Source organism: Rhodobacter capsulatus SB 1003 (genome assembly GCF_000021865.1).
In the GTDB taxonomy this organism is placed as follows: domain Bacteria; phylum Pseudomonadota; class Alphaproteobacteria; order Rhodobacterales; family Rhodobacteraceae; genus Rhodobacter; species Rhodobacter capsulatus_B.
The window spans coordinates 948,903-1,002,500 of sequence record NC_014034.1; the positions used below are offsets into that span (position 1 = coordinate 948,903).

At 66.6% G+C, this 53,598-nt stretch carries 59 protein-coding genes (2 of these 59 running past the window's edge); 37 read left to right on the forward strand and 22 right to left on the reverse strand.

Annotation, left to right across the window (positions count from 1 at the left end; all coding sequences use genetic code 11):
* The 4 genes in view from RCAP_RS04285 to RCAP_RS04300 are tightly spaced (at most 1 nt apart) and all read left to right on the forward strand, a layout consistent with a single transcriptional unit that may run on beyond the window.
* Positions 1-813: the 3' portion of a glycoside hydrolase family 3 N-terminal domain-containing protein gene (locus RCAP_RS04285; protein ID WP_013066600.1), read on the forward strand. It extends 210 nt beyond the left edge of the window; only the last 813 of its 1,023 coding nucleotides appear in the window; the start codon falls outside the window, past its left edge; its stop codon occupies positions 811-813.
* Positions 806-1,609: a segregation and condensation protein A gene (locus tag RCAP_RS04290; protein ID WP_013066601.1), complete on the forward strand. Its 804-nt coding sequence runs from the start codon at positions 806-808 to the stop codon at positions 1,607-1,609. Before RCAP_RS04285 ends, RCAP_RS04290 begins: the two co-directional genes overlap by 8 nt.
* Positions 1,606-2,247 carry an SMC-Scp complex subunit ScpB gene (scpB, locus tag RCAP_RS04295; RefSeq protein WP_013066602.1) on the forward strand — a complete coding sequence of 214 codons (642 nt, stop codon included), beginning with the start codon at positions 1,606-1,608 and terminating at the stop codon, positions 2,245-2,247. Before RCAP_RS04290 ends, scpB begins: the two co-directional genes overlap by 4 nt.
* Position 2,248: 1 nt before the next feature.
* Positions 2,249-2,458 carry a hypothetical protein gene (locus tag RCAP_RS04300; RefSeq protein WP_013066603.1) on the forward strand — a complete coding sequence of 70 codons (210 nt, stop codon included), beginning with the start codon at positions 2,249-2,251 and terminating at the stop codon, positions 2,456-2,458.
* A 4-nt stretch (positions 2,459-2,462) separates the two neighbouring features.
* Here RCAP_RS04300 and RCAP_RS04305 read toward each other — a convergent pair whose 3' ends face one another.
* Positions 2,463-3,248 (reverse strand): enoyl-CoA hydratase, encoded by a 786-nt coding sequence (locus RCAP_RS04305; RefSeq protein WP_013066604.1) that lies wholly within the window; start codon positions 3,246-3,248, stop codon positions 2,463-2,465.
* 54 nt (positions 3,249-3,302) lie between these two features.
* Between RCAP_RS04305 and RCAP_RS04310 the strand changes: the two genes are divergently transcribed.
* Complete coding sequence (locus RCAP_RS04310) at positions 3,303-3,719, forward strand: PaaI family thioesterase (RefSeq protein ID WP_013066605.1); 417 nt, start codon at positions 3,303-3,305, stop codon at positions 3,717-3,719.
* Here RCAP_RS04310 and RCAP_RS04315 read toward each other — a convergent pair.
* On the reverse strand, positions 3,698-5,185 hold the full coding sequence (locus RCAP_RS04315) for an SLC13 family permease (RefSeq protein WP_013066606.1): 1,488 nt from the start codon (positions 5,183-5,185) through the stop codon (positions 3,698-3,700). The genes RCAP_RS04310 and RCAP_RS04315 overlap by 22 nt on opposite strands.
* A gap of 240 nt (positions 5,186-5,425) precedes the next feature.
* On the opposite strand from RCAP_RS04315, the gene rplM reads away from it, so the two are divergent.
* The 3 genes from rplM (at position 5,426) to RCAP_RS18285 (ending at position 7,585) form a co-directional block, all read left to right on the forward strand.
* On the forward strand, positions 5,426-5,890 hold the full coding sequence (gene rplM, locus RCAP_RS04320) for a 50S ribosomal protein L13 (RefSeq protein ID WP_013066607.1): 465 nt from the start codon (positions 5,426-5,428) through the stop codon (positions 5,888-5,890).
* Between the two features lie 2 nt (positions 5,891-5,892).
* A complete protein-coding gene (gene rpsI / locus RCAP_RS04325; RefSeq protein WP_013066608.1) occupies positions 5,893-6,381 on the forward strand; it encodes a 30S ribosomal protein S9 in 489 nt (162 codons plus the stop codon).
* Positions 6,382-6,508: 127 nt separating this feature from the next.
* Positions 6,509-7,585, forward strand: a complete 1,077-nt coding sequence (locus RCAP_RS18285) for a calcium-binding protein (protein WP_013066609.1) — start codon at positions 6,509-6,511, stop codon at positions 7,583-7,585.
* A gap of 62 nt (positions 7,586-7,647) precedes the next feature.
* Here the strand turns inward: RCAP_RS18285 and RCAP_RS04335 are convergent, their stop codons facing one another.
* Positions 7,648-8,277: a LysE/ArgO family amino acid transporter gene (locus RCAP_RS04335; RefSeq protein WP_013066610.1), complete on the reverse strand. Its 630-nt coding sequence runs from the start codon at positions 8,275-8,277 to the stop codon at positions 7,648-7,650.
* A 71-nt stretch (positions 8,278-8,348) separates the two neighbouring features.
* Between RCAP_RS04335 and RCAP_RS04340 the strand changes: the two genes are divergently transcribed.
* From RCAP_RS04340 to fghA, 4 genes are read left to right on the forward strand one after another with little or no spacing between them, the layout of a single operon-like run.
* Positions 8,349-9,278, forward strand: coding sequence for a LysR family transcriptional regulator ArgP (locus RCAP_RS04340; protein WP_013066611.1), 930 nt, complete (start codon positions 8,349-8,351; stop codon positions 9,276-9,278).
* Between the two features lie 36 nt (positions 9,279-9,314).
* The gene (locus tag RCAP_RS04345) at positions 9,315-9,581 is read left to right on the forward strand and encodes a metal/formaldehyde-sensitive transcriptional repressor (RefSeq protein ID WP_013066612.1); all 267 of its coding nucleotides are present in this window, start codon (positions 9,315-9,317) and stop codon (positions 9,579-9,581) included.
* Positions 9,582-9,599: 18 nt separating this feature from the next.
* Complete coding sequence (locus RCAP_RS04350; protein WP_013066613.1) at positions 9,600-10,709, forward strand: S-(hydroxymethyl)glutathione dehydrogenase/class III alcohol dehydrogenase; 1,110 nt, start codon at positions 9,600-9,602, stop codon at positions 10,707-10,709.
* Positions 10,710-10,716: 7 nt separating this feature from the next.
* Positions 10,717-11,547, forward strand: a complete 831-nt coding sequence (gene fghA, locus RCAP_RS04355; RefSeq protein ID WP_013066614.1) for an S-formylglutathione hydrolase — start codon at positions 10,717-10,719, stop codon at positions 11,545-11,547.
* 69 nt (positions 11,548-11,616) lie between these two features.
* On the opposite strand, the gene RCAP_RS04360 is transcribed toward fghA, so the two are convergent.
* Together RCAP_RS04360 and RCAP_RS04365 are read right to left on the reverse strand one after the other, a co-directional pair.
* A complete protein-coding gene (locus RCAP_RS04360) occupies positions 11,617-12,333 on the reverse strand; it encodes a Bax inhibitor-1/YccA family protein (protein ID WP_013066615.1) in 717 nt (238 codons plus the stop codon).
* Between the two features lie 121 nt (positions 12,334-12,454).
* Positions 12,455-13,414 (reverse strand): NADPH:quinone oxidoreductase family protein, encoded by a 960-nt coding sequence (locus RCAP_RS04365; protein ID WP_013066616.1) that lies wholly within the window; start codon positions 13,412-13,414, stop codon positions 12,455-12,457.
* 343 nt (positions 13,415-13,757) lie between these two features.
* Here RCAP_RS04365 and RCAP_RS04370 point away from each other — a divergent pair, with 343 nt between their 5' ends.
* The 3 genes from RCAP_RS04370 (at position 13,758) to RCAP_RS04380 (ending at position 16,449) form a co-directional block, all read left to right on the forward strand.
* Entirely contained in the window at positions 13,758-14,120 is a 363-nt protein-coding gene (locus RCAP_RS04370; RefSeq protein ID WP_013066617.1) for a helix-turn-helix domain-containing protein, read from the forward strand.
* Between the two features lie 69 nt (positions 14,121-14,189).
* A complete protein-coding gene (locus tag RCAP_RS04375; protein ID WP_013066618.1) occupies positions 14,190-15,011 on the forward strand; it encodes an inositol monophosphatase family protein in 822 nt (273 codons plus the stop codon).
* A gap of 100 nt (positions 15,012-15,111) precedes the next feature.
* Positions 15,112-16,449, forward strand: a complete 1,338-nt coding sequence (locus RCAP_RS04380) for an 8-oxoguanine deaminase (protein WP_013066619.1) — start codon at positions 15,112-15,114, stop codon at positions 16,447-16,449.
* 111 nt (positions 16,450-16,560) lie between these two features.
* Here RCAP_RS04380 and guaD read toward each other — a convergent pair whose 3' ends face one another.
* A complete protein-coding gene (gene guaD, locus RCAP_RS04385; protein WP_013066620.1) occupies positions 16,561-17,844 on the reverse strand; it encodes a guanine deaminase in 1,284 nt (427 codons plus the stop codon).
* 129 nt (positions 17,845-17,973) lie between these two features.
* Here guaD and mgtE point away from each other — a divergent pair, with 129 nt between their 5' ends.
* From mgtE to RCAP_RS04400, 3 genes are read left to right on the forward strand one after another with little or no spacing between them, the layout of a single operon-like run.
* Entirely contained in the window at positions 17,974-19,356 is a 1,383-nt protein-coding gene (mgtE, locus tag RCAP_RS04390) for a magnesium transporter (RefSeq protein ID WP_013066621.1), read from the forward strand.
* Complete coding sequence (locus RCAP_RS04395; RefSeq protein WP_013066622.1) at positions 19,353-19,928, forward strand: 5-formyltetrahydrofolate cyclo-ligase; 576 nt, start codon at positions 19,353-19,355, stop codon at positions 19,926-19,928. The genes mgtE and RCAP_RS04395 overlap by 4 nt, the downstream gene beginning before the upstream one ends.
* A gap of 46 nt (positions 19,929-19,974) precedes the next feature.
* A complete protein-coding gene (locus RCAP_RS04400; protein WP_013066623.1) occupies positions 19,975-20,319 on the forward strand; it encodes a zinc ribbon domain-containing protein YjdM in 345 nt (114 codons plus the stop codon).
* A gap of 49 nt (positions 20,320-20,368) precedes the next feature.
* Here the strand turns inward: RCAP_RS04400 and RCAP_RS04405 are convergent, their stop codons facing one another.
* A complete protein-coding gene (locus tag RCAP_RS04405; protein WP_013066624.1) occupies positions 20,369-20,953 on the reverse strand; it encodes a CHAP domain-containing protein in 585 nt (194 codons plus the stop codon).
* Between the two features lie 313 nt (positions 20,954-21,266).
* Here RCAP_RS04405 and RCAP_RS04410 point away from each other — a divergent pair, with 313 nt between their 5' ends.
* From RCAP_RS04410 to RCAP_RS04425, 4 genes are all read left to right on the forward strand, one after another.
* Positions 21,267-22,082: a TIGR00282 family metallophosphoesterase gene (locus tag RCAP_RS04410; RefSeq protein ID WP_013066625.1), complete on the forward strand. Its 816-nt coding sequence runs from the start codon at positions 21,267-21,269 to the stop codon at positions 22,080-22,082.
* Positions 22,083-22,213: 131 nt separating this feature from the next.
* Positions 22,214-24,001: an SLC13 family permease gene (locus RCAP_RS04415; RefSeq protein ID WP_013066626.1), complete on the forward strand. Its 1,788-nt coding sequence runs from the start codon at positions 22,214-22,216 to the stop codon at positions 23,999-24,001.
* A gap of 7 nt (positions 24,002-24,008) precedes the next feature.
* Entirely contained in the window at positions 24,009-24,392 is a 384-nt protein-coding gene (locus RCAP_RS04420) for a hypothetical protein (protein ID WP_013066627.1), read from the forward strand.
* A gap of 85 nt (positions 24,393-24,477) precedes the next feature.
* Entirely contained in the window at positions 24,478-25,218 is a 741-nt protein-coding gene (locus RCAP_RS04425) for a YebC/PmpR family DNA-binding transcriptional regulator (protein WP_013066628.1), read from the forward strand.
* 258 nt (positions 25,219-25,476) lie between these two features.
* On the opposite strand, the gene RCAP_RS04435 is transcribed toward RCAP_RS04425, so the two are convergent.
* From RCAP_RS04435 to RCAP_RS04465, 7 genes are all read right to left on the reverse strand, one after another.
* On the reverse strand, positions 25,477-26,475 hold the full coding sequence (locus RCAP_RS04435) for a hypothetical protein (protein WP_013066629.1): 999 nt from the start codon (positions 26,473-26,475) through the stop codon (positions 25,477-25,479).
* Positions 26,472-27,149 (reverse strand): ABC transporter ATP-binding protein, encoded by a 678-nt coding sequence (locus RCAP_RS04440; protein WP_013066630.1) that lies wholly within the window; start codon positions 27,147-27,149, stop codon positions 26,472-26,474. Before RCAP_RS04440 ends, RCAP_RS04435 begins: the two co-directional genes overlap by 4 nt.
* Entirely contained in the window at positions 27,146-28,285 is a 1,140-nt protein-coding gene (locus tag RCAP_RS04445; protein ID WP_013066631.1) for an ABC transporter permease, read from the reverse strand. The genes RCAP_RS04440 and RCAP_RS04445 overlap by 4 nt, the downstream gene beginning before the upstream one ends.
* Positions 28,282-28,611: a hypothetical protein gene (locus tag RCAP_RS04450; protein WP_013066632.1), complete on the reverse strand. Its 330-nt coding sequence runs from the start codon at positions 28,609-28,611 to the stop codon at positions 28,282-28,284. The genes RCAP_RS04445 and RCAP_RS04450 overlap by 4 nt, the downstream gene beginning before the upstream one ends.
* Positions 28,608-29,129, reverse strand: a complete 522-nt coding sequence (locus RCAP_RS04455) for a nitrous oxide reductase accessory protein NosL (protein WP_013066633.1) — start codon at positions 29,127-29,129, stop codon at positions 28,608-28,610. Before RCAP_RS04455 ends, RCAP_RS04450 begins: the two co-directional genes overlap by 4 nt.
* Before the next feature lie 55 nt (positions 29,130-29,184).
* On the reverse strand, positions 29,185-29,832 hold the full coding sequence (locus RCAP_RS04460) for a nitrous oxide reductase accessory protein NosL (protein ID WP_013066634.1): 648 nt from the start codon (positions 29,830-29,832) through the stop codon (positions 29,185-29,187).
* Between the two features lie 95 nt (positions 29,833-29,927).
* Positions 29,928-30,359, reverse strand: a complete 432-nt coding sequence (locus RCAP_RS04465; RefSeq protein ID WP_013066635.1) for a hypothetical protein — start codon at positions 30,357-30,359, stop codon at positions 29,928-29,930.
* 205 nt (positions 30,360-30,564) lie between these two features.
* Between RCAP_RS04465 and RCAP_RS04470 the strand changes: the two genes are divergently transcribed.
* Positions 30,565-31,452 carry a DMT family transporter gene (locus tag RCAP_RS04470; protein WP_013066636.1) on the forward strand — a complete coding sequence of 296 codons (888 nt, stop codon included), beginning with the start codon at positions 30,565-30,567 and terminating at the stop codon, positions 31,450-31,452.
* A 66-nt stretch (positions 31,453-31,518) separates the two neighbouring features.
* On the opposite strand, the gene choV is transcribed toward RCAP_RS04470, so the two are convergent.
* The 3 genes from choV to choX form a co-directional block, all read right to left on the reverse strand.
* A complete protein-coding gene (choV, locus tag RCAP_RS04475; protein WP_013066637.1) occupies positions 31,519-32,580 on the reverse strand; it encodes a choline ABC transporter ATP-binding protein in 1,062 nt (353 codons plus the stop codon).
* On the reverse strand, positions 32,577-33,608 hold the full coding sequence (gene choW, locus RCAP_RS04480; RefSeq protein ID WP_238530222.1) for a choline ABC transporter permease subunit: 1,032 nt from the start codon (positions 33,606-33,608) through the stop codon (positions 32,577-32,579). The genes choV and choW overlap by 4 nt, the downstream gene beginning before the upstream one ends.
* A gap of 75 nt (positions 33,609-33,683) precedes the next feature.
* The gene (gene choX, locus RCAP_RS04485) at positions 33,684-34,610 is read right to left on the reverse strand and encodes a choline ABC transporter substrate-binding protein (protein ID WP_013066639.1); all 927 of its coding nucleotides are present in this window, start codon (positions 34,608-34,610) and stop codon (positions 33,684-33,686) included.
* Between the two features lie 116 nt (positions 34,611-34,726).
* Here choX and betI point away from each other — a divergent pair, with 116 nt between their 5' ends.
* The 6 genes from betI (at position 34,727) to RCAP_RS04515 (ending at position 40,131) form a co-directional block, all read left to right on the forward strand.
* Positions 34,727-35,311, forward strand: coding sequence for a transcriptional regulator BetI (gene betI, locus RCAP_RS04490; RefSeq protein WP_013066640.1), 585 nt, complete (start codon positions 34,727-34,729; stop codon positions 35,309-35,311).
* Positions 35,308-36,759, forward strand: coding sequence for a betaine-aldehyde dehydrogenase (gene betB, locus RCAP_RS04495; RefSeq protein WP_013066641.1), 1,452 nt, complete (start codon positions 35,308-35,310; stop codon positions 36,757-36,759). Before betI ends, betB begins: the two co-directional genes overlap by 4 nt.
* Before the next feature lie 83 nt (positions 36,760-36,842).
* Positions 36,843-38,498, forward strand: a complete 1,656-nt coding sequence (gene betA, locus RCAP_RS04500; RefSeq protein ID WP_013066642.1) for a choline dehydrogenase — start codon at positions 36,843-36,845, stop codon at positions 38,496-38,498.
* A 53-nt stretch (positions 38,499-38,551) separates the two neighbouring features.
* Positions 38,552-39,187, forward strand: coding sequence for a thermonuclease family protein (locus RCAP_RS04505; RefSeq protein WP_013066643.1), 636 nt, complete (start codon positions 38,552-38,554; stop codon positions 39,185-39,187).
* Positions 39,188-39,261: 74 nt separating this feature from the next.
* The gene (locus RCAP_RS04510) at positions 39,262-39,816 is read left to right on the forward strand and encodes a DUF1003 domain-containing protein (RefSeq protein WP_013066644.1); all 555 of its coding nucleotides are present in this window, start codon (positions 39,262-39,264) and stop codon (positions 39,814-39,816) included.
* Positions 39,817-39,891: 75 nt separating this feature from the next.
* Positions 39,892-40,131: a YdcH family protein gene (locus tag RCAP_RS04515; RefSeq protein WP_013066645.1), complete on the forward strand. Its 240-nt coding sequence runs from the start codon at positions 39,892-39,894 to the stop codon at positions 40,129-40,131.
* A gap of 59 nt (positions 40,132-40,190) precedes the next feature.
* Here RCAP_RS04515 and RCAP_RS04520 read toward each other — a convergent pair whose 3' ends face one another.
* On the reverse strand, positions 40,191-41,588 hold the full coding sequence (locus RCAP_RS04520; protein WP_013066646.1) for a helix-turn-helix domain-containing protein: 1,398 nt from the start codon (positions 41,586-41,588) through the stop codon (positions 40,191-40,193).
* A gap of 109 nt (positions 41,589-41,697) precedes the next feature.
* On the opposite strand from RCAP_RS04520, the gene RCAP_RS18290 reads away from it, so the two are divergent.
* Positions 41,698-42,258: a hypothetical protein gene (locus RCAP_RS18290; RefSeq protein ID WP_013066647.1), complete on the forward strand. Its 561-nt coding sequence runs from the start codon at positions 41,698-41,700 to the stop codon at positions 42,256-42,258.
* Here the strand turns inward: RCAP_RS18290 and RCAP_RS04530 are convergent.
* On the reverse strand, positions 42,252-43,436 hold the full coding sequence (locus RCAP_RS04530) for a multidrug effflux MFS transporter (RefSeq protein ID WP_013066648.1): 1,185 nt from the start codon (positions 43,434-43,436) through the stop codon (positions 42,252-42,254). The genes RCAP_RS18290 and RCAP_RS04530 overlap by 7 nt on opposite strands.
* A 285-nt stretch (positions 43,437-43,721) precedes the next feature.
* Positions 43,722-44,072, reverse strand: coding sequence for a DMT family protein (locus RCAP_RS04535; protein WP_013066649.1), 351 nt, complete (start codon positions 44,070-44,072; stop codon positions 43,722-43,724).
* A gap of 176 nt (positions 44,073-44,248) precedes the next feature.
* On the opposite strand from RCAP_RS04535, the gene RCAP_RS04540 reads away from it, so the two are divergent.
* From RCAP_RS04540 to scpA, 6 genes are all read left to right on the forward strand, one after another.
* The gene (locus RCAP_RS04540) at positions 44,249-45,781 is read left to right on the forward strand and encodes an acyl-CoA carboxylase subunit beta (RefSeq protein ID WP_013066650.1); all 1,533 of its coding nucleotides are present in this window, start codon (positions 44,249-44,251) and stop codon (positions 45,779-45,781) included.
* Between the two features lie 10 nt (positions 45,782-45,791).
* Positions 45,792-46,331, forward strand: a complete 540-nt coding sequence (locus RCAP_RS18295) for a DUF6497 family protein (RefSeq protein WP_013066651.1) — start codon at positions 45,792-45,794, stop codon at positions 46,329-46,331.
* A gap of 427 nt (positions 46,332-46,758) precedes the next feature.
* On the forward strand, positions 46,759-47,157 hold the full coding sequence (locus tag RCAP_RS04555) for a hypothetical protein (protein WP_013066653.1): 399 nt from the start codon (positions 46,759-46,761) through the stop codon (positions 47,155-47,157).
* A 328-nt stretch (positions 47,158-47,485) separates the two neighbouring features.
* A complete protein-coding gene (locus tag RCAP_RS04560) occupies positions 47,486-47,695 on the forward strand; it encodes a hypothetical protein (protein ID WP_013066654.1) in 210 nt (69 codons plus the stop codon).
* Positions 47,696-47,848: 153 nt separating this feature from the next.
* The gene (locus RCAP_RS04565) at positions 47,849-49,834 is read left to right on the forward strand and encodes an acetyl-CoA carboxylase biotin carboxylase subunit (RefSeq protein WP_013066655.1); all 1,986 of its coding nucleotides are present in this window, start codon (positions 47,849-47,851) and stop codon (positions 49,832-49,834) included.
* A gap of 90 nt (positions 49,835-49,924) precedes the next feature.
* Positions 49,925-52,054, forward strand: a complete 2,130-nt coding sequence (gene scpA, locus RCAP_RS04570; protein ID WP_013066656.1) for a methylmalonyl-CoA mutase — start codon at positions 49,925-49,927, stop codon at positions 52,052-52,054.
* Positions 52,055-52,176: 122 nt separating this feature from the next.
* Here the strand turns inward: scpA and bfr are convergent, their stop codons facing one another.
* The gene (gene bfr, locus RCAP_RS04575) at positions 52,177-52,662 is read right to left on the reverse strand and encodes a bacterioferritin (RefSeq protein ID WP_013066657.1); all 486 of its coding nucleotides are present in this window, start codon (positions 52,660-52,662) and stop codon (positions 52,177-52,179) included.
* Between the two features lie 21 nt (positions 52,663-52,683).
* Positions 52,684-52,926: a (2Fe-2S)-binding protein gene (locus RCAP_RS04580; protein ID WP_013066658.1), complete on the reverse strand. Its 243-nt coding sequence runs from the start codon at positions 52,924-52,926 to the stop codon at positions 52,684-52,686.
* Between RCAP_RS04580 and RCAP_RS04585 the strand changes: the two genes are divergently transcribed.
* Positions 52,925-53,598, forward strand: partial view of a phosphatidylserine decarboxylase gene (locus tag RCAP_RS04585; protein ID WP_080514577.1) — the 5' portion only. 193 nt of this gene lie beyond the right edge of the window; 674 of the gene's 867 nt are visible here — the first part of the coding sequence; its start codon is at positions 52,925-52,927; its stop codon lies beyond the right edge, outside the window. The two genes, RCAP_RS04580 and RCAP_RS04585, sit on opposite strands and share 2 nt — an antisense overlap.

Genomic DNA, 53,598 nt, shown 5'->3' on the forward strand with positions numbered 1-53,598 from the left:
GTCGATCAGGAGGGCGGGCGGGTGCAGCGCCTGCGGCCGCCGCATTGGCGCGACTGGGCGCCGCCTTTGGACGACGCGCTGTTGCGCGGTCCGCGGGGGATGTGGCTGCGGGCGCGGCTGCAGGCGGCAGAGCTGCGCGCGGTGGGCATCGACGGCAATTGCGCACCCACCTGTGACATCGCGGGCCCCCGCACGCATCCGTTTCTGCGCAACCGCTGCCTGGGCGAAACTGTTGCTGCGGTGGTGAAAAACGCCCGTGCGACGGCCGATGGCCTGCTTGCGGGCGGGGTGCTGCCGGTGCTCAAGCACATGCCGGGCCATGGCCGGGCCGAGGCCGACAGCCACAAGGATCTGCCCGTGGTCACGGCCGCGGCCGAGGATCTGCGCGCCCATGATTTCGCCCCTTTCGCGGCGCTGGCCGATCTGCCCCTGGGCATGACCGCGCATATCCGCTTCACCGCCTTTGACGCCGCGCCTGCCACGCAAAGCGCGAAGATGATCGATCTGATCCGGCAGGAGATCGGCTTTGCCGGGCTTTTGATGACCGATGACATCGGGATGCAGGCGCTGTCGGGCAGCTATGCCGAGCGCGCGGCGGCCTCGCTTGCGGCGGGTTGCGATGTGATCCTGCATTGCAACGGCACGCGCGCCGAACTAGCGGAAACCGTGGCCGCGGCGGGGCGGATGACGCCCGCGGCCAGCCTGCGCGCTGCGGCGGCGCTTCGGTTCCGCCATGCCCCCGGCGCGGTTGACTTGGCGGCGCTGGCGGCGGAATTTGACGCCGCGGGCAGCGGCGGCGGGTCGGATGGCTGAGGAAACGGCAAGCCTCTTTGAAAGCACGAGTGTCAGCGAACGGCTTGCGGCCGAGGCGCTGATTGTCGATGTCGACGGGTTCGAGGGGCCGCTCGATCTTTTGCTGACGCTGTCGCGCACGCAAAAGGTCGATCTGCGCCGCATCTCGGTTCTGGCGCTGGCCGAGCAATATCTGAAATTCGTCAACGAGGCCAAGGCGCTGCGCATTGAACTCGCGGCCGATTATCTGGTGATGGCAGCCTGGCTGGCGTTTTTGAAATCGCGTCTGCTGCTGCCCCCCGAACCGGGCGAGGACGGCCCCTCGGCCGAGGATCTGGCGGCGCATCTGGCCTTCCAGCTGGAACGGCTTTCGGCGATGCGCGAGGCGGCGGCGACGCTGATGGGGCGCGATCAGCTGGGGCGCAACTTCTTTGCCCGCGGTTACAGCGAGACTGTCGAGCGGGTCCGCAAGGTGAAATATTCCGCGACGCTGCTGGAACTGATGCAGGCCTATGCGCGGATTCGCACCCGCGACGAATTCCGCCCCTATGCCTTTGATCGCAAGAACATCTTCACCATGGAAGAGGCGCTGGAACGGATGCGGCCGCTGATCGGCTATGCCGGGGCCTGGACCGATCTGACCGATTATCTGCCCGACGGCTGGGGGGCGGATCCGAAGCGGCGCCGATCTGCCACCGCGGCGACCTTTGCGGCGTCCTTGGAACTGGCGAAACAGGGCCATATCGAGATCCACCAGACCGAAACCTTCGCGCCGATCACCATCCGCGCCCGAACCACCCCGCGGACCAGCACATGAGTGACAGCCGTTACGATCCGACCGAAAAGTCGCTCTTCGATGCCCCGCCGCTTGCGGAACAGGAACGGATGATCGAGGCGATCCTGTTCGCCGCGGCCGAGCCGGTCAGCCTGCGCGAGATGCAGGACCGGATGCCGCATGGCTGCGATGCCGCCGAGGCGCTGGCCTATCTGCGCCGCCGCTACGAGGGGCGCGGCGTGCATCTGGTGAGGATCGGCGACGCCTGGGCCTTTCGCACCGCGCCCGATCTGGGCTTTCTGATGCAAAAGGAAACGGTGGAGCTGCGCAAGCTGAGCCGTGCCGCCATCGAAACCCTGGCGATCATCGCCTATCACCAGCCGGTGACGCGGGCGGAAATCGAGGAAATCCGGGGCGTTGCGGTTTCCCGCGGCACCATCGACCAGTTGCTGGAGCTGGAATGGATCCGGCTCGGGCGGCGGCGGATGACGCCCGGCCGTCCGGTGACCTTCATCGTGACCGAAACGTTCCTGGATCATTTCGGCCTTGAATCGGCGCGCGATCTGCCCGGGATCAAGGAGCTTCGGGCGGCGGGGCTGCTTGACAACCGGCCGATGCCGGGGGCCGAGGACGAGGAGGCCGACATGGTGGGCCAAAGCGAGCTGTTCGAGGAGGAATGAGATGGATCCGACGAAGCTTTTGCAGATGGTCTGGACCATGATCCTGCGCCGTCTGCTGCGGATGGGTGTCGACAAGGGCATCGAGCTGGCCGCGGGCAAGGGCAAACCCGCGGCGCAGATGACCAAGGCCGAACGGAAGGCCGCGAAATCGGCGCGTCAGGCGGTCAAGCGCGCGCGGCAGGCGGCGGCGATCACCCGGCGGCTGCGCTGAGGCGCTACGCCCAATCCGGCTTGCGCTTTTCCAGGAAGGCCTGCACCCCCTCGGCGGTGTCGCGGAAAAGCATGTTTTCCACCATCACCGCGCCCGTGTGGGCATAGGCCGCGGCCGTCTCCATCCCGATCTGGTCGTAAAACGCCCGCTTGCCGACCCGGACCGCCGCGCCCAGTTTCGCCGCGATCGTCTCGGCCAGCGCCGATGTGGCTGCGTCCAGGCCCTCGTGGGGCACGGTGCGGTTGACCAGCCCGATCTCGCGCGCGCGGGCGGCATCGATGAACTCCCCGGTCGTCAGCATCTCGAAGGCGACCTTGCGCGGCACCACCCGGCTCAGCGCCACCATCGGCGTCGAGCAGAACAGCCCGATGTTCACCCCGTTGACGCCAAAGCGCGTGCCCTCGGCCGCGACGGCCAGATCGCAGCTGGCGACCAGCTGGCAGCCCGCGGCGGTGGCGATGCCATGCACCTCGGCGATCACCGGCTGCGGCAGGGCGGGGATCATCTGCATCACCGCGGCGCAGCGGGCGAAAAGATCGGCGAAATACGCCCGGCCCTTGTCCGGGGCCGCCCGCCCGGCCTGCATCTCGCGCAGGTCATGGCCCGCGCAAAAGGCCTTGCCCGCGCCTTTCAGCACCACCACCTTCACGCCCGCATCCCCGGCCAGCGCCGCAAACCGCGCCGCCAGCGCCGCGAGCATCGCATCCGAGAGCGCATTCAGCGTCCCCGGGCTGTTCAGTGTCAGATGCGCGATGACGCCACGTTTTTCGATCTCGACAAGCTCGTTCATTGCAATTCCTCCCCGTGACCGGAAGCTTAGGCGCAGGAGAAGCCGGGAGGGAAGATGCAACTGAAGATGGATGTGACGGCGCTGAACGCGTTCCTGCGCAGCGATTTCGCGCAGGTCGCCGGGATGTTCGAGGTGATCGAAGCGGGGGCGGAAACGGTGATCCGGCTGCGGGTCGATGACAGCCACCTGCGCCCGGGCGGCACGGTCTCGGGGCCGACGATGTTCGCGCTGGCCGATGTGGGCATCTATCTGGCGATCCTGAGCCGCATCGGCCCGGTGGCGCTGGCGGTGACCACGAATGCGACGATCGATTTCCTGCGCAAGCCGCTGGCCGGGATCGATCTTCTGGCGCGGGTGCGGGTGCTGAAACTGGGGCGCAATCTGGCGGTGGGCGATTGCCTGATCTTTTCCGAGGGGCAGGCGGAGCCGGTGGCGCGGGCCTCGATGACCTATTCGGTCCCGCCGCGCTGAGGCGGCGCAAGCTCGAAGACCACCGGCGCCAGCAGCGTCACCGCGGCAAAGATCACCACGATGGCGATCAGGTCCATGCGCGCCCCCGCCCGGGCCATGTCGGCCAGCCGCAGGCCCTTCCAGGAAAAGGCGATCGCATTGGGCGGCGTGGCGGTGGGCAGGGTGAAGGCCATCGAGGCGCCAACCGCCACCGGCAGCATCAGCCAGGGCACGGCGAGGCCAAGCCCCGTCGCCACCGCCGCCGTCACCGGCAGGAAAGTCGCGGCGGCGGCGGTGTTCGAGGTCAGCTCGCTCAGAAACACGATCCCCGCCGCGACGATCAGCACCAGAAGCCACAGCGGCAGCGCCGCCAGACCGCGCGCAAGCCCCCCCACCGCCGCCGCAAGGCCAGAGCTTTCGAACCCCGCCGCCAGCGCCAGCCCGCCGCCAAACAGCAGCAAGATGCCCCAGGGCAGGGCGGGGGCGACGCTCCAGTCCAGCACGAAGCCGCGGCCCTGCCCGAGCGGGCAGGCGAAAAGCAGCAACGCCGCGGTGATCGCGATGCCGCTGTCCGACATCGGCAGGCCAAGCGGCACGCGCAGCACCCAGGCCAGCGCGGTCAGCACGAAGACCGTGGCCACGATCACCTCGCCCCGGCCGAACGGGCCAAGCGCCCGGGCTTCGGCGGTGATCAGCGCCCGCGCCGCGGTCAGATCCAGCCCGCCAAGGTCGAACAGCCAGCGGGTCAGCAGCACCAGCATGACCGGCAGCATCACTGCCACCACCGGCACGCCAAACAGCATCCATTGAAAGAAGCCGATCTCGATCCCGTGGCTTTCGGCCAGAATGCTGGCCAAGAGCGCATTCGGCGGCGTGCCGATCAGCGTGCCCACGCCGCCGATCGAGGCCGACCAGGCGATGCCCAGCATCAGCGCCACGCCGAAGGCCCGCGCCCGTTCCCTCTCGGCATGGGTCTCGACGAAGACCACGACCGAGGTGGCGACGGTGACCATCATCATCGCCGCCGCGGTGTTCGAGATCCACATCGACAGAAAGGCGGTGGCAAGCGCGAAGCCCGAGATCAGGCCGCGTGCGGAATGTCCGGCGCGGGCGACGATGAACAGCGCGATGCGCCGGTGCAGCCCGTGGCGCTCCATCGCGGCGGCCAGAAGAAAGCCGCCAAGGAAAAGGAAAATCAGCGGGTTGCCGTAATGCGCCGTGACCGCGGCGATGGGCAGGATGCCCAGAAGCGGCATCACGGCGACGGGCAGGAGCGCGGTGGCGGCCAGCGGCACCACCTCGCTCAGCCACCAGATCACCATCCACAGCGTCAGCCCGGCCAGGCGCCAGGCCTCGGGCGGGAGATCCGCGGGCGCGGGCAGCGCCAGCACCGGCACAAGGCAGAGCGGCCCCGCCAGAAGCCCGATGCGCCGTCCCGCCGGCAGCGTCTTGCCCGGTGCCGATCCGCTCGCCTGCCGCTCCGTCATGTGCTCTCCCGCGTTCCGGTTGCCGCGCCCCAGCCTAGCACGGGGCGGCGGCGGCGGGGGCGCGACCGATTGCGCGGCCGGACCAGAATCACTTTGGCGCCCAAAGTGGGGTATTTTAATACCTATTTTTCAAGCCATTGATTTTCAATGAAATAAATCGCATCAACGCGCTTGCTTTGGGATCGGAAAGCGCGGATAAGCCCGCATCCAGTTTCCCAACCCTTCAAAGGGCGATCGACAATGAAAACCTATACCGCGAAACCGGCGGAGATCGAGAAGAAGTGGATCCTGATCGACGCCGAAGGCGTCGTTCTGGGCCGCCTCGCCACGATCGTTGCCATGCGCCTGCGTGGCAAGCACAAGCCGACCTTCACCCCCCACATGGACATGGGTGACAACGTCATCATCATCAACGCCGACAAGGTGCAGATGACCGGTGCCAAGCGCGAAGACAAGCGCTACTACTGGCACACGAACCACCCGGGCGGGATCAAGTTCCGCACCGCGCGTCAGGTTCTGGAAGGCGCGCATCCCGAGCGCGTGGTGATCAAGGCCGTCGAACGCATGATCTCGCGCAACCGTCTGGGCCGCGCGCAGATGTCGAACCTGCGCGTCTACGCCGGGGCCGCCCATCCGCATGAAGCCCAACAGCCCGAAGTTCTGGACGTGAAAGTCCTGAACAAGAAGAACACCCGGAGCGCCTGATCATGTCCGATATCAAATCCCTCGACGATCTGAAGTCGGCCGTTTCGGGCACCCCGGCCGCGGCCGTGGCCGCTGTGGTGGAGCGCACCCCGGTGCGTGACGCCCAAGGCCGCGCCTATGCCACCGGCAAGCGCAAGAACGCCGTGGCCCGCGTCTGGGTCAAGCCCGGCACCGGCAAGATCACCGTGAACGGCAAGGAAATGCCGGTCTATTTCGCCCGTCCGGTGCTGCAGCTGATCGTGAACCAGCCCTTTGGCGTCGCGGGCGTCGAAGGCCAGTATGACGTGATGGCGACGGTGGTCGGCGGCGGTCTTTCGGGTCAGGCCGGTGCGGTCAAGCACGGCATCTCGAAAGCGCTGCAACTGCACGAGCCGTCGCTGCGCGCCGCGCTGAAAGCCGCCGGTTTCCTGACCCGCGACTCGCGCGTGGTCGAACGGAAGAAATACGGCAAGGCGAAAGCCCGTCGCTCGTTCCAGTTCTCGAAACGCTGATCGTTTCGAAACAATCCGTTTCCAGGCGGCCCCCGACCGGGGCCGCCTTTTTGTTTCCGCCCCCTGCCGTCCCGTGTTACGGGGTTAACGATTGGTAATCAGAGTTGGCAATCACGGTGGGGTGGTCATGCGTATTTCCTTTTTCTCTTCGATGATGCCTGCGGGGGGCGATGCTCTCGAGGCGCGGATGGACGCGATCCGCTCGGTGGCGCAATCGGCGCTTGCGGCGGCGGCGGTCGCGCCGAAATGGGGCACTGCCGCGGCGGACCGGATCTTCGGGGGCGAGCTGGGCGAGCATATCTATGGCCGGGCCGGGGCGGATACGATCTTTGCCGGGGCCGGCAACGATCTGCTGCGCGGCGGCGATGGCGATGACGTGCTGTTTGGCGATACCGGGGCGGATGTGCTTTGGGGCGATCTCGGGGCCGACAATCTGGCGGGCGGCAGGGGCAACGACATGCTGCATGGCGGCTGCGGCGCCGACCGGCTGTTCGGCGATTTCGGCAATGACACGCTGGAGGGCGGGGCGCAGGCGGACCAGTTGACGGGGGGCGATGGCCGTGACGTGCTGCTGGGCGGCGAGGGCAACGATCTTCTGCTCGGGGGGGATGGCGCCGACAGCCTGACCGGAGGGGCGGGCAACGACCGGAGCCGGGGCGGCGAGGGCAACGACTTGCTGAGCGATGACGGCACCGATGCGGATGCCGACCTGCTCTGCGGCGATGCGGGCAACGATACGCTGGTGGGTGGCAATGGCGCGGATTCGCTTTACGGCGGCAGCGGCAATGACGTGATCCGCGACACCTGGGTACAAGACGCCTCGGGGCTTCTGGTGGCCGATGATGCGGCGCGGATCGATGCGGGCGAAGGCGATGACACGATCTTCGCCTCGGGCGCGGATACGATTGTCACCGGCGCGGGGGAAGATGTGATCGTGATCGGGGCGGCGGGCGACACCGCGCTGGCGACCAGCGCCGCGGTGACGGTGACCGATTTCCTAGTCGGGACCGATTCCTTTCAGTTCGACCTGTCGGATGGCGGCGTCGAGGATGCGCTGACCCTGTCGGTGCGCACTGCGGGGAACAATACGATCATCGTCGTCACCGATGCCGAGGGCGCCAGCCATGATGCGGTGACGCTGATCGGCGTGACCGCCTCGCTGGATCAGCTGCTGGATGCCTATCTGCTTTACGATCTGATCTGAGCCGAGCCGCCGCGGCCGGAGGGCGCCCGTCCCGCAAGGGGCGGGTGTGCTGGTTCACCCGTTCAGCCGGTGGTGCTCCAGACCCGGTGCAAAAGCCCCGCCGCCAGCGTCAGCATCATCGCGCCGATCAGCAGATCCAGCACCCGCCAGGCCAGCGGCCGGGCAAAGAGCGGTGCCAGAAACCGGGCGCCGAAGCCGAGCGCGGTGAACCACAGCAGGCTGGCCAGCCCCGCGCCGAGGACAAAGGCCGGATGCGCCCCCGCGGGCTGCGCCGCGCCGACCGAGCCCACCAGCAGCACCGTATCCAGATAGACATGCGGGTTGAGTAGCGTGAAACCTGCCACCCGCGCCAGCGCCCCCGCGCGCGTCAGCGCCGCGCCGCCCGGTTCGGTGTCCAGCCGCTCGGTCCGCAGCGCCCGGCGCAGGGCCGAAATCCCGTACCAGCCCAGAAACACCGCGCCCCCCAGCGACAGCGCTGTGACCAGCCGCGGCGCCGTGCCCAGCACCGCGCCCAGGCCCGCCACCCCGGCCGCGATCAGCGCCAGATCGCAAGCCGCGCAAAAGGCGACGACAAGCCCCACATGTTCGCGGCGCACCCCCTGGCGCAGCACGAAGGCATTCTGCGCGCCGATCGCGACGATGAGGCCAAGGGAGAGGGCGAAACCGGTGAGGAGGGGGGCAAGCTGGGTCATCGGGCTTCCTTGCCAGCCGGGCTTGGTGTAGTCAAATTCAGGATGCTAAAGCAGATGAAGGGGGGCTTAAGATGCTCGACTATCCCTTGCTGGCGGCCCTGGCCGCGGTGATCCGCGAAGGCGGGTTCGAGCGGGCGGCGGCGCGGCTGGGGGTGACGCCCTCGGCGGTGTCGCAGCGCATCCGCGCGCTGGAGGAACGGGTGGGGGCGGCGCTGGTGGTGCGCAGCCAGCCGCCGGTGCCGACCGAGGCGGGGGCGCGGCTTTGCGCCCATGTCGAGCGGGTGCGGCTGCTGGAAGGGGAGCTGGCGGCCGATCTGCCTGCGCTCGCCGGGCCGGGGCCGGGGGCGCCTGCGCTGCCGGTTGCGGTGAATGCGGATTCGCTGGGCAGCTGGTTCCTGCCCGCGGCGGCGCGGTTTTCCGAGGCGACCGGGGCGCTGTTGCATCTGCTGCTGGATGACGAGGACCATACCGCGGCGCGGCTGCGCTCGGGCGAGGTTTTGGCGGCGGTGACGGCGGATCCGGCGGCGGTGCCCGGGTGCCGGACCCGGCCGCTCGGTGCGCTGCGCTATGTCGCCTGTGCCAGCCCCGCCTTCATGGCGCGGCATTTCCCGCAAGGGGTCACCGCCGCGGCGCTGGCCCGGGCGCCGGTGCTGCAATTCGACCGCAAGGACGGGCTGCAGGCGCGCTGGCTGCGCCGCCATCTGGATCTGCCGCTGGCGGCGCCGACGCATCAGGTGCCCTCGACGCAGGGGTTTCTGGACGCCAGCCTGCTGGGGCTGGGCTGGGCGCTGCATCCCGTGCCGCTGGCCGCCGCGCCCCTGGCCGCGGGGCGGCTGGTCGAGCTTTTGCCCGGCGCGGCGCTGGAGGTGCCGCTGCACTGGCAGCATGCGCGGCTGGGGGCGCGGCTGCTGGAGGCGCTGACGCGCGAGGTCGCCGCCGAGGCCCGGCGTTCCTTGATCGCGCCCGACGCGGGAATCGCTGGTCTTGCGGGAGAGGGCTGATATACTCCCCCGCAGTATGGTCCGGGGGAGACGCCGATGCCGAACAACCCCGAGGACAAGAAGCGCATTCTGGCGCGGGTGAAGCGGATCACCGGCCAGTGCGAGGCGCTCTCGCGCGCGTTGGAAAGCGGATCGGACTGCGGTCCGATCCTGCAGCAGATCGCCGCCGTGCGCGGTGCCGTGAACGGGCTGATGGCCGAGGTGCTGGAGGCCCATATCCGCGACGAATTCGGCCCGCCCGAGGGAGAGGGCGGCGCCAGAACCGGGGAATTGCTGGCGCTGGTGCGCAGCTATCTCAAATAGACCAACAGGGAGACTGACATGAAATCGCGTGCTGCCGTGGCCTTTGCGCCGGGCAAACCCCTTGAAATCGTGGAAATCGACGTCGCGCCGCCGAAAGCGGGCGAGGTTCTGATCCGCATCACCGATACCGGCGTGTGCCACACCGACGCCTTCACGCTCTCGGGTGACGACCCCGAGGGGTTGTTCCCGGTCGTCCTTGGCCACGAGGGCGCGGGCGTGGTGATCGAGGTCGGCCCCGGCGTCACCTCGGTCAAACCGGGGGATCACGTCATCCCGCTTTACACCGCCGAATGCGGCGAATGCCTGTTCTGCAAATCGGGGAAAACGAACCTCTGCACCTCGGTCCGCGCGACGCAGGGCAAGGGCGTGATGCCCGACGGCACCTCGCGCTTTTCCTATGACGGCCAGCCGATCTATCACTACATGGGCTGCTCGACCTTTTCCGAATATACCGTGGTGGCCGAAGTCTCGCTGGCGAAGATCAACCCCGAGGCCAATCACGAACAGGTCTGCCTTTTGGGCTGCGGCGTGACCACGGGCATCGGCGCGGTGCACAACACGGCGAAGGTGCAGGAAGGCGACAGCGTTGCGGTCTTTGGTCTGGGCGGGATCGGGCTGGCGGTCATTCAGGGCGCGCGGCAGGCGAAGGCCGGGCGGATCATCGCCATCGACACCAACCCGGCGAAATTCGATCTGGCGCGGCAGTTCGGCGCCACCGATTGCGTCAACCCCAAGGATCACGACAAGCCGATCCAGCAGGTGATCGTCGAGATGACCGGCTGGGGCGTCGATCACAGCTTCGAATGCATCGGCAATGTCAACGTGATGCGGGCGGCGCTGGAATGCGCGCATCGCGGCTGGGGGCAATCGGTGATCATCGGCGTCGCCGGGGCGGGGCAGGAGATTTCCACCCGGCCGTTCCAGCTGGTCACCGGGCGCAAATGGATGGGCACGGCCTTTGGCGGGGTCAAGGGGCGCTCGCAACTGCCAGGCATGGTCGAACAGGCGATGAAGGGCGAGATTGAACTCGAGCCCTTTGTCACCCACACGATGGGGCTCGAGCAGATCAACGAGGCCTTCGATCTGATGCATGAAGGCAAGTCGATCCGTTCCGTGATCAAGTTCTGAGGCCGCGATGGAACGTCTTGAAACGCACGGGTGTTTCGGCGGCACGCAGGAGGTGTGGAAACACGCCTCCGCCACGCTGGGCTGCGAGATGCGCTTTGGCCTTTACACCCCGGCGCATGACCCGGGGGAGCGGCTGCCGGTGGTCTACTGGCTCTCGGGCCTGACCTGCAACGAGCAGAATTTCATCACCAAGGCGGGGGCGCAGGCCCATGCGGCGCGGCATCGGGTGATCGTCGTCGCCCCCGACACCAGCCCCCGCGGCGAGGGGGTGGCCGATGATCCGGCCTATGATCTGGGGCAGGGGGCGGGGTTTTATCTGAACGCCACTCAGGCGCCGTGGGCGGCCCATTACCGGATGCATGATTATGTCGTGACCGAATTGCCCGCGCTGATCGAGGCGGAATTCGCGGCCTCCGACCGGCGTTCGATCATGGGGCATTCGATGGGCGGGCATGGTGCGCTGGTCGCGGCCTTGCGCCATCCGGGGCGCTACCGGGCCGTCTCGGCCTTTGCGCCGATCGTCGCGCCCGCGCAGGTGCCCTGGGGGGAAAAGGCGTTCTCGGCCTATCTGGGGCCCGACCGGACGGCCTGGGCGGAATGGGATGCGACGGCGCTTCTGGCAGGGGCGGCGGAACGGTTGCCGATCCTGATCGATCAGGGCGAGGCGGACAGTTTCCTGGAAGACCAGCTGAAGCCCTGGATCCTGACCGAGGAAGCGGCGCGGCTTGGCCATCCGGTGACGCTGCGCCGTCATCCGGGCCATGACCACAGCTATTACTTCATCGCCAGCTTTCTGGCCGATCACTTCGCCCATCACGCCGCCGCGCTGCAGGGCTGAGCCCGAAACGGAAAAAACCCCGCGGCGGACCGCGGGGCCTTTCCCGGAGGTTGGTTCGGGTCGTTCAGATCATTCGCGATTGCCAAGGAACTGCAGCAGGAACATGAACAGGTTCAGGAAGTCCATGTAGAGCTGCAGCGCGCCAAGGATCGCGGCCTTGCCCAGGAAATCGGCATCCGATTGGGCCAGTTGCAGATAGGTGTTCTTGATGTTCTGCGTGTCATAGGCGGTCAGACCTGCAAACAGCAGCACACCGATCACCGAGATCGCGAATTGCAGCGCCGACGAGGCGATGAAGATGTTCAGCAGCGAGGCGACGATCAGGCCGATCAGACCCATCATCAGGAACGAGCCGAAAGCCGAGAGGTTGCGCTTCGTTGTGTAGCCGTAAAGCGAGAGCGCCGCGAAGGCGATGGCGGTGATCAGGAAGGTCTGCGCGATCGAGACGCCGGTGTAGACCTTGAAGATGAAGCTCAGCGACAGGCCCATCAGCGCCGAATAGCCGAAGAAGACCATCTGCGCGGTCGAGGTCTGCATCTTGTGGATCAGCGCCGAGAAGGCGAAGACCACGACGAGGGGGGCAAACATCACCACCCATTTCAGCGGCGTGCCGAAGATCGCGGCCAGAAGCTGGTCGTTCAGGCTGACGCCGAAGGCGACCGCGCCGGTGACGATCATCGCCACCGACATCAGGCCATAGACCTTGTTCATATGGGTCCGCAGACCCTCGTCGATGTAACTCGCACGGCCAGCCGCGGTGCTGTGCATCGTGTTGTAATTAGCCATGTGGTTGTCTCCAGTCTCATGCAGCGACACGCGCGAGGGTGCCGCCGTCGGGTCCGATATCGGAAAGGACCCTGCGGGTTTCAAGAACCGGGGGGCAGAAAAAACATCCCCGGCGCGGGGCTCACCCCATCGTGACGACGATCTTGCCGGTGGAACGGCGGGTGCGCAACATCTCCAGCGCCGCGGCGGTCTGCGACAGGGGGAAGCGGGCCGAGATATGCGGATGCAGCCGGCCTTCGGCGGCAAGGGCGAAAAGTTCCGTCATCGAACGGCGCAGCGCCGCCGGGTCGAGATCCAGATAGCCGCCCCAGTAAAGCCCATGGATTTCAAGGTTTTTCACCAAAGCATGGTTGAGCTTCAGCACCGGCGGTGCCCCCGCGGCAAAGCCGATGACCAGAAAGCGCCCGCCCGGTTTCAGCGCCGCGAAAGCCGCCTCGCCCAAGCTGCCGCCGACCGCGTCATAGACGACATCGGCGCCGCCAAGCGCCTTCAGCGCGGCTTTCAGATCGGGGGTTTCGGCATCCAGCGTCTCGGCCGCGCCCGCCTGCGCGGCGACGGCGCATTTTTCCGCCCCGCGCGCGACGGCGATCACCCGCGCCCCCAGCCGCGCGCCGATCTCGACCGCGGTCAGCCCGACGCCGCCCGCCGCGCCCAGCACCACCAGCGTCTCGCCCGCGCGCAGCCGCCCGCGCAGGGTCAGCGCCAGATGCGAGGTCCCATAGGCGATCTGGAAGGCCGCGGCGGTGTCGAAATCCAGACTGTCGGGCAGGGGGGTGCAGCGGTCCTCGGCAAAGACCCCGGCCTCGGCCAGACCGCCGTGACCGGCATGGATGGCAACGCGCGTGCCCGGCGTCAGGCTTGCGCCCGGCCCGGCGGCGGTGACGGTGCCCGCGGCCTCCAGCCCCGGCACGAAGGGCAGCGGCGGGGTGGCCTGATAGCTGCCCTCGAGCATCAGCAGGTCGGCGAAGTTCAGGCCGCAGGCGGCGATCCGCACCGCAACTTCGCCCGGGCCGGGGGCGGGCAGCGGCAGATCGGTCAGGGACGGCGGCGTTTTCGGATCGGTGTGAAGAAAGGCGCGCATCTTGCTCCGGGGGTTGTCGCGATGCCTCAGCCTAGCCCGGCTGCGGCGGTCGAACCAGCCGGAGATCGTTGTTGATTGCCGAATCAACCGGAGCGCGAAGCAGATTTTTCCTCTCGCACGATGTGCAATTTGCGATGCAATTTGCGAATTGCGACCCGGCTTGTTGCGGCCCCGACAGCCGATCTTGACGGAACATGGTTAACAATTGCAGGATGTGCGACATTACGTAGCGGTTAGTATATGAATTTACCTGTCTTTTTGGATAGGTTCCAGATTTTGCAACCGAAACGGCGCCCTGCTTCGTGCTAGCTTCATCCATCCGAAGAGTTCCGGGGAAGAATGAATGAAGCATCCGGTCGATGTCCATGTGGGCAAGCGTATCCGTCACCGCCGCTGGCTGGTGGGGGTGACGCAACAACAACTCGCCGACAAGGTCGGCATCAAGTTCCAGCAAATTCAGAAATACGAAACGGGGATGAACCGTGTCTCGGCCTCGCGGCTTTGGGACATTGCCGATGCGCTTGACGTGCCGGTGTCGTTCTTCTTCGAAGGATTGTCGGGCGAAGACCCGAACACGGCCGCGCAGGAGGGGGATCTGTTCTCCGACAAGGAAGCGCTGGCCCTGGTGCGTTCGTATTACGCGATCCCCGAGGCGCAGCGGCGCCGTCTGTTCGAACTGGCAAAGGTTCTCTCCGACGTGGCTTGATATGGCCGCACAATCGGGGTTGAAAAGACGGGGAGCGGTGACGCTCCCCGTCTTTTTTCCGGAGTCCTCATGCCGCCCCATCTGAGCGAGGCCGACAAGGCCGATCTGATCGCCACCGCCGAAGCCCTGGCCGATGCCGCGCGGGCGGTGACGCTGGTGCATTTCCGCACCCCGGGCGGGATTGCCGCCGAAACCAAGGAAGCGGTGCGCTTCGATCCGGTGACCGTGGCCGATCGGGCCGCGGAACAGGCGATGCGCGAGATCCTGGCCTGGCGGCGGCCTGCGGACGGGATCTGGGGCGAGGAATTCGGGGTGACGCGGGGGACATCGGGGCTGACCTGGGTGCTGGACCCGATCGACGGCACCCGGGGCTATCTGTCGGGGACGCCGACCTGGGGGGTGCTGATCGCGCTGTCCGAGGAAGGCGGCGACAAACCCGGGGCGCCGCTGATGGGGCTGATCGACCAGCCCTATATCGGCGAGCGGTTCCTGGGCGGCTTCGGGCAGGCGCGGGTGACCGGGCCGCTCGGCCGGGCCGATCTGCGCACGCGCACGCCGCGGCCGCTTTCCGAGGCGATCCTGTATTCCACCTTCCCCGAGGTCGGCACGCCCGAGGAAGGCGCGGCCTTTGCCCGGCTGGCGCGGCAGGTGAAGCTGACGCGCTATGGCACGGATTGTTACGCCTACGGGCTGATCGCGGCGGGGCAGATCGATCTGGTGGTCGAGGCGGGGCTGCAGCCCTATGACGTCGGCGGGCCGATCGCGGTGATCGAGGCGGCGGGGGGCATCGTCACCGACTGGACGGGCGGTCCGGCATATCGTGGCGGGCGGGTGCTGGCGGCGGCCAATGCCGAGGTGCATGCGGCGGCGATGGCGGTCCTGAACGGCTGAGGGGGAAGGTCGGGGGGCTGCCGCCGAACCCCCCGCCCGAAGGGGCCCTCGGGCCCCTTCGGACTTCCCCGAGGGGATTGCGTTGCGCGGGAGGCATCTGATGCGGGAAATTCTGATCCGGGGGGCCGAGGTCGTCGTCACCATGGATGCGGCGCGGCGGGAATTGCGTGGCGCCGATCTGCTGCTGCGGGGCGGCGAGATTGTCGCCCTGGGGCAGGGGCTTGTCAGCACGGGCGAGGTCGTCTCGGCCCGGGGCTGCGTGGTCACGCCGGGGCTGATCAACACGCATCATCACCTTTATCAGACGCTGACGCGGGCGGTGCCGGGCGGGCAGGATGCGCTGCTGTTTGGCTGGCTGAAGACGCTTTACCCGATCTGGGCGCGGATGGGGCCCGAGGAGATCTTCACCTCGGCGCAGATCGGGTTGGCGGAACTGGCGCTCTCGGGCTGCACGCTCTCTTCGGATCACCTTTATCTGTTTCCGAACGGGGCGCGGCTGGATGACACGATCGCCGCCGCCGCGGAACTGGGGCTGCGCTTTCACCCCACCCGCGGCGCGATGTCGATTGGCGAAAGCGCGGGCGGGCTGCCGCCTGACGCCCTGGTCGAGCGCGAAGAGGCGATCCTGGCCGATTGCATCCGCGTCATCGACACCCATCACGATCCCCGCCCGGGCGCGATGTTGCGGGTGGGCGTGGCCCCCTGTTCGCCGTTTTCGGTCTCGCGCGAGCTGATGCGTGACGCCGCGCTGCTGGCGCGCGACAAGGGGGTGATGCTGCACACCCATCTGGCCGAGAATGACGAGGATATCGCCTATTCCCTGCACAAGTTCGGTTGCCGTCCGGGCCAATATGCCGAGGATCTGGGCTGGACCGGCGCCGATGTCTGGCATGCCCATTGCGTCAAGCTTTCAGGTTCGGAAATTGATCTTTTTGCCCGGTCCAGCACCGGGGTTGCCCATTGTCCATGTTCGAATTGTCGCCTTGGCTCGGGCATCGCGCCGGTGCGGGCGATGCGCGATGCGGGGGTGAAACTGGCTTTGGGCGTCGATGGATCGGCATCGAATGACGCGGGCAATCTGATCGCCGAGGCGCGACAGGCGCTGCTGTTGCAACGGGTGCAAAACGGCGCCGATGCGATGTCGGTGCGCGAGGCGCTGGAGATCGCGACGCTGGGCGGCGCGCAGGTTCTGGGCCGCCCGGAGTTGGGCAGCCTTGAGCCCGGCAAGCGTGCCGATCTGGCGATCTGGGACGTCTCGGGGCTGGAGGCCGCGGGTGCCTGGGACCCGGTGGCGGCGCTGCTTCTGTCCGGTCCGACGCGGGTGAAGCATCTTTTCGTCGAGGGCCGCCCGGTCGTGCAGGATGGCCAGATCACCACGCTCGACCTGCCGCGCGTCATCGAACGCGCGAACGCCCTTGCCCGCGCCCTTGCGCGCTGATTTTATCTTGCTTCAAATACCCCGGGGTGAGACGGGCAAGGCGGCCTTCCGGGGGAAGGACGCCCCGTCGAACGGGCAGAGCCCCGCTCTGTCGTTGCCGCTGGGCGCCCGCTACTTCATCCGCCGCCCGGCCACCCAGACCCCGGCAATGGCGCGGTCATCGCCCATCATGATTGTCGGAAACAGCGCCTCCCAGACATCGCCCGCCCGTTCGGCGCGCTGGGCGATCGCGGGGGTCGAGGCCAGATCGACCGCGATCAGATCCGCCTCCATCCCCACGGCGATATTGCCCACCGCGTGATCGATGCGCAGAACCTGCGCCGCGCCAAGGGTCGCCAGATACCAGAGCGCCGCCGGATGCAGCGCCCCGCGCCGCAGCTGCCCGATCTCATAGGCCGCCGCCATCGTGCGCAGCATCGAGAAGCTTGATCCGCCGCCGGTGTCGGTGGCGAGCCCGATCCGCAGCCCGGCCGCCGAAAGCCCCGCCGTATCAAAGAGCCCCGAGCCGATGAAGCTGTTCGAGGTCGGGCAATGCGCCAGCCCCGCGCCGACCTCGCGCAGCCGGGCGATCTCGCGCGGCTCGAGATGGATCGCATGGCCGTAAACGCCGTTTTCCCCAAGCAGGCCAAAGGTTTCGTAAGTGTCCAGATAATCCCGCGCCGCCGGATACAGGCTTTTCACCCAGGCGATTTCATCGACCTGCTCGCTCAGATGCGTCTGCATCAGGCACTCGGGATGTTCCGCCCAAAGACTTCCCAAGGCCAGCAGCTGATCGGGCGTCGAGGTGGGCGAGAACCGCGGCGTGATCACATAACCCAGCCGGTCCCGCCCGTGCCAGCGCGTCAGCAGCGACTTGCTTTCGTCGTAAGCCGCCTGCGCGCTGTCGCGCAGCCCCGCGGGCGCGGTGTCGCGGTCCATGCAGGTCCGCCCGGCGAGCGCCCGCATCCCCCGCCGCGCCGCCTCGCCCATGAAGGCATCGACCGAGGAGGAATGGATCGTCGCATAGGAACACATCGAGGTCGTGCCATGCGCCAGCGCAAGGTCGAGATAGCGCGAGGCGATCTCGGCCGCATAGGCGGGATCGGCAAAGCGCATCTCCTCGGGGAAGGTGTAGGTATTGAGCCAGTCGATCAGCCGCTTGCCCCAGCTCGCGATGATCGCGGTCTGCGGGTAATGCACATGCGCATCGACAAAGCCCGCAGAAATCAGCCGCGCGCCCAGATCGGTGCGCCGCGCCTGCGGGAAGCGCGCCAGAACCGCCTCGGCCGGGCCCAGATCGACGATCCGCCCCGCCTCGATCGCCACCGCGCCGTGACGGTCGTGCCGGGCGGCCCCGGGCCCCTCGACCATCGGATCGCCCGCATATCGCAGCACCTGCCCCAGCAAAATCTCCACGCGCCACCTTCCTTTCCCGTGCGCCCCCATGCTAGGGCCGCGATCAGGCTTCGGCAATCACGGCTTTTTTGTCGCAGTCGGCTGCGATAAGGTAGCGGAAATCATAAGCGGGCAGCAACAGGGGGCGGCATGGCACAAGAGCGGGCAGAAGAGCACGAAGCCGAAGACCTGCCCGCGCTGACCGAGGATCTGGTCGAAAGCGTTCTGACCGCGACCGAGGCGGGCGATGCCGCGCTGCTGGCCGAGCTGCTCGAACCGCTGCATGGCGCCGATATCGCCGACCTTCTGGAACAGGTCACCACCGCCGAACGGCGCGAGATCCTGCGGCTTTACGGCCGCGAGATGGACGGCGAGATCCTGACCGAGATCGACGAATCCATCCGCGAGGAGGTGATCGAGCAGATCCCGGCCGATGTTCTGGCCGAGGCGGTCCGCGAGCTTGATTCCGATGACGTCGTCGACCTGATCGAGGATCTGGAAGAGGTCCAGCAGGAAGCCATCCTTGAGGCGCTGGATGAAACCGACCGCGCCGCGGTCGAGCAATCGCTGACCTGGCCCGAAAATTCCGCCGGCCGTCTGATGCAGCGCGAGGTCGTCGTGGCCCCCCTGCATTGGACCGTGGCCGAGGCGATCGGCTTTCTGCAACGCGAGGACTGGCTGCCCGACCAGTTCTATCACGTGATTCTGGTCGATCCGGCGCATCATCCGGTGGGCTATGTGACCTTGGGCAAGATCCTGTCCTCAAAGCCCGAGACCGCGCTGACGGCGATCACCGAGGACAGTTTCCGCACCATTTCCGCCCGTCAGGAAGAGGGCGACGTCGCCTATGCCTTCAACCAGTATCACCTGATTTCGGCGCCTGTCGTGGATGACGACGGCCGTCTGGTCGGCGTGATCACCATCGATGACGCGATGAACGTGCTCGATGAGGAACACGAAGAAGACATCCTGCGGCTGGCGGGGGTGGGCGAGGAAAGCTCGATCTCCGATTCGGTGCTGGAAACGGTGCGGCAGCGGCTGCCCTGGCTGGTCGCCAATCTGTTCACCGCCTCGCTCTCGGCCATCGTGATTTCGCAGTTCCAGGCGACGATTTCCGCGCTGGTGGCGCTGGCGGCGCTGATGCCGATCGTCGCCTCGACCGGGGGGATCGCGGGGACGCAATCGCTGGCCGTGGCGGTGCGGGCCTTGGCGACGCGCGATCTGACCGCCTCGAACGCGCGCCGGGTGGTGTTGCGGGAAATCGGCGCCGGGCTGGTGAACGGGCTGAGCCTGGCGCTGCTTCTGGGCGTCGCGGGCGGGCTGATCTTTGGCCATGTCGAGCTGGGCGTGGTTCTGGGGCTGGCGATGATCGTCAATCAGCTGGTCGCGGCGCTCGGCGGCGTGATGGTGCCCCTGACGCTGGAACGGCTGGGGCTGGATCCGGCGCTGGCCTCGGGCACCTTTGTCACCACGCTGACCGATGTTATGGGCTTTTTCGCCTTTCTGGGTCTGGCGAGCTGGGTGCTGATATGACCGATCTGACGGCGCGGAAGGCTGCGGCGCGCAAGACCGCCTTCGGGGCGCGCAAATCCGCCTTTGCGGCGGGGCAGGGCGCGGCCTGCGCGCATCTGCTGGCGGCGCTGATGCGGTTTGAGGGGGCGCCGATGGCGGGTTACCTGCCGATCCGCACCGAGATCGACCCGCGCCCGGCGATGGCGGCGCACAGGGGCGCGGTCGGCGTGCCGGTGATTGCGGGCGAGGGCCTGCCGCTGACATTCCGCGCCTGGACGCCCGAGGCACCCCTGATCCCCGGTCCGTTCGGCGCCCTTGTCCCCGAAACCGGCGCCGAGATCACGCCGCGGGTGCTGATCGTGCCGCTGGTCGCCTTTGACCGGCGCGGGTTCCGGCTGGGCTATGGCGGCGGTTTTTACGACCGCACGCTGGAACGGCTGCGCGCGGCCGGGCCGGTGACGGCGATCGGCTTCGCCTTTGCGGCGCAGGAGCTTGACACCGTGCCGACCGAGCCCACCGATCAGCCGCTTGATCTGATCGTGACCGAGGCCGGGCCGATCCTGCCGCTGCCCCCCGATCCCGGCCGGGGCTGAGGCCGCGCGCTCTGGTCAAGCCCGCCCGCGCGGGCTAAAGCGGGGCATGACCGATGACACCCTGCCGCCGTGCCCCGAATGTGCCAGCACCTTCACCTATCAGGTGGATGCGCTTTTCACCTGTCCCGAATGTGGCCATGAATGGGCCCCCGGCGGCGATGCCGCCGAAAGCGGCGTGATCCGCGATGCCGTCGGCAATGTGCTCTCCGATGGCGACACGGTGACGGTGATCAAGGATCTCAAGCTCAAGGGCAGCTCGCAGGTGGTCAAGGTCGGCACCAAGGTCCGCGGCATAAGGCTGGTGCCGGGCGATCACGACATCGATTGCAAGCTGCCCGGCATCGGCCAGATCGGGCTGAAGTCGCAATTCGTGAAAAAGGTTCAGGACTGACGAAAAAGGGCGCCGCGGGGCGCCCTTGCCGTTTCCGGGGAGGGGGGGCTCAGCCCCGGTCCTTGAGGATGAAGCCCGAGACCGGATAGACCCGGCCCGCGACGCTTTCCTGGCTCATCACCCGGACCTGGCTCCAGTCGTTGTTCTTCGACACGTCATGCACGGTCATGCCCAGCGACACCCGGTTGCGCTGCCAGTTCGCATGATCGATCTTGATCTCGCGCGGCGAGACGACTTCGGAGACCACCGCGACATGGCCCATCGGCATCTTGCGGGTGGGCGAAAAGGCCATGACCGCGCCCGGTTCGGGACGGTGGCTGCGCGCATAGCGGCCCGAGGCCTTCGACCACCAGGTGCCCGCATTGCCCTGCAGATCGATCCCCGAGACAGTGCGCGCGAAGGGCACGCACCAGACCCGGCCGCCGCGCGCCCGCAGTTCCCGCGCCAGCGACACCGCGCTGTCGCGCCGGGCCGGATCGACGCCCTCGGGGCGTTCCTGCGCCGAGGCGAAGCTCATCCGCGTGGCCTGGTCGGTTCCGCCGCCGCCGCCGCCGCAAGCCGAAAGCGCGGCCAGAACGGCAAGAGCGAGGGGAAGCCGGGCAAGGCGCCCGGAGGATGTCAGCGTGATGTTCATCGGACCTGTAACGAAATGTGAGTGCGTGGCTTCGTCGAGATGACCTCCTAACCGGGAATGGCATCAAGGTTAAAGCGCTCTGCGGGCGGGGGGCGGAAAACGGGCGGATTCCTGCCGTCAACCGGCTTTCCGGGCAGCGGATTTCCGCCGAGGCTGAAATTTTTCTCTAGGTCGCCCGATGGGTCCGCGGGGGAGTCGCCCTTTCTGCCGGGGCCCCGGGCCGATGCCGGAACCGGCCCCCGAACGCGGCGGAAATGGCGTTTTGCGCAAGGCAACGGTTGCTTTCCGGCGGGGCTTCGGCCTAAGGAAGCCCATGAAGATCTTGTTTCTTGGCGATGTGATGGGGCGCGCGGGACGTGCGGGGGTGGCGGAACGGCTGCCGAAGCTGCGCGCGGACTGGGGGCTCGATTTCGTCGTGGTGAACGGCGAAAACGCCTCGGGGGGCATGGGGCTGACCGGCGAGCATGCGAAACTGCTGCTTGCCGCGGGGGCCGATGTGGTGACGCTGGGCGATCATGCCTTCGACCAGAAGGACATGCTGCGCTTCATCGAAACCGAGCCGCGGGTGATCCGGCCGCTGAATTACGCGAAAGAGGCGCCCGGCAAGGGCGCGCGGCTGTTCGAGGACCGCCGCGGCCGCAAGGTTCTGGTCGCGCAGGTGCTGGGCCAGGTCTTCATGAAGCGCCCCTTCGACGATCCGTTCTCGGCGATCGACACCGCCTTGCGCACGCATCCGCTGGGCGGGCTGGCGCAGGCGATTCTGGTCGACGTGCATTGCGAGGCGACCTCGGAAAAGATGGCGATGGGGCAGTATTGCGACGGCCGCGCCAGCCTTGTCGTCGGCACGCATACCCATGTGCCCACCGCCGATGCGGTGATCCTCAAGGGCGGCACCGCCTATCTGTCCGACGCGGGGATGTGCGGCGATTACGACAGCATCATCGGCATGGAAAAGGCCGAGCCGATGCGCCGGTTCCTGACCGGGATGACGCGCGACCGTTTCACCCCGGCCGAGGGGCCGGTGACGCTTTCGGGCGTCTATGTCGAGACCGACGACCGCACGGGCAAGGCCACGCGCATTGCCCCGGTGCGGCTGGGCGGGCGGTTGCCCGAGGCGCTGCCGGTCTGAGCCTTGGCCGCCATATGTCCGCAAAAACAGCATTTTCCCGCCGACAGCCGAAGATGGCACGGAAAGCGGCGATGAAAGCTTGCCCGCATGGCTTGGGCGGCTAGTATCGCGGCGAAGCAGAGGGGCCTGAGATGATCGACCTTGGACTGGGCGCCGCGGCGCAGGCATGGCTGTCCATCGCCATCGTGCTGGGCATGTTCGTTCTGTTCGTGCGCGAAAAGGATCCGCCCGAAGTCATCGCCATCGGCGGCGCCGCCCTGATGCTGGTGCTGGGCCTTGTGCCCTACAAGGAGGCGGTGGGGGCGCTCTCGAATTCGGCGCCCTGGACGATCGCCTTCATGTTCCTGATCATGGGGGCGCTGGTGCGCACCGGCGCGCTGGACCGCGCCACCCGTGCCGTCGAAAGCCAGATCGACGAACGCCCGGCCACCACCACGGCGCTGCTCTTCGCCATCGTCATGGGCGCCTCGGCCTTCATGAACAACACCCCCGTCGTGGCGGTGATGATCCCGATCTTCATGCAGGCGGCGCGCAAGCTGAACGTGCCGCCCTCGCGGCTTTTGATGCCGCTGTCGTATTTCACCATCATGGGGGGGATGATCACGCTGATCGGCACCTCGACCAACATCCTGGTTGACGGGGTGGTGCGCAAGGACGGGATGGCGCCGTTCTCGATCTTCGAGATCGCGCCCGTCGGGCTGGCGATCTGTCTGGCGGGCTCGCTCTTCATGGCGCTGTTTTCGCGCCGTCTGGTGCCCGACCGGGTCTCGATGGCGGCGACGCTGGGGGGCGGGCGGCCGAAGATGAAATATTTCACCGAGGTGGCGATCCCCGAGGAATCGAACCTGATCGGCAAGGGCGTGCTGGAGATCGACATCTTCAAGCGCACCGGGGTCCGGGTGATCGACGTTCTGCGCGGCGATGCCAGCTTGCGGCGTGATCTGACGGCGGCGGTGCTGGAGGCGGGCGACCGGGTGGTGCTGCGCACCGAGGTCTCGGAGCTTCTGGGCATGCAGGCCAACAAGGATGTGCGGGTGGTGGACAAGCTGTCCTCGGTCGCCACCGAGACGGTCGAGGTGCTGATCTCGCCCGGCTGCCGGATGATCGGGCGGTCTTTGGGCGATTTGCGGCTGCGGCGGCGCTATGGCGTCTATGTGCTGGCGGCGCATCGGCGCAACCAGAACATCGGCCGCAAGCTTGACGATCTGGTGGTGGTCGTGGGTGATACGCTGCTGCTCGAGGGCGCGCCCGAGGATATCGCCCGGCTGGCGCAGGACATGGATCTGGTCGATGTCTCCCGCCCCACCGCGCGGGCGTTCCGGCGCGGCAAGATGCCGATCGCGGTTCTGGCCCTGCTTGCCGTGGTCGGGCTTTCGGCGCTGGATGTGGCGCCGATCATGGAACTGGCGATGGTGGCGGTGGCGGTGATCCTGCTGACCCGCTGCATCGATGCCGACGAGGCCTTTTCCTATGTCGATGGCCGGCTTCTGGCGATGATCTTCGCCATGCTGGTGGTGGGCGAGGGGCTGGACGCCTCGGGGGCGGTTGCGCTCATCGTCGATGCGGTGGCGCCGCTGATGCAGGATCTGCCGCCGATCGCGGCGCTGGCGGCGGTCTATTTCCTTGGCCTTGCGATGACGGAACTGCTGTCGAACAATGCGGTGGCGGTGATCTTCACGCCGATCGCGATCCAGCTGGCGCATACGCTGGGTCTGGACCCGCGCCCCTTTGCCGTGGCGGTGATGTTCTCGGCCTCGGTCGCCTTTGCCACGCCGATCGGCTATCAGACCCACATGATGGTCTATGGGCCGGGCGGCTACAAATTCTCGGATTTCCTGCGGCTTGGCATTCCGCTCGATATCCTGACCGGCATCGTCGCGGTGCTGGTGATCCCGCTTGTCTGGCCGCTTGTCCCCTGAGGTTTTCATGCGTTTCGCCGTCCTGCTGCCCACCCTCCTGCTGCCCGCCGTCCTTGCGCTTTCGGCCTGTTCGCTGCCGCCCGCGCCCGCGCCCAACCCGGGGCGCATCGATCTGCTTTCCGACCGGCTGACGGTGCATTTCACCGATGGCAGCCGCTGCAGCGCCGATATCGCCGCCGCGCCCACGGGGGCGCTTGCGGGCTGCGCGGTGCCGATGACCTATGCGGTCGAGATCCGCCGCAAGATCCATGTTCCGGTCGCCGACGGGCTGATCGAGCCCTATGCAAAGGTCCGGCTGACCCGGCAATCCGACGGGCGCGTCTTCGACTGGGTCACCCCCGAGGGCGGCGCGTGGCACCGGCCGGTGAATTACGGCCATCAGCCCGGCTGAGGGGCGGTTTCATTGGCGCGGCTTGCGGTAAGGCCGGGCTTTGGCTATAGCGGCCGCCAGCACACCAATTCGACGGAGTAGGGGCATGGCAGGCCATTCCAAATGGGCGAACATCCAGCACCGCAAGGGCAAGCAGGATGCGATCCGCTCGAAGATGTTCTCGAAGCTGGCGAAGGAAATCACCGTCGCCGCCAAGATGGGCGACCCCGATCCCGACAAGAACCCGCGTCTGCGGCTGGCGGTCAAGGCCGCCAAGGCGCAATCGATGCCCAAGGACGTGATCGACCGCGCGATCAAGAAATCGCAGATGGGCGATGCGGCGGATTACACGGAAATCCGCTACGAGGGCTATGGCCCGAACGGGATCGCGATCATCGTCGAGGCGATGACCGACAACCTGAACCGCACCGCGTCGAACGTGCGCAGCTATTTCACCAAATCGGGCGGCAACATGGGGCAGACCGGCTCGGTCAGCCACGGCTTTGACCGGGTGGGCGAGATTTCCTATCCGGCTGCGGTGGGCGATGCCGATGCGGTGATGATGGCGGCGCTGGAAGCGGGCGCCGATGACGTCGAGAGCGACGAAGAGGGCCACTGGATCTATTGCTCGGTCGAGGCGCTGTCGGAAGTCTCCGAGGCGCTGGAAAAGGCCCTGGGCGAATCGACCGAATCGAAGCTGATCTGGAAGCCGCAGACGACGACCGAAGTCGATCTGGAAACCGCGCAGAAGCTGATGAAGCTGATCGACGCGCTGGAAGAAGACGACGACGTGCAGACGGTGACGCATAATTTCGACGTGCCCGAGGATGTTGCCGCGCAACTCTGAACGCCGCCGGATGGCATTCAAAAGGCGCCCCCCGGGGCGCCTTTTGTTTTCGCCACGCTGTCGCGTGGCGACCCGCCGTCGCCCCCCGGACCCCCCAGCGTATTTGCACCAAGAAAAAGCAGACGGGCGGGATCCGGCATGGCCGTGCGCAGCGGCTTGTTTTCACCTTGCGACAAATATCCCGGGGTGTGCGGAAGCCCCCGGCGGGTCGCCTCGGCGACAGCCGAGGCGAAATACCCCCGCCGCAACGGCCGGTTCTCAGCCGAACAGGATCAGGTTCGAGCGCGCGATCACCCAGAGGGTCATCAGCGCATAGGCCGCAAACCCCGCCAGCGCCCAGAGTGTCAGACGGCGCATCACCGCGGGCAGGGGGCTGCGCAGGCTGCTGCGCGCGGCAAAGGGGCTCACCGCGCCAAGCCCGAGCGCCAGCGCCGTCGCCCCGAAGAGCGGCAGGTAGAACGCATAGCCGACATGGCCGTATTCCGGCTTCAGGATGCAGAAGGGGCAGTGATGGTTCGGGTTTTCATAGACATAAAGCGAGATCGTCGAGACCATCGCCACCAGCGCCGCGCCGAAATAGCCGGCCCCCGCCAGGGCAAAGAGCCCGTGCCCGCGCCCGCTGCGCAGCGCGTGCAGGCCGGTTGCCAGCACCAGCCCCGCCGCGATCGCCAGGGCCCATAATGCGGTTGCCGGATCGACCGCCGCCATCTCGTCCGAAATCCCCGCATTGGCCGGGGTGAAGAGCTTCGAGCAGCAGGACGTGATCACATCGGTGCGCAGATTGAGGAAATAGGCCAACTGCAGCCCCCCCGTCACCAGAACCAGCGGCGCGATCGCCAGCACGGCGGCATATTTCACCCGCGTCAGCGGGTAATCGCGCCCCAACCGGTCGACATGATCCAGCACCAGCCAGACCGCCGCCGCGAAAAAGCTGGCGATCTGCCCGGTAAGCGCCGGAAAGCCGTAGCCGTTCACGTTCAGCGTGCCCACCGCGCACATCGCCCCCACGAACAGCGCCGCCATCCGGTCGGCGTTGAAGACGAACAGGAACAGCGCCGCCGCCTCGGCCGCCATCACCAGCGCGAAAAGCGTCGAGACCAGTTCGGTGCGCCGCTCCAGCAGCAATTGCCCACGCGCGCCGCTGCTCGGATCCCAGCGCCGCAGCACGGAAATTCCGAAGCCCGCCGACCAGAGCGCCACCAGCGCGGCCAGCGCCGAGACCAGCAGCAGCGTCAGGATCGGCGTGTGAAAGATCATGACCGCACCTGCAGGACCGCGCCGTCCCGCATCTCGACCACCGCCGTCACCGGCGCGGCCGAAATGATGCGCGGATCATGGCTGGTCAGGATCACCGTTTTCCCCTCGGCCCGCAGCCCGGCGACGATGTCAAGAAAGCGCAGCGCCAGCGCGGTATCGAGATTGGCCGTCGGCTCGTCGGCGATCAGCACCGGCGCGTCATTCACCAGCGCCCGGGCAATCGCCGCGCGCTGCGTCTCGCCGCCCGACAGCACCTCGACCGGCATCCGCGCCTTCCCCGCCAGGCCAAGCGCCGCGAGCCGCGCCAGCGCCCGCGCTTCAACCACCGCGCGATCCTCGCCCAGCGGCGCCGCGGGCAGCATCACGTTTTCCAGCACCGACAGGCCCCGGATCAGGTTGAAGCGCTGAAAGACAAAGCCGAACCGGCGCCGCCGCAGATCGGTCAGGAAGCGCTCGGGCAGGGAGGAAATCACCTCGCCCGCCAGCGTGATCCGCCCCGTCGTCGGCCGCGCCATGCAGCCCACCAGGCTGAGAAGCGTCGTCTTGCCCGAGCCTGAAGGCCCCATCACCACCGTCACCCCCGGCGCGATCGCCAGATCGATGTCGCGCAGCGCGGTGACTTCGTTCGGGCGGCCTTCGTTGTAGGTCTTTGAAACGCCGTGCAAGGTGATCATCGCATCACCGCATCCGGGTCGGCCGCCGCGCTGCGCCAGACCGGAACCACGGTCGCGGCGGCATAGGGCAGGGTGGTCAGAAGAAACAAGGTCAGCAGCTGCGCCGTGTCGATCGCGGGGCTGAGCCGGAACTCGGGATAGATCACCGCCCAGCCCTGCAGCAGCGGCGCGAAAAGCGCCGCCCCCGCCCAGAACACATGCGCATAGGCCAGCACAGTGCCGAGCACAAACGCCCCGCCCGAGATCAGCCCCCCCTCCCAAAGCTTCATCGCGATCACGTCGCGCGTGTCCCAGCCGATCGCCTTCAGAATGCCGATTTCGCGCGCCTCCTCGGCGGAAAGCCCGCTGGCCTTGTCGGCGGCAAAGATCGCGAAAGCCAGCATCGCGACGAAAGCCAGCGCCACCATCACCCCCTCGCGCCAGTCGAAAAGCTTCTGATAGGTGCGGGCGATGTCGCCCCGGGTGACAAAACGGGCCTCGGGCAGCCGGGCCGTGGCTTTTTCGACCACGGTCGACAGCTCGCGCGGGTTGCGCACCGTCACCGCCAGATCGGTGAACTGCCCCGCAGGCACGTTGAAAAAGCTGCGGAAATCGGCCTCGTTCATCAAGATCAGATCGGCGCTGACCAGCGCCAGTTCGGTGTCCAGCGTGCGGGCGACGTCGAAGCGCACCAGATCGCCCTCGTGGCGCGACAGGAACAGCGGCGTGCCCTGCCATTTGAAATCGCGCAGCCGCGGCACCGCTTCGCCCAGGATCACCTGCCCCGGCGGCGGGATCAGCGCGGCGGTGCCCGGCACCATCACCGTGTAATTCGCCCCGTTGATCCGGTCGTAAAAATAGCCCCAAAGCCGCCCCTCGACCCCGGCGACGCCGCGGATTGCGGCAAGCTGCGGCACCGCCTCGGCGCCGATCATCGTCTGACGGCCAAGGCTGAGGCTTTGCACGATCAGATCGGGGGCGCTGGCCAGTGTCGCCTCGGCCTCGCGACGCAGAGAAGCGGCCAGGAACATCGCCGAGGCCAGCAGGAACACGACCGCGGCAAAGACCGCGACGAGGGCGAGCGTCTTGACCCGCCGCCGCGCCAGCGCCGCGACGGTGAAATCCAGAAGCGCGCGATGCCGGTTCAGCGCGCTCATCGCAGATCCCCGGCCGAAAAGGCAAGCGCCGTCGGCCCGAAATGCGTCGGCGGCGCAATCAGGCTTCCCGAGGGAAAGTGATCGAAAGACAAGGGGTTGTCCTGAAAGGCGGTGGCCAGATCGGCCAGCGACGGGTGGCGGGTGTAGCGCGCCTCGGTGAACAGCGCGAGATCGCTCAGGCCAAGGTCCCGCACCAGATGCGCGGCGGCCTGCAGACGCGCGGCCTCGCGCGGGGCGGTCAGAACGGCATGCGCCGCCTCGGCCCCCGCCAGCGCGAAAGCCAGGCCAAAGGCCGCCAGCACCGGGGTTGCGGGACGCAGGCTCATTCGAACCGGCCCTCGTCCAGCTTCGCGGGCAGGTCCGCGGGGATGTCGGCAAAGCGCAGCAGGCGCTTGCCCGCGTGATCGCGCATGAAATCGGCCGCCTCGGCCTCGCTGGCCAGGGGCACGAACTCATGCCCCATCGGCCCCAGAACATCCGAGCCGACCGCGTAAAGCGCCGTCTCGGCCGCGATCGGGCGCAGGCCGTAATAGTCGGTCACCCCCATCGCGGTGATCTGATCGCGACGGCGCCCGGCGGCGTATTTCGGCACCTCGGCCACGAATTTGAAGAAGTCCTTCGGGCCGTCGAAATGAAAGGCTGCGCCATCGGCAAAGACCACCGTCGCGATCCAGTCGGGATAGCGCGCGACGAACATGCCGCAGACCGGACAGGTGTCGCGCGGCCCGGGTTTGGGCAGATCGAGGCGCGTCGCATCCGCGCGGGCGGCCTGCGGCAGGCAAAGGGCAAGCGCCGAGACGCCTGCCAGCAGGCCAAGCGCGGTGCGGCGGGAAAGGTTGCACATGGTCAACTCCATCCCCGGCCGTGCCGGGTTTGCACGGCCGGAATGTTGCAAAAGGTCAATGCGAGCCGGGCATCTTCAGGCCCATGTCATGCCGTTTCTCGCCCCGGCGCTTGCGGATCATCGCGGTGTCCTTGGCCATTTCGACATAGGCGGCCATCAGCGCCGTGTCGAAATCGGCAAGGCTTGCATCGGCGCTGCCCGCGGCGGCGGCCTCGGCCTTGGCGCGGTCGGCAAAGGCCAGTTTCGACACCGCCGACATCGTGCCCGGTTTCGCGGGATCGATCACATAGGTCATCGCGGCCGTATCGGCGAGCGGCTTCGTCTCGCCCTCGGCCCCGGCATCGCCCGCATAGATCGCCTTCGGCCCGGCGTCCATGTTGAGCGCCAGCGAAATCGCCGCGCAATGGATCGAACAGGTGCCGTCCACGGTGTCGTTTTCATAAACGATCAGATGGCGCGAGGCCGAGAACATCGCCCGCATCATGCCGCAATAGGGGCAGCGCGGATATTTGCCCAGATCGTCGGTCACCGGGTCGGGATCGACCTTGAGAAACCGGGTCAGCCCGTTTTCATCGGTCCATTGCATCGGGCTGACCGGCTTTTCGGCGGGGGACATCGCCATTTCGGCGCGGGCGGGCAGGGCGGCCAGCGGCACAAGCGCGGTGGCAGAGGCGGTGGCGGCAAGAAAATCACGACGTTTCATCGCTGTCTCCAGAACGGAACATTGGCAGGGATCAGGGCACGGCGGGGACCCCGCGGGGACGGGGAGGGCGGGACGCTGCCCCCCTCGCGCCCCCGTCACAGGGTCGCAACCACCGGCGGTGCGCGGATCAGGCCGCTGCGCGGCAAAGGCGCGATGAAGGTGAAGGGGATCAGGGCCGCGGGATCAGGCGCGGTCAAAAGATGCAGCTGCGGCGGCGGCAGATCCGGCAGCGCGGGCATGGCAAAGGCGCAGACCGCGGCGCTGGTGCAGATCGCGCAGCCCGCATGGCCGCCGTCCGTGTCCAGGACCCGGCCCGAGACGGGATCGTAAAGCGCCCCCCCCTCGCCGGTGCAAAGCTGCAAGAACCCCGCCCGCGCGCCCGGGCCAAGGCCGCCCAGATCCTGCAGCGCCGAGGCCGAGAGATGTTCGGCGAAGAACAGGCTTTGCAGCGCGAGGGCCAGCACCGCCAGCCACCGGGCGAAAACGCCGGCGCGGAAGGACAGCTGGGGGCGGGCAGGGCGGATCATCACGGCTCGCGGTCGCGGGGTTGGCACAGCATTGCGGCAGGCCGGGGGGAAAGCAATGCCTTCCCGCCGGTGTTTCGGGCTGCCGTGCTCTCTGGCTATCGGGCAGGCGCACCGCGCGCCTTGACCGAGGTCAAGTGTCGCAGGCGGGCTGTATCCCGCACAATCGGCCGCTTGCGCCCCCGCGCGGGGCAGGGCAGCAAGGGGCATGACGTCGATCTCCGAGAAGAACCAACCCGTCGAGGGCGTGCTGTGGATGCTGGCCACGGGCATCGCCTTCGTCTTCGTCAACGGCATCGTGCGTTATCTGGGCACGGCGTTGCCCGCCGCCGAATCCGCCTTCATCCGCTTCGCCTGGGGGCTGCTGTTTCTGGCGCCCTCGTTGCTGCCCTTGTTGCGTTCGGGGATTTCGCCCGGCCTTTTCAAGCTTTTCGCGCTGCGCGGCGCGCTGCATACCATCGCCGTGATGCTGTGGTTCTACGCGATGGCGCGGATCACCATCTCCGAGGTGACCGCGATCGGCTATCTGAACCCGATCATCGTCACCCTGGGCGCGGGTCTGTTCTTCGGCGAGGGCTTCCGCCCGGCGCGGATGGCGGCGATTGGCCTGGCGATGCTTGGCGCGCTGGTGGTGCTGCGCCCGGGGCTGCGCGAGCTGTCGCCCGGCCATCTCGCGCAGCTTGGCGCGGCCTTCGGGTTCGGGCTGTCCTATCTGGTGATGAAGCGGCTGACGCAGCTTGCCCCGGCCTCGACCGTGGTGGCGGTGATGGCGCTGTCGGTGACGATCGGCCTTGCGCCCTTTGCGCTGGCGGTCTGGCAGCCGGTCAGCCTTTCGCAGCTGCTCTGGCTGGGGGCGGTCGCCGTCTTTGCGACGGCGGGGCATTACTGCATGACCCGCGCCTTTGCCTGCGCGCCGATGACGGTGACGCAGCCGGTGACCTTTCTGCAGCTGGTCTGGGCGACAGCTCTCGGCTGGTCGGTCTTTGGCGAGGCGGTCGACCCCTGGGTGATCCTGGGCGGGGCCATCATCCTGGCGGCAGTCGTGTTCCTGACCTGGCGCGAGTCGCGTGGGCAGCCGTCGCAAGGGCGTATTTGAGCCAAGAAGAAACCCGAAGCCAAAGGACTCCGGGTTTCCGTTTTTTCTTGGGAAAAATACGCCTCTTTACCCCTTGGCGGCGGTGCCGCGCGGGTCGATCAGCCGGGCGATCACGCCTTCGCGGGTGATCCGCCGCCCGTCGGTCAGCGCCACGGCGGGGACGGTCTTCAAAAGCTCCATCACCTTGATCACCGGGGTTTCGGGCGCAATCGGCGTGCCCTCGGCCGCGCCCGGTTCGGCCATGTCCTCGGCCGTCAGCACGCCAAGCGGGTTCATGTGGGCGACGAATTCGGCGACGTACTCATCGACCGGATTGGCGATGATTTCCCGCGCCGTGCCCATCTGCACCAGCCGCCCGCCTTCCATCAGTGCGATGCGGTTGCCAAGCTTGAAGGCCTCGTCCAGATCGTGGGACACGAAGACGATGGTGCGTTTCAGCGTCGATTGCAGCTCCAGAAGTTCATCCTGCAGCTTCGCCCGAATGAGCGGATCGAGCGCCGAGAAGGGCTCGTCCATCAGAAGGATCGGCGCTTCGGTGGCAAAGGCGCGGGCCAGCCCCACGCGCTGCTGCATGCCGCCCGAAAGCTCGCCCACCTTGCGCTCGGCCCAGTCGGTCAGGTTCACCAGTTTCAGCTGCGCATCGACGCGGTCGCGCCGTTCCGCCTTGCCCATGCCGCTCAGTTCCAGCCCCAGCCCGACGTTTTCGCGCACGGTCCGCCAGGGCAGCAGGCCGAATTGCTGAAACACCATCGCGACGCGGGTCTGCCGGATCCGGCGCAGGGTCTGCGGATCGGCATGGGTGACATCGACAAGCCCGTTGCCGTCGCAGACCTCGACCTTGCCGCGGCAGACCGGGTTGAGCCCGTTCACCGCGCGCAGAAGCGTCGATTTGCCCGAGCCCGAAAGGCCCATCAGCACCAGGATTTCGCCCTCGGCCACCGAGAGCGAGCAGTCATGCACCCCCAGAACCTGACCCGTGCGAGCCTGGATCTCGGCGCGCGACATGCCTTGGTCCATCAGCGGCAGGGCGCGGTCCGGGTGATCGCCAAAGACGATCGAGACATTGTCGAACCGCACCGCGACGCCCGCGGTCAGCTTCGGATCGGTGATCATGGTCGCATGTCTCATTTCGATCCCCCGAAGCGCATCATCCGGTCAAGCACGATGGCGACGACCACGATGATCATCCCCGATTCAAAGCCAAGCGCGGTGTTGACCGAGTTCAGCGCCCGCACCACCGGCACACCGAGCCCGTTCGCGCCCACCAGCGCCGCGATCACCACCATGGAGAGCGAGAGCATGATCGTCTGGTTCAGCCCCGCCATGATCTGCGGCAGCGCATAGGGCAGTTCGACCTTCCACAGCACCTGCCGCGGCGTGGCGCCAAAGGCGCGGGCGGCTTCCAGAAGCGGCTGCGGCGTGGTGGACACCCCCAGATGCGTCAGCCGGATCGGCGCGGGCAGCACGAAAATCACCGTCGCGATCAGCCCCGGCACCATGCCGATGCCGAAAAACACGATCGCCGGGATCAGATAGACGAAGGTCGGCAGCGTCTGCATCAGGTCGAGGATCGGCTGCATCGCCAGATAAAGCCGGGGCCGGTGCGCGGCGGCGATGCCGATCGGCACGCCCAGCGACATGCAGACGACACAGGCCGAGATCACAAGCGTCAGGCTTTCCGTCGTCGGTTTCCAGTAGCCCTGGTTGAAGACGTAAAGCAGGCCCAGAAGCACGGTCAGCAGGATCGACACCCGCCGCTGCAGGAACCACGAGATGCCAAGGAAAAAGCCCGTCATGATGAAGGGCTGATATTCCGGCGGGTAAAGCGGCGTATATTCTGCCGCGCCGGTGATCCAGGAAATGTCGAGCGGCGTCGCAAAGATCGCCATGATCCCGTCGATCAGCGTTTCGAAGATCGCGGCCAGATGATCGAAGACGATCGAGAAACTGTCGCGCATCCATTCGAAGACGTGCTTGGCCCAGGGGCCGACGGGAATTTTCCATTTGCCGGTGAAAAGATCGGTGCCGCTGTGGCCGGTGATCAGCCCGGAGCCGATCAGCAGGGCCGCCAGTTTTTCGAGGACCGTCTTGAGCAGGATGGCGCCGAAAATCGACGCGGCGATGGTGCCGATCAGGCGCATCGTTTGCTGTAGCATGTCGCTTGCCTTGCGTGGTTCGGAAGACCGACAGGCGGGGGCCCGCCTGCCTGGATCGTCAGGTCAGCGCAAGGCTTATTTCAGCGCCGCGGTCACCGCCGCAAGGCCGTCGCCGCCGTCCTTGGTGGTCACGCCGGCAAGCCAGGGGGCCAGAACTTCCGGGTGCGCGGCCAGCCAGTCCTTGGCGGCGGTCGGCGGGTCGATGCCCTCGTCAAGGATCTTGCCCATGATCTCGTTTTCCATCGCCAGGCTGAATTCGAGATTGGAGAGCAGCTTGCCGGTGTTCGGGCATTCCGCGACATAACCCTTGCGGACATTGGTGCGCACCTCGGCGCCGCCGAAATTCGGGCCGAAGACCTCATCGCCGCCGGTCAGGTAGCTCATCTTGAAATTCGCGTTCATCGGATGCGGTTCCCAGCCGAGGAACACCACCGGGGTATTGTCCTTTTCGCCCTTGGCGACGGCGGCGAGCATCCCCTGTTCCGAGCTTTCGACAACCTCGAAGCCGGTCAGGTCGAATTTGCCCGCGGTGATCATGTCGAGCACCAGACGGTTGCCGTCATTGCCCGGCTCGATCCCGTAGATCTTGCCCTCGAGCGCGTCCTTGTTCTTCGCGATATCGGCGAAATCCTTGATGCCAAGTGCGGCGCCCGCGGCATTGGTGGCCAGCGTGTATTTCGCGCCCACCAGGTTGGTGCGCAAAGTTTCGACCGTGCCGTCATCGCGATAGGGCGCCAGATCGGCCTCCATCGAGGGCATCCAGTTGCCCAGGAACACGTCCACATCCCCCGAGGAGAGCGCCGTATAGGTCACCGGCACCGACAGAAGCTTGATGTCGGTTTCATACCCCAGCGCCTGCAGCACCGTCGTCGTCACCGCGGTCGTCGCGGTGATGTCGGTCCAGCCCACATCCGAAAAGATCACCTTGTTGCAATCGGCCGCGGCGGGAAGGGCAAGCGAAACTGTCGCAGCCCCGGCAAGAAGGAAGGAACGAAGCGTCATCAGGGTCTCCCGTTGGTTGCCCGGTTTACGGTCAGGCTTTTTGTTGATTGACGAGTCAATAAACTTGCCTGTAGCTCCTAAAAGCAAGTTCTTTTTTGAGCGGAGTCGCAAAAGACATGCCGAAGCTTGGAGCAGAGCCTATTCGACGGGCGGCCTTGGTGAAAGCCACGATCGAAACGGTGGGCGAGGCGGGGTCGCTTGAAGTGACCGTAGCACAGATTGCGCGGCGTGCGGGGATGTCCTCTGCGCTGGCGCATCATTATTTTGGCTCGAAGGAGCAGATTTTCCTGGCCGCGATGCGGGCGATCCTGACGCTTTACGGCGCCGAGGTGCGCGGCGCGCTGGCCGCGGCCGAGCGCGGGCCCGAATCACGGCTGCGCGCGATCATCGCGGGCTCGTTCTCGCCGGGGTCGTTCCGGCGCGAGGCGATCTCGGCCTGGTTGAATTTCTACGTTCTGGCGCAGACGAATCGCGAGGCGATGCGGCTTTTGCGGGTCTATCAGCGCCGCTTGCGCTCGAACCTGCAGCATGAATTGCGCCCGCTGGTCGGCCCGCGGGCCGAGGCGGTGGCGCGTGGTCTGGGGGCGATGATCGACGGCGTCTATATCCGGGCGGCCTTGGCCGAACATGCGCCGGATCGCGCTTATGCGCTTGAAATCGTGTATGAATATCTGAACCGGGAACTGGAGGTGCGGTCATGAGGGCACAGCCGAAGGCCAGCCATTTCGTCAATGGCGACTGGGTCGAGGACAAGGCCGGGGCCGAGATCGAGGTGATCTTTCCCGGCACCGGCGAGGTGATCGCGGTGCTGCACGAAGCAACCCCCGCGGTGATCGAGGCGGCGCTGTCGGGGGCGGTGGCGGCGCAACGCGCCTGGGCCGCGCTGAAGCCGGTCGAGCGGGCGCGGATCCTGCGCCGCGCCGCCGATCTGATTCGCGACCGCGGCGCGGAACTGGCGTTTCTGGAAACGCTCGACACCGGCAAGCCCCTGCAGGAAACGCTGGTCGCCGACTGGCCCTCGGGCGCGGACAGTCTGGAATATTTCGCGGGGCTGGCGCCGACCCTGACCGGCGAGACGATCCCGCTTGGCGGCGATTTCGCCTATACGATTCGCGAGCCTTTGGGGGTCTGCGTCGGCATCGGCGCCTGGAATTACCCCAGCCAGATCGCCTGCTGGAAGGCCGCCCCGGCGCTCTCGACCGGCAATGCGATGGTGTTCAAACCCTCGGAGGTCACGCCCTTGGGCGCGCTGCAGCTGGCCGAGCTCTTCATTCAGGCGGGGATGCCCGCGGGGGTCTTCAACGTCGTGCAGGGCCGGGGGGCCGTGGGCGGCGTGCTGAGCACTGATTCGCGGGTGGCCAAGGTGTCGCTGACCGGCTCGGTCACGACCGGCGCGCGGGTCTATGCGGCGGCGGGTGCGGGGATGAAACATGTGACGATGGAGCTGGGGGGCAAATCGCCGCTGATCGTCTTTGAAGATGCCGATCTGGAAAGCGCCATCGGCGCGGCGATGCTGGGGAATTTCTATTCCTCGGGGCAGGTCTGCTCGAACGGGACGCGGGTCTTCGTGCACAGATCGATCAAGGAGCGCTTCCTGACCCGGCTGGCCGAACGCACGGCCGCGATCAAGGCGGGCGATCCCCTGGACGCGGCGACGCAATTCGGCCCGCTCGTTTCGGCGGCGCAGCATGCCAAGGTGCTGGGCTATGTCGCCACGGCCAAGGCCGAGGGCGCGCGGCTGGTCTGTGGCGGGCAGGCGGGCAACGAGGGGCCGCTGTTCGTGCAGCCGACGGTCTTTGCCGATGTCACCGACACGATGACGCTGGCGCGCGAGGAAGTCTTTGGCCCGGTGATGGCGGTTCTGGATTTCGAGACCGAGGACGAGGTGATCGCCCGGGCGAATGGCACCGAGTTCGGGCTGGCCGCCGGGGTCTTTACCGCCGATCTGGCGCGGGGGCACCGGGTCATCGCGCAGCTGCAGGCGGGGACGTGCTGGATCAACGCCTATAACCTGACGCCGGTGGAGATGCCCTTTGGCGCGGTGAAAGCCTCGGGCGTGGGGCGGGAAAATTCCAAGGCCGCGATCGAGCACTATACGCAGGTGAAGGCCGTCTATGTCGGCATGGGGCCGGTCGAGAGCCCCTATTGAAACGCAGGCCGGCCGGTCCCCCCCCGGACCCCCCCGGCGTATTTGCGCCAAGAAAAAACAGGGTTCAGGCAGAGGGTCGCGCGATGGATGCGGATTATGTGATCGTTGGGGCAGGCTCGGGCGGCTCGGCCTTGGGCTATCGGCTGGCCGAGGCCGGGCATCGGGTGGCGATCATCGAATTCGGCGGCACCGACTGGGGCCCCTTCATCGAGATGCCGGCCGCCCTGTCTTACCCGATGAACATGGGGCGCTATGACTGGGGTATGGGCACCGAGCCCGAGCCGCATCTGGGCAACCGCCGTCTGGTGACGCCGCGCGGCAAGGTGATCGGGGGCTCGTCCTCGATCAACGGCATGGTCTATGTGCGCGGCCACGCCTGCGATTTCGACCATTGGGCGGAACAGGGCGCGGCGGGCTGGGGCTATGCCGATGTGCTGCCCTATTTCAAGCGTCAGGAACATTGGCACGGCGGCCATGACGGCGCCGACGCGACCTGGCGCGGCTCGAAAGGCCCGCTGCATGTGACGCGGGGGCCGCGCAAGAATCCGCTGTTTCAGCATTTCATCGAGGCGGGGGCGGCGGCGGGCTACCCGGTGACGATGGATTACAACGGCGAACAGCAAGAGGGCTTCGGCCCGATGGAGGCGACGATCTGGCAGGGGCGGCGCTGGTCGGTGGCCTCGGCCTATCTGCGCCCTGCGATCAAGACCGGGCGGCTGAAGATCGTCCGGGGCCTCGCGCGCAAGGTGGTGATCGAGCAGGGCCGCGCCGTCGGCGTCGAATATGAAAAGGGCGGCGAGATCAAGGTCTTGAAGGCCAAGGCCGAGGTGATCCTGGCGGCCTCGGCGCTCAACACGCCGAAGCTTCTGATGCTCTCGGGCATTGGCGACGGCGCGCATCTGCAAGCGCATGGGATCGAGGTTCTGGCGCATCGCCCCGGCGTGGGGTCGAACCTGCAAGATCACCTTGAAATCTATATGCAATTTGCCTCGAAAGAGCCGGTGACGCTCTATAAATACTGGAACCTTTGGGGCAAGCTGACGGTCGGCGCGCAATGGGTGCTGACGAAACGGGGCCTTGGCGCCTCGAACCAGTTCGAGGCCTGCGGCTTCATCCGGTCGGACAAGGGCGTCGAATACCCGGATATCCAGTATCACTTCCTGCCCATTGCCGTGCGCTATGACGGCAAGGCCGCGGCCGAGGGGCATGGCTTTCAGGTGCACACCGGCCCGATGCGGTCGAAATCGCGCGGCACGGTGCGGCTGCGCTCCGCCGATCCGCGCGAAAATCCCGAGATCCGCTTCAACTACATGTCGCATCCCGACGATTGGGAGGAGTTCCGCAAGGTTGTGCGGCTGACCCGCGAGATTTTCGCGCAAGCGCCGATGGCGCAGCATGTGAAGCACGAGATCCAGCCCGGCGCCGCGGTGCAGACCGATGCCGAGATCGACGCCTTCATCCGCGATCACGCCGAAAGCGCCTATCACCCCTGCGGCACCTCGCGGATGGGGCGGGCCGATGATCCGATGGCGGTGGTGGACCCGGATGCGCGCGTGATCGGGGTCGAGGGGCTGCGCGTTGCCGACAGCTCGATCTTTCCGCGGGTGACGAATGGCAACCTGAACGGGCCCTCGATCATGACCGGCGAGAAGGTGGCCGATCATATCCTCGGCCGTCGTCTGCCCGCCGAGAATGCGGCCCCCTGGATCAACCCGAACTGGCGCATCTCACAGCGCTAAGCATGACGGCCGACGCGGCTTGCGTTCGCTTTCCGTTCTGCTAGCTTGCGCCCATGGTGAAGTGGGTTCTGATCGGGCTCGTGCTGGCGCTGCCGGCACAGGCGGAAATTCTGGCGGGTCATGCGCGGGTGGTTGACGGCGATACGCTGGTGATCGACGCTCAAAAGGTGCGCCTGTTCGGGATAGATGCGCCGGAACATGATCAGCTGTGCAAGGATGCGCAGGGCCGCGACTGGCCCTGCGGAGAGGCGGCGCGGGATCGGCTGGGGGTTCTGGCCGCCGGTCTGGTGAGATGCGCGGGCCGGGGGCGGGACCGCTACGACCGGCTTCTGGCGGTTTGCAGCGCGGGCGGGCGCGATCTGAACGCGGCGCTGGTCTCCGAAGGCATGGCCGAGGCTTACCGCAAATATGCCCGCGACTATGTTCCCGAGGAGGCGCAGGCGCGCGCGGCGCAGCGCGGCATCTGGGCCGGGCCGCATCTGGCCCCCGAGGCGGTGCGGCGCGGCCCGGTGCAGACCCCGCCCGGCGCCTGTCGGATCAAGGGCAACATCTCGAAAAAGGGGCAGATTTTCCATCTGCCCGGCTCGCGCGATTACGACCGCACCCGGATCGACGAAACAAGGGGCGAGCGCTGGTTCTGCACCGAAGCCGAGGCGCGGGCGGCGGGCTGGCGGCCGATGGGCAGCTGATCGCCCCCTCACGTCCTCGTCGGTGGACATCCGCCCCGCGCCGTCGCAGCATGGCCAAAACGGCAGGGGGCCCCATGGACGCCAAGCTTCGCATCCTTTCCGAGCGGCTTTTGCGCAAGAGCTTCGAAGAGCTGAGCGAGCGCGACAGGCGCGTGCTGCGCCATGTCGCCGAACATGGCACGGTGGCGCGCGATCTGAGCCAGCCCGAGTCGGATCTGGGCGCCCGCATCGCCGACCGGGTCGCGGCCTTTGGCGGATCCTGGGCCTTCATCGGGATTTTCGCGCTGGTCCTGCTGGGCTGGGTGGCGCTGAACACGGTGATTCTGGTCGCGGCCATTGACCCCTATCCCTTTGTTTTCCTGAACCTGATCCTGTCGATGCTGGCGGCGGTGCAGGCCCCCGTGATCATGATGAGCCAGAACCGGCAGGCGGAAAAGGACCGGCTGGCGGCGGCGCATGATTACGAGGTCAACCTGAAGGCGGAAATCGAGATCATGCGGCTGCATGAAAAGCTGGACGAGCTGCGGATGGTGGCGCTGGAGGGGCGGTTCGCGGCGCTGGAGGCGCGGCTTGACGCGATCGCGGCGGCGGTGGGGGCGGATCAAGGCGCGACCGGGGGGGCAACTTGACACGGGTCAAGGTGGCGCAAGCGCTCCGGGTCTAGGCTTGAGTCGTAAGAAATGAAGAGCGCAAAGGAAGAGGCCATGTCGAACACCCCGCATACCCTGTCCGAGGAATTCCCGTTCGAGATGGAAAAGCTGCATGCTTTGAAGGTCTCGAACGCCCATTTCGCCAAGCTTCTGGAAGATTACGACGCGGTGAATGACAAGGTTCACCGGGCTGAAACCAACGTCGAACCGCTGGAGCATTTCGCCGAAGTCGATCTGCGCAAGCACCGCGCGCATATCAAGGACGAAATCGCCCATATGCTGCACCATTCCTGACGACCTCCACAGACTGATCGACAAGCCTCGGTTTTCCGGGGCTTTTCGATGTTTGGGGCTCAGGCGATGTCGTAGGGCAGCATGCCGCGGCGGTTCGGATCGACGCGCAGGCGCCGTTCCAGGGGCGGCACGGACCGCTGATGGCAGTCCTTGCGTTCGCAGATCCGGCAGGAAATCCCGATCGGCTGATAGGCGCGCGGATTGCCCAGTTCCATGTCGTCGGCATAGACGAGGCCGCGGGCATGGCTGACCTCGCAGCCGAGACAAATCGCATAGCGCCGCACCGGGGCGGTGAAGCTGCCGCCCGATTTCGAGACGTCGCGGGCCAGGCACAGATAGCGCACCCCATCCGGCGTCTCGGCCAGTTGGCGCAGGAATTTCGTCGGCGTTTCAAAGGCCTGATGCACGTTCCACAGCGGGCAGGCGCCGCCGAACCGGGCGAATTGCAGCCGCGTCGCGGAATGGCGCTTGGTGATCGTGCCGGCCTGATCGACGCGGACGAAGAAGAAGGGGATGCCCTTGGCACCCGGCCGTTGCAGGGTTGAGAGCCGGTGCGCCACCTGTTCGATGCTGGCGCCAAAGGCATCGGCAAGCCGTTCCAGATCGTGCCGGGTCTCCTGCGCCGCGTCCAGAAAGGCGCGATAGGGCAGCAGGGCTGCCCCGGCGAAATAATTCGCCAGACCGATTTTCGCGATAGCGCGCGAGGTCTCGGATTGAAAGCGCGCCAGATCGAGCGTGGCCTCGAGCAGCTCGTTTTGGGTGATCAGCGCGACCTGATGCAGCAGCTGGAACGCCTGGGTCGAGCGGCTGGCATGGGCGGAGATCAGGATCCGGTCGCCTTCGCGGGCGCGCAGCTCGGAAATGTTCGAAAACTGCACGTCGACGCCGCGGGCACGCAGGGCATCGCTGGCCCGCAGGATCGGGTCCAACCTCTTGCCATCCGGGCAGGAAAACCGTTCGGCGGCGCGGTCGACGGCATCGATGTAATTGTCGCAATAGTGAAAGAAGTCGCGCACCTCTTCCCAGGGGGAAACCACCGTCTGCGCGCCTTCGCGGCCCAAGGCCTCGTCAAGCGAGGCCAGCCGTTCATGCGCCTGCCGGTAGGCGCGGTGCAGCTCCAGGAACGCCCGCGCCAGCGCAGGCGCATTCGAGGCCGCCAGCCGCAGATCGGCGAGGGGCGGCGTGCCGCCATCGGCAAAGACCGGATCGGCCATCGCCTCGCGCATGTCGGAGACCAGACGCTCGGCATCGCCCGCCGAAAGCTCGGTCACGTCAAGCCCGAATTCACCCGCCAGCGCCAGCACCACCGCCGCCGAAACCGGACGGTGGTTGTTCTCCATCTGGTTCAGATAGGGCAGCGAGACGCCCAGCCGGTCGGCAAAGGCCTTTTGCGTCAGCCCGAGCCTTGCGCGCGTCTCGCGCAGTTTCACACCGGCATAAAGTTTCTGCGTGGCCATGGCGTCCCCTGCTTTGCAAAGCTCTCGTAGCCTTTGCAAACGATCCGTGCAAGGGAAGGTTGCATTGCTGGGACAAAGCGCCCTAGCTTGGCGCAGCAGGGGGGGAGAGATGCGACGACTGTTGGCTTTGATCGTTTTGGGTTTGTCGGGCTGCACCTCTGGTCCGCCCGAGATCACCGCGGATCAGGCGGCGCGGATCGCCGCGCCCGATCCCGCGCTGGCGGCGCAGATCGCGCGGCTGATGCCCGCCTTGCGCGCCGAGGAACGGGCGCGTGATGCCCGGGCGCTGTCCGAGGGGCGGGGGCTGACCCCGGCCGAGCAGGAGATCGCCCGCAGGGTTGGCGTGCAACAGCCGCAAAAGGTGCGGCTTCTGGCGCTGCCGCGGATCCCGCCGATGACCGACCCGGAGCTGGCGCGGCTGTTCCCGGTCGAGCGCGCCTGGGGGCTGACGACGGGCTACGGCATCACCGTGACGCAGCAGCCGGTGCCCGACTGGCTTTTGGCGCATGAGCTGGCGCATGTGGCGCAATACGAGCGGCTGGGGGCGGGGCCGATGCTGCGCCGCACGCTGACCGAGGTGCTGGTCTTGCCGGGCAATCTGATCCCGATCGAGCGCGAGGCGATCGCGCGGGGCAACACCGTCGCGACATCGCCCGCCTATGGCTATTGAGGCCGCCGCATCACCCAGAGGATCGCCGCGACCGAGAGGGCCGAAGAGCCGAACATCACCCACAAAAGCCGGGCCACCTCGACCTCGGCGCCAAGGAAGGTCGCGGTCAGGCTGGCCAGAACCGCGCCGGTGCCGATGGTCATCGTCGCGCCAAGCCCCGAGGCGGTGCCCGCCAGATCGGCCCGCACCGACATCAGCCCGGCATTGGCAGAAGGTAGCGACAGGCCGTTGCCGATCCCGGTCACGCCGACGGCGGTGAAGAAGGTGATCGGGCCCAGCACGCCCGCCGCCTTGGCGATCAGCGCCACGGCGATGGCGGCGGTGGCGAGCACCGTGCCCGAAAGCACCATCCGGTCCATGCCCAGATGCAGCGAAAACCGCCCCGAGATCCAGTTGCCGATCAGATAGCCAAGGGAGGGCAGGGCGAAGAAATAGCCGACCTCGACCGGGGAGAGGCCAAAGGCCTGCTCGCCCACCAGCGCCGCGCCGCCCAGATAGGCGTAAAACAGCCCCGCCGAGGCGGCGGCAGAAAGCGCATAGCCCCAGAACCGCGGCGAGCGCAGCAGGATCGGATAGGCCCGCATCTGCGCGCCAAAACCAAGCCCGCCGCCCGAGACCGTCTCGCCCATGTCGGCCCAGACCAGCGCGAAAAGAAGCGCCCCCGAGAGCGCCAGCACGGCCAGGTTCGCCTGCCAGCCGAAAAGCCCGTCCAGCAGCCCGCCGACGGCCGGGCCGATCATCGGCACCAGCGACATCCCCATGGTGACATAGCCGATCATCGAGGCGGCACCGGGCCCGGGGACCATGTCGCGCACCGCCGCCCGGGCCAGAACGAAGGCGGTGGCCACGACCGCCTGCACGAAGCGCGCCGCGAGGAAAGCATGGGCATTCGGTGCGAACAGCGCCACGACCGAGGCCAGCGTGAAGATCGCCACCACCCACAGCAGCACCGGGCGGCGGCCGTAGCGGTCGGAAATCGGCCCGATGACGAATTGCGCCACCGCCGAGGCCGCCAGATAGGCGGAAACCGCCAGCTGCATCAGCCCGTAATCGACGCCGAAATGCCGCGCCATGCCCGGCAGCGAGGGCAGGAAGATGTTGAGGCTGAGCGCCGCCACCCCGGTGGCCAGCACGAGGGTGACGATATGCGGGGGCGTCTTGCGGTTCAGGAAAGCCATGCGAGGCGGCTAGGCCGCGCGCGTCATTTTGTCCACGGGGGAAAATGTATGCGTCACAAGATCGGGGCGGGGCGGAACAGGAAACGCGATCCGCGTTTCCCCGCCCGTTGCGATCCCGTCTTTGCAAGACCGCCTGATCCGGGTGCGACAGAGGGCGGCGCCTGCCCCGGCGGGCGAGAAGCGCCCGCCATGGGCGGGGCGGGCGCTGCCCGAGGGCCTTTGGGCCCTCGGTCGTCTTGGGGCCGCCGTTCCGGTGGACCTCGGCGATGGCCTCGGTCAGAACCCTCAGCCCTTGTTCGAAAAGATCAGCGCCGCCCCGGCGATGATCAGGGCGAATCCGCCCAGCGTCCGCCAGGTCGGCGGCTCGCCCAGCCACCAGGTGTTGAAGCCGACAAAGACGGTGAGCGAGATCACCTCCTGCATCACTTTCAGTTGTGCCGCCGACATCGTGCCGTAGCCGATGCGGTTGGCGGGCACCATCAGGCAATATTCGAAGAAGGCGATGCCCCAGGAAATCCCGATCGCCACCAGCATCGGCGCCGATTTGAAACGCAAATGCCCATACCAGGCAAAGGTCATGAAGACATTCGAAGCGGTCAGCAAAAGAAAGGTGACGAGCGGCGCAGGCAGGGTCATGATCGGCTCCGAAACGGCTGCGCTTTCCTAGCGCGCCGGGCGCGCCGACTCCAGTCTATTTGCAATATCGCAATTCGCACTTGGCGGCCTGAGAATTATTTGCAAATTTTCCCGAATCCGCTTGGTAACAATCTTTCGTTCCGATAGGTTGCGCGGAAATTCTCGGAGGGGACCCCATGAAAGACATCCTGAGCGAGCTGGAAAGCCGGCGTGCGGCGGCGCGGCTTGGCGGCGGCGAGCGGCGCATCGAGGCCCAGCACAAGAAGGGCAAGCTGACGGCGCGCGAACGCATCGAACTGCTTCTGGACGAGGGCTCGTTCGAGGAATTCGACATGTTCAAGGCGCATCGCTGCGTCGATTTCGGCATGGAAGCCGAGCACATCTCGGGCGATGGCGTCGTCACCGGCTGGGGCACGGTGAACGGCCGCATGGTCTATGTGTTCAGCCAGGATTTCACCGTCTTTGGCGGCTCGCTCTCCGAAACCCATGCCGAGAAGATCTGCAAGATCATGGATATGGCGATGCAGAACGGCGCCCCGGTGATCGGGATGAACGATTCGGGCGGCGCGCGGATCCAGGAGGGCGTCGCCTCGCTCGCCGGGTATGCCGAGGTGTTCCAGCGCAACATCATGGCCTCGGGCGTGGTGCCGCAGATCTCGCTGATCATGGGGCCCTGTGCCGGGGGCGCGGTCTATTCCCCCGCGATGACCGACTTCATCTTCATGGTGAAGGACAGCTCCTACATGTTCGTGACCGGCCCCGACGTGGTGAAGACGGTGACGAACGAGATCGTCACCGCCGAGGAACTGGGCGGCGCCTCGACCCACACGAAGAAATCCTCGGTCGCCGACGGCGCCTATGAAAACGACGTCGAGGCGATCGCGGAAACCCGCCGCCTGATCGATTTCCTGCCGCTCTCGAACCGCGAAAAGGCCCCGGTGCGGCCCTTCTTCGATTCCGTCGACCGGATCGAGGAAAGCCTCGATACGCTGATCCCGGCCAACCCCAACATGCCCTATGACATGAAGGAGTTGATCGCGAAAATCGCCGACGAGGGCGATTTCTTCGAGATTCAAAAGGATTACGCCGGCAACATCATCACCGGCTTCATCCGCATCGAAGGCCAGACCGTGGGCATCGTCGCGAACCAGCCGATGGTTCTGGCGGGCTGCCTTGACATCGACAGCTCGCGCAAGGCCGCGCGTTTCGTGCGCTTCTGCGACGCTTTCGAGATCCCGATCCTGACGCTGGTCGACGTGCCCGGCTTCCTGCCCGGCACCGGCCAGGAATATGGCGGCGTGATCAAGCACGGCGCGAAGCTGCTCTTTGCCTATGGCGAGGCCACCGTGCCGAAAGTCACCGTGATCACCCGCAAGGCCTATGGCGGCGCCTATGACGTGATGGCCTCGAAACATCTGCGCGGCGATTTCAACTATGCCTGGCCCACCGCCGAAATCGCGGTGATGGGCGCCAAGGGCGCGACCGAGATCCTGTATCGTTCCGAACTGGGCGACAAGGACAAGATCGCCGCCCGCACCAAGGATTATGAAGACCGCTTCGCCAACCCCTTCGTGGCGGCCGAACGCGGCTTCATCGACGAGGTGATCAAACCCTCGTCCACCCGGCGTCGGGTGGCCCGTGCTTTCGCGAGCCTGCGCTCGAAGAAGCTGGCCAACCCGTGGAAGAAACACGACAACATTCCGCTCTGAGGGGCGCGGAATGCTTCGTGGGGCCGGGCAGGCGCGCACAGCCTTGCGGGGGGCGATCGCGGTCGTCCTCGCTGTGACGGCGCTTGCCCGGCCCATCTCTGCCCAGGAGGACGCGGCGGTCGAGGCGGATCTGCCCCCCGCGCTGCCCGCCGGAACCGGGGCGGATGCGGCTTTCGGGCCGGTGCAGGAAACCGGGCCCTTGCCCGTGCCGTCGGGGCCGCCGCTCGCGGTGCCTTCGGGGATCGCGCCGCGCTGGCTTGAAACCCGGATGGATGCGGCCGGTCCGCTGGGGCTGACGCTGCGCTTTCGCTTCGTCGCGCCCGAGGTGGCCGGGGCGGGCTATGGCCCGGACAGGGCCTCGGCCGACCTGCAGGCGCTGTGCGACGGTTTCGCGCTGGCGCATCTGCCCAAGGACGGGCCGCAGCCGGGCGGGCTTGTCCTCGATCTGGCCGACCGCGTGGTGCCCTTCGGGGCATCGGACGACACCGCCGTGCAATTCTTCGAGGCCTATTCCATCGCCGATGGGGCCTGTCACTGGGAGCTTTTCTGATGGCGACGCCGCGCAAGGACACAACGGGTTGGGGGAAAGCTACGGCTTGCCCGAAACTTTTGTGTTCACGCGCTTTTTGCTTCATCCCCCTTGACGGCCGGGGTAGGTTGACGCGCGACCGGAATCAGCCGGTCCGAACAATGACAGACAAGGACCCGACGGGCGGGGCATTCCGCCCGCACCAAGGTCCTGACAGGAGATACCCATGTCGAACAAAGTCCTCTTCGCCCTCGTCGCGATCGCTTTCGTGGCCGCTTGCGCGCCCAAAACCGAGCCGGTGGCTCCGGTCACCGTCGAACCGGTGCAAACCGGCAAATACAAGTAATCGGTTTCGGGGGCAGGGCAAGCCCAATGCCCCCGGCCTGCCCGTTCCGCGCTTGCGCGGGACGGGTCTGATGTGCGACCCCGCGCTGGAAAGGGGCACATCATGCTGAAACACCGTGGCTTCCCGGGGCGTCTTCCCGGGTCCGATTTCCAGTTCACCATCCGTCGCGCCAATGCCAAGAAGGGCGCCACCAAGATCGTCCGCCGCGAGCGCTACAAGGACCGCGCGCCTGCGGACCGTCGCGCCGATGCGGGCTTCATGGCCGCGCTTTGGAACCATTTCGGCGAAGAACCCTTCGAGCGGGGCAATCTGGATGCCGGGCGGCTGTCCTGGCTTATCGGCCGCGAGGTCGTCTGGGCCAGCGAACCCGCCGATCCCTGCAGCTACGAGCAGCTTCTGCGCATCGACCGCAAGCGCGCCGAGGCCAGCTTCCCCGAGGTTTTCGCCGATCCCGACGCCTTCGACTGGGACGAGGACGAGGCGGAGGACGACTGGGAATGACCGGGGTCCGGGCGGCATATCGGCAGAAAATCGCCTATTTCGGCGGGGTTTTTGCCCGCGCCTCTGGCAATGCGGCATCGGCGCCCCATATCGGGATGCAGATGGCGTGTTTCGAAGCCGCGCCGTCCAACCTCCATGTTAGTGTCTTGGGGTCGCGGCCCGGCGTTTTCGTCGGGCCGCGCCTTTGGCTCCGCGCAACCGGGCCGGATGGGCGAAGCCTTGCCGATGCGGCCGTCGCCTGGTCTTCCAAGCGGAACTATCCGTTGTGCTGGCGCGTTTCTGCGCTAGATTCTGGGGTAATCATAACCCCTGTCGGAGGCAGATACTCATGCGCAGCACTTCCCTTCTTCTCGCTCTCGTGGCGGCTTCGGCGCTTGCCGGCTGCATGGAAACCCAAGGTCAGCGCGCCCTTGCCGGCGGCGCGGCCGGGGCGATCATCGCCGATGCGGCCGACCAGAACATGGTTGCCGGGGCCGCGCTTGGCGCGCTGGCCGGTGGGGCGACCTGCAACGCCGGTATCGGCGGTCCCTGCTACTGAGCCGGGCCACATCCACCCGCCTGCGCGGGTCGTCACTGCATGCCGCCACCGAGGGTTCCCCCCTCGGTGGCGTTTCGTTTCGCCCGCCTTGACGGCACATGACATCACGAAAGGGGGCGCGGGCCAATCCGCGCCCGGAGGAAGGGACTGACCATGTTCAAGAAAATCCTGATCGCCTGCCGCGTCATCAAATCGGCGCGCAAGATGGGCATCAAGACGGTGGCCGTCTATTCCGATGCCGATGCGCAGGCGCTGCATGTGAAAATGGCCGACGAGGCCGTCCACATCGGTCCGCCGCCCGCGAACCAGTCCTATATCGTGATCGACAAGATCATGGACGCCATCCGCCAGACCGGCGCCGAAGCCGTCCACCCGGGCTATGGCTTCCTGTCGGAACGGATGGATTTCGCCGCCGCGCTGGAAAAGGAAGGCGTGATCTTCGTCGGACCGCCCAGCCCCGCGATCGAGGCGATGGGCGACAAGATCACCTCGAAGAAACTGGCGCAGGAAGCCGGTGTTTCGACCGTTCCGGGCTACATGGGCCTGATTGCGGATGCCGATGAAGCGGTGAAGATCTCCGATCAGATCGGCTATCCCGTCATGATCAAGGCCTCGGCGGGCGGCGGCGGCAAGGGCATGCGGATTGCCTGGAACGCCGAGGAAGCGCGTGAAGGCTTCCAGTCCTCGAAGAACGAAGCCGCGGCGTCCTTTGGCGATGACCGCATCTTCATCGAGAAATTCGTGACGCAACCGCGCCACATCGAAATTCAGGTGCTGGCCGATCAGCACGGCAATTGCGTCTATCTGAACGAGCGCGAATGCTCGATCCAGCGCCGCAACCAGAAGGTCATCGAAGAGGCGCCCTCGCCCTTCCTTGATCCCGCCACCCGCAAGGCGATGGGCGAACAGGCCTGCGCGCTGGCAAAAGCGGTGGGCTACACCAGCGCGGGCACGGTCGAATTCATCGTCGACGGCAACCGCAACTTCTACTTCCTTGAAATGAACACCCGTCTGCAGGTGGAACATCCGGTCACCGAACTGATCACCGGCATCGACCTGGTGGAAATGATGATCCGCGTCGCCGCCGGTGAACCCTTGCCCTTCAAGCAGGAAGATATCGGCATCAACGGCTGGGCGATGGAAAGCCGCCTTTACGCCGAGGATCCCTATCGCAACTTCCTGCCCTCGATCGGGCGGCTGACGAAATACCAGCCCCCGGTCGAAGGGCCGACCGCTTCGGGCGGGATCGTGCGCAACGACACCGGCGTCTATGAGGGCGGCGAGATCTCGATGTATTACGACCCGATGATCGCGAAGCTTTGCACCTGGGGTCCGACCCGCGAAGCCGCGATCGAGGAAATGCGGCTGGCGCTGGATACGTTCGAGGTCGAGGGCATCGGCCACAACCTGCCGTTCTGCGCCGCGGTGATGGATCACGACCGCTTCGTCGAGGGCTCGATCACCACGGCCTTCATCGCCGAGGAATATCCCGAGGGCTTCCAGGGCGTGCAGCTGGGCGAGGTCATGCTCAAGCGCGTCGCCGCCGCCACCGCCGCGATGAACCGCGTCGCGGAAATCCGTCGCACCAAGATTTCGGGCACGCTGGGCAACCACGAGCGCCGGGTCGGCGATGACTGGGTGGTCAGCCTGCAGGGCGAAAGCTTCGCGCTGAAGATCGCCGCCGACAAGGCGGGCTCGACCGTGACCTTTGCCGATGGCACCGCGCTGCGCGTCGAAAGCGACTGGACGCCCGGCAAGTCGCTGGCGAAGCTGACGGTGGGCGGCGAGCCCCTGGTGCTGAAGGTCGGCAAGATCCCGATGGGCTTCCGCATCCGGGTGCGCGGCGCCGATCTGAAGGTGCATGTCCGCACCCCGCGCCAGCATGATCTGGCGGCGCTGATGCCGGAGAAACTGCCGCCGGACACCTCGAAATTCCTGCTTTGCCCGATGCCCGGCCTGATCGTGAAGATCTCGGTCGAGGAGGGGCAGGAAGTGCAGGAAGGTCAGGCGCTGGCCACGGTCGAGGCGATGAAGATGGAAAACATCCTCAAGGCCGAGCGCAAGGGCGTGGTGAAAAAGATCAACTGCGCGGCCGGTGCCTCGCTGAAGGTCGATGACATCATCATGGAATTCGAATGAGGCCGGGGGCTTCCCTGCCAAAGACCTGAACGGACCGGCCGGGAGGGGGGCGCCCCCCCCGGCCTTCGCTCCCCGAAACGAGGCTCGCACATGACCGACAAGATTGAGGGCTGGCGCAAGCTGGCCGAAAAGGAACTCAAGGGCCGCGCGCCCGAGAGCCTGACCTGGAACACGCTCGAAGGGATCGCGGTCAAGCCGCTTTACACCGAAGCGGACACCGCCGACCTGCCGCATATGGGCACGCTGCCGGGCATCGCCCCGTTCACCCGCGGCGTGCGGGCGACGATGTATGCGGGCCGTCCCTGGACGATCCGGCAATATGCGGGCTTCTCGACCGCCGAGGAGAGCAACGCCTTTTACCGCAAGGCGCTGGCGGCGGGGCAACAGGGCGTCTCGGTCGCCTTCGACCTGGCCACCCACCGCGGCTATGACAGCGACCACCCCCGCGTCGTCGGCGATGTCGGCAAGGCCGGCGTGGCGATCGATTCGGTCGAGGACATGAAGATCCTGTTCGACGGCATTCCGCTGGAAAAGGTCTCGGTCTCGATGACGATGAACGGCGCGGTGATCCCGATTCTGGCGAACTTCATCGTCACCGGCGAGGAACAGGGCGTGGACCGCAGCCTGCTGTCGGGCACGATCCAGAACGACATCCTCAAGGAATTCATGGTCCGCAACACCTATATCTATCCGCCCGAGCCCTCGATGCGGATCATTGCGGATATCATCGAATACACCTCGAAAGAGATGCCGAAGTTCAACTCGATCTCGATTTCCGGCTATCACATGCAGGAAGCGGGCGCGAACCTGGTGCAGGAGCTGGCCTATACGCTGGCCGACGGGCGCGAATATGTGCGCGCGGCGCTGGCGCGCGGCATGAACGTCGATGATTTCGCCGGGCGTCTGTCGTTCTTCTTCGCCATCGGCATGAACTTCTTCATGGAGGCGGCGAAGCTGCGGGCGGCGCGGCTGCTGTGGCACCGGATCATGTCGGAATTCGAGCCGAAGAAACCCGGCTCGCTGATGCTGCGGACGCACTGCCAGACCTCGGGCGTGTCGTTGCAGGAACAGGACCCCTACAACAACGTCATCCGCACGGCTTACGAGGCGATGTCGGCGGCGCTGGGCGGCACGCAGTCGCTGCACACGAACGCGCTTGACGAGGCGATCGCGCTGCCGACCGAATTTTCGGCCCGGATCGCGCGCAACACCCAGATCATCCTGCAGGAAGAGACCGGCGTCACCAAGGTCGTCGATCCGCTGGCGGGCAGCTATTATGTCGAGGCGCTGACGGCGGAGCTGGCCGACAAGGCCTGGGCGCTGATCGAGGAAGTCGAGGCGATGGGCGGCATGACCAAGGCCGTGGCCACCGGCATGCCGAAGCTGCGCATCGAGGAATCGGCGGCACGGCGTCAGGCGGCGATCGACCGCGGCGAGGATGTGATCGTTGGCGTGAACAAATATCGTCTGGCCAAGGAAGACCCGATCGACATTCTCGACATCGACAACGTGGCGGTGCGGGAAAGCCAGATCGCCCGGCTGACGCAGATGCGCTCGAGCCGCGACGAAGCCAAATGTGCGGCCGCTCTGGCCGAAATCACCCGGCGCGCGAAAGAGGGGGGCAACCTTCTGGAAGCGGCCGTCGATGCGGCCCGGGCCCGGGCCTCGGTGGGGGAGATCTCGATGGCGATGGAAGAAATCTTTGGCCGTCACCGCGCCGAGGTGAAGACGCTTTCGGGCGTCTATGGCGCGGCCTACGAGGGCGATGCGGGCTTTGCGCAGATCCAGGCCGATGTGGACGCCTTTGCCGAAGCCGAGGGGCGGCGTCCGCGGATGCTCGTCGTGAAGATGGGGCAGGACGGTCACGACCGCGGTGCCAAGGTGATCGCGACGGCTTTCGCCGATATCGGCTTTGACGTCGATGTGGGCACGCTGTTCCAGACCCCCGAGGAAGCGGCGCAGGATGCGGTCGACAACGACGTGCACGTGGTCGGCATTTCCTCGCTGGCGGCCGGTCACAAGACGCTGGCGCCGAAGCTGATCGAGGCGCTGAAGGAAAAGGGCGCCGAGGATATCCTGGTGATCTGCGGCGGGGTGATTCCGCAGCAGGATTATGATTTCCTGAAAGCGGCCGGGGTGAAGGCGATCTTCGGGCCGGGCACCAACATTCCGGCGGCGGCGCGCGAGATCCTGGATCTGATCCGCGCGGCGCGGGGCTGACACGGGGCAGCTGACACGGGGCAGGGGGGCGCTGCCCCCCGCCTTTGGCCCCCCGGGATATTTTGGGCAAGATTACTGAAAAAGGCGCTCCGCGAGGGGCGCCTTTGACCTTTGTGCGGGGCTTATTCGGCCGCGTCCATCGGCGCGGCATTGAGCAGCGCAAAGCCCTGCGGCCCGAGCCGGTCATAAAGCGAGATCTGCGTTTCGAGGAAATCGACGTGGCCTTCCTCGTCGGTGATCAGGCTTTCGAAGATGTTCTTCGAGACGATGTCGCCCACCTCGGCGCAGTAATCGCGCGCCTCGCGGTAAAGCTTCAGCGCGTCATGTTCCCCCGCCAGATCGCATTCGAGCGTCTCGCGCGGGCCCTCGCCGATGCGCAGCGGGTCAAGCTTCTGCAGGTTCGGATGGCCTTCAAGGAACAGGATCCGGGCGATGATCTTGTCGGCATGGCCCATTTCCTCGATCGATTCCTCGCGGCTTTTCTTCGCCATCTTGGCGAGGCCCCAGTCCTCCTGCAGCCGGAAATGCACCCAATATTGCGAAATCGCGGTCAGTTCCGACCGCAGTGCCGCATTGAGAAACTCGATGACCTTTGCGTCGCCTTTCATGGCTGCGTCCTTTCCCTGTTGTTACATGCGCAGGTTGCGCAGCTCCGCCGGAACCTGCGCAACTTCTGCGGGCACGCCAAGATTGGCATTTTCCTGCATCGTGGCAAGGAAAAGCGGCATGCAGCCGCCACAATCCGCCCGTTTGCCCAAGGCGCGGTAAATCTTGCCCGGGGTGATCAGCGCGAAGCGGTCCGAGGCCCGCATCCAGTCGATGGCGGCATGGATGTCGCGATGGGTGATGTGCTGGCAGTGACAGACGATCATGGGGCCTCCGTTGCGAAATTACCTAGCGAAACAGTCGGAAAAGTCAATCCGAGTCTTTTTCTTGGGTAACGGATGGCCCGGAGGTTGCGGCAAGGCGCAGCGGTTTCCTTGCGGCGAAACTTGCGCTAGGAAGCGGCAACGGAAAGACCAACGAGAAAGGCTTGCAATGTCCGTTTCCATGCTTTCCACTTTCGTCAAGCCGATGCACCCCGAGGGGCGCAAATTCGTCGCCATCGCGGCGGCGATCACGGTGGCTCTGTTTCTGCTGTGGGAGCCGCTGGGCTGGATCGGCACCGGCCTGACGATCTGGGTTTATTATTTCTTCCGCGATCCGCCGCGGGTGACGCCCGCGCGCGAGGGGCTGATGATCTCCCCCGCCGACGGGGTGGTGTCCTTGCTGCAACCCGCGGTGCCGCCGGCGGAGCTGGGTCTGGGCGATCAACCCATGACCCGGGTTTCGGTCTTCATGTCGGTCTTCAACTGCCATGTGAACCGGCTGCCGCTGGCGGGGCGGATCACCAAGGTCGCCTATCACAAGGGGCTGTTCCTGAACGCTTCGCTCGACAAGGCGTCGCTTGACAACGAACGCAACGGGCTGGCGGTCGAGACGGCTTCGGGGCAGCGCTACGGCGTGGTGCAGATCGCGGGGCTCGTCGCCCGGCGCATCCTGTG

Excerpts from the sequence above, each read along its gene's own strand:
- RCAP_RS04410 (WP_013066625.1), top strand. The coding sequence starts at position 21,267 with ATGAAGATCTTGTTTCTTGGCGATGTGATGGGGCGCGCGGGACGTGCG.
- choV (WP_013066637.1), bottom strand. The coding sequence starts at position 32,580 with ATGAGACATGCGACCATGATCACCGATCCGAAGCTGACCGCGGGCGTC.
- RCAP_RS04505 (WP_013066643.1), top strand. The coding sequence starts at position 38,552 with ATGGTGAAGTGGGTTCTGATCGGGCTCGTGCTGGCGCTGCCGGCACAG.
- RCAP_RS04305 (WP_013066604.1), bottom strand. The coding sequence starts at position 3,248 with ATGAACGAGCTTGTCGAGATCGAAAAACGTGGCGTCATCGCGCATCTG.
- RCAP_RS04440 (WP_013066630.1), bottom strand. The coding sequence starts at position 27,149 with ATGATCACCTTGCACGGCGTTTCAAAGACCTACAACGAAGGCCGCCCG.
- RCAP_RS04555 (WP_013066653.1), top strand. The coding sequence starts at position 46,759 with ATGCTGAAACACCGTGGCTTCCCGGGGCGTCTTCCCGGGTCCGATTTC.
- RCAP_RS04540 (WP_013066650.1), top strand. The coding sequence starts at position 44,249 with ATGAAAGACATCCTGAGCGAGCTGGAAAGCCGGCGTGCGGCGGCGCGG.
- RCAP_RS04420 (WP_013066627.1), top strand. The coding sequence starts at position 24,009 with ATGCGTTTCGCCGTCCTGCTGCCCACCCTCCTGCTGCCCGCCGTCCTT.
- RCAP_RS04515 (WP_013066645.1), top strand. The coding sequence starts at position 39,892 with ATGTCGAACACCCCGCATACCCTGTCCGAGGAATTCCCGTTCGAGATG.
- RCAP_RS18290 (WP_013066647.1), top strand. The coding sequence starts at position 41,698 with ATGCGACGACTGTTGGCTTTGATCGTTTTGGGTTTGTCGGGCTGCACC.
- scpA (WP_013066656.1), top strand. The coding sequence starts at position 49,925 with ATGACCGACAAGATTGAGGGCTGGCGCAAGCTGGCCGAAAAGGAACTC.
- RCAP_RS04370 (WP_013066617.1), top strand. The coding sequence starts at position 13,758 with ATGAAGCATCCGGTCGATGTCCATGTGGGCAAGCGTATCCGTCACCGC.
- RCAP_RS04445 (WP_013066631.1), bottom strand. The coding sequence starts at position 28,285 with ATGAGCGCGCTGAACCGGCATCGCGCGCTTCTGGATTTCACCGTCGCG.
- betI (WP_013066640.1), top strand. The coding sequence starts at position 34,727 with ATGCCGAAGCTTGGAGCAGAGCCTATTCGACGGGCGGCCTTGGTGAAA.
- RCAP_RS04580 (WP_013066658.1), bottom strand. The coding sequence starts at position 52,926 with ATGATCGTCTGTCACTGCCAGCACATCACCCATCGCGACATCCATGCC.
- RCAP_RS04470 (WP_013066636.1), top strand. The coding sequence starts at position 30,565 with ATGACGTCGATCTCCGAGAAGAACCAACCCGTCGAGGGCGTGCTGTGG.
- RCAP_RS04400 (WP_013066623.1), top strand. The coding sequence starts at position 19,975 with ATGACCGATGACACCCTGCCGCCGTGCCCCGAATGTGCCAGCACCTTC.
- mgtE (WP_013066621.1), top strand. The coding sequence starts at position 17,974 with ATGGCACAAGAGCGGGCAGAAGAGCACGAAGCCGAAGACCTGCCCGCG.
- rplM (WP_013066607.1), top strand. The coding sequence starts at position 5,426 with ATGAAAACCTATACCGCGAAACCGGCGGAGATCGAGAAGAAGTGGATC.
- RCAP_RS04455 (WP_013066633.1), bottom strand. The coding sequence starts at position 29,129 with ATGTGCAACCTTTCCCGCCGCACCGCGCTTGGCCTGCTGGCAGGCGTC.
- RCAP_RS04345 (WP_013066612.1), top strand. The coding sequence starts at position 9,315 with ATGCCGAACAACCCCGAGGACAAGAAGCGCATTCTGGCGCGGGTGAAG.
- betB (WP_013066641.1), top strand. The coding sequence starts at position 35,308 with ATGAGGGCACAGCCGAAGGCCAGCCATTTCGTCAATGGCGACTGGGTC.
- RCAP_RS04460 (WP_013066634.1), bottom strand. The coding sequence starts at position 29,832 with ATGAAACGTCGTGATTTTCTTGCCGCCACCGCCTCTGCCACCGCGCTT.
- bfr (WP_013066657.1), bottom strand. The coding sequence starts at position 52,662 with ATGAAAGGCGACGCAAAGGTCATCGAGTTTCTCAATGCGGCACTGCGG.
- RCAP_RS04310 (WP_013066605.1), top strand. The coding sequence starts at position 3,303 with ATGCAACTGAAGATGGATGTGACGGCGCTGAACGCGTTCCTGCGCAGC.
- RCAP_RS04380 (WP_013066619.1), top strand. The coding sequence starts at position 15,112 with ATGCGGGAAATTCTGATCCGGGGGGCCGAGGTCGTCGTCACCATGGAT.
- RCAP_RS04560 (WP_013066654.1), top strand. The coding sequence starts at position 47,486 with ATGCGCAGCACTTCCCTTCTTCTCGCTCTCGTGGCGGCTTCGGCGCTT.
- RCAP_RS04415 (WP_013066626.1), top strand. The coding sequence starts at position 22,214 with ATGATCGACCTTGGACTGGGCGCCGCGGCGCAGGCATGGCTGTCCATC.
- RCAP_RS04395 (WP_013066622.1), top strand. The coding sequence starts at position 19,353 with ATGACCGATCTGACGGCGCGGAAGGCTGCGGCGCGCAAGACCGCCTTC.
- RCAP_RS04360 (WP_013066615.1), bottom strand. The coding sequence starts at position 12,333 with ATGGCTAATTACAACACGATGCACAGCACCGCGGCTGGCCGTGCGAGT.
- RCAP_RS04435 (WP_013066629.1), bottom strand. The coding sequence starts at position 26,475 with ATGATCTTTCACACGCCGATCCTGACGCTGCTGCTGGTCTCGGCGCTG.
- RCAP_RS04450 (WP_013066632.1), bottom strand. The coding sequence starts at position 28,611 with ATGAGCCTGCGTCCCGCAACCCCGGTGCTGGCGGCCTTTGGCCTGGCT.
- RCAP_RS04465 (WP_013066635.1), bottom strand. The coding sequence starts at position 30,359 with ATGATCCGCCCTGCCCGCCCCCAGCTGTCCTTCCGCGCCGGCGTTTTC.
- RCAP_RS04425 (WP_013066628.1), top strand. The coding sequence starts at position 24,478 with ATGGCAGGCCATTCCAAATGGGCGAACATCCAGCACCGCAAGGGCAAG.
- RCAP_RS04405 (WP_013066624.1), bottom strand. The coding sequence starts at position 20,953 with ATGAACATCACGCTGACATCCTCCGGGCGCCTTGCCCGGCTTCCCCTC.
- choX (WP_013066639.1), bottom strand. The coding sequence starts at position 34,610 with ATGACGCTTCGTTCCTTCCTTCTTGCCGGGGCTGCGACAGTTTCGCTT.
- RCAP_RS04350 (WP_013066613.1), top strand. The coding sequence starts at position 9,600 with ATGAAATCGCGTGCTGCCGTGGCCTTTGCGCCGGGCAAACCCCTTGAA.
- betA (WP_013066642.1), top strand. The coding sequence starts at position 36,843 with ATGGATGCGGATTATGTGATCGTTGGGGCAGGCTCGGGCGGCTCGGCC.
- RCAP_RS04375 (WP_013066618.1), top strand. The coding sequence starts at position 14,190 with ATGCCGCCCCATCTGAGCGAGGCCGACAAGGCCGATCTGATCGCCACC.
- RCAP_RS04535 (WP_013066649.1), bottom strand. The coding sequence starts at position 44,072 with ATGACCCTGCCTGCGCCGCTCGTCACCTTTCTTTTGCTGACCGCTTCG.
- rpsI (WP_013066608.1), top strand. The coding sequence starts at position 5,893 with ATGTCCGATATCAAATCCCTCGACGATCTGAAGTCGGCCGTTTCGGGC.
- fghA (WP_013066614.1), top strand. The coding sequence starts at position 10,717 with ATGGAACGTCTTGAAACGCACGGGTGTTTCGGCGGCACGCAGGAGGTG.
- RCAP_RS04520 (WP_013066646.1), bottom strand. The coding sequence starts at position 41,588 with ATGGCCACGCAGAAACTTTATGCCGGTGTGAAACTGCGCGAGACGCGC.
- RCAP_RS04340 (WP_013066611.1), top strand. The coding sequence starts at position 8,349 with ATGCTCGACTATCCCTTGCTGGCGGCCCTGGCCGCGGTGATCCGCGAA.
- RCAP_RS18285 (WP_013066609.1), top strand. The coding sequence starts at position 6,509 with ATGCGTATTTCCTTTTTCTCTTCGATGATGCCTGCGGGGGGCGATGCT.
- RCAP_RS04300 (WP_013066603.1), top strand. The coding sequence starts at position 2,249 with ATGGATCCGACGAAGCTTTTGCAGATGGTCTGGACCATGATCCTGCGC.
- RCAP_RS04315 (WP_013066606.1), bottom strand. The coding sequence starts at position 5,185 with ATGACGGAGCGGCAGGCGAGCGGATCGGCACCGGGCAAGACGCTGCCG.
- RCAP_RS04290 (WP_013066601.1), top strand. The coding sequence starts at position 806 with ATGGCTGAGGAAACGGCAAGCCTCTTTGAAAGCACGAGTGTCAGCGAA.
- choW (WP_238530222.1), bottom strand. The coding sequence starts at position 33,608 with ATGCTACAGCAAACGATGCGCCTGATCGGCACCATCGCCGCGTCGATT.
- RCAP_RS04565 (WP_013066655.1), top strand. The coding sequence starts at position 47,849 with ATGTTCAAGAAAATCCTGATCGCCTGCCGCGTCATCAAATCGGCGCGC.
- RCAP_RS04365 (WP_013066616.1), bottom strand. The coding sequence starts at position 13,414 with ATGCGCGCCTTTCTTCACACCGATCCGAAAACGCCGCCGTCCCTGACC.
- RCAP_RS04335 (WP_013066610.1), bottom strand. The coding sequence starts at position 8,277 with ATGACCCAGCTTGCCCCCCTCCTCACCGGTTTCGCCCTCTCCCTTGGC.
- RCAP_RS04530 (WP_013066648.1), bottom strand. The coding sequence starts at position 43,436 with ATGGCTTTCCTGAACCGCAAGACGCCCCCGCATATCGTCACCCTCGTG.
- scpB (WP_013066602.1), top strand. The coding sequence starts at position 1,606 with ATGAGTGACAGCCGTTACGATCCGACCGAAAAGTCGCTCTTCGATGCC.
- RCAP_RS18295 (WP_013066651.1), top strand. The coding sequence starts at position 45,792 with ATGCTTCGTGGGGCCGGGCAGGCGCGCACAGCCTTGCGGGGGGCGATC.
- RCAP_RS04510 (WP_013066644.1), top strand. The coding sequence starts at position 39,262 with ATGGACGCCAAGCTTCGCATCCTTTCCGAGCGGCTTTTGCGCAAGAGC.